Source organism: Providencia sp. UF-224, from assembly GCF_058245955.1.
This window is the reverse complement of sequence record NZ_JBSICC010000001.1, coordinates 1-56,508: the sequence shown is the minus strand read 5'-3', so window position 1 is coordinate 56,508 and position 56,508 is coordinate 1. Positions and strand designations below refer to the sequence as shown.

Genomic DNA, 56,508 nt, shown 5'->3' with positions numbered 1-56,508 from the left:
GCATTGGCACGTAAAGCTATCGCTAAAGCAACTGGAACAAAGGGGTAAGGTTATGAGCGAAGATTCAAAAAATAAAACATATGAACTTCCTGAGAGTTTCAAACGCAATCATCAGTTCATGCCAATTACAGACCATTCCATTAGCTTACGTGACCAGTTCGCCATGGCTGCAATGCAGGGAATTTTATCAAACGAGGCCATGATTGCGGTTGTGATTGAAGAGTCAGCCGCGTTGGTATCACGTGAGGCTTACATAATGGCTGATGCAATGCTGGCAGCTAGAAACAAATAATCGTGACATGTCACGCGAGGTAAATATGGAAAATAGATTTTATATGATGTGTACACGCGACACGGTGGGGAGCAACGCATCATTTCATTGCAAGGACGGAAAAGGTTATGCCACTGATATCGATAAGGCTCACGTATACACGCTAGAAGAAGCGCAGAGGGCGTGGGAGCAAGGAAGAAGCATTGACCAGCCTGTGTGCGCTGAAAGCGCTCTATCACTTGCTGAGTATCACGTCGATTGTCAGTACATACCAAACGAAACCGTAATTGAAAGTAAATGCAATTACTACGTTGGTTACTTGAAAGGTGATTGGGATGGTAATGATGTCTACTGGCTGAATGACCGTGGATATCCATCAACTAACTTTTCAATAGCTAAGCGATTCACTATTCCTGATTTAACAATGGATAACATTGTCTGGCTACCGTTCGATATTGCTAATGCACAGAAAAGACGAACATTCCGATTAGCTAACTTCAATGCTCGTTCAATGGTGCAAAGCAAAGGCTTGCGCGTTCCTGAATGGCTTAAAAAGCAACGTAGGCGAAAAGGAAATAGTGGCAAAACACGATGGAATTGCCCATGCTGCGGAAAAATTAGCTGGCAACACAATCCATATGATTACGACGGCTGCTTAGATAGATATTGCAGTGAATACAGACCTATTTACGAGTGGGAGTGCTAACAATGCTAAAAACTTACTTAATATTCGTCGTGTTCTGGTGCGTGTTAGCCGTAGCTGTAGGGATGTTATTCAATGGCTAAATCACCAGCAGAGCGTAAAGCAGCGCAACGTAAACGCCAGCGTGAAGCTGGCCTTGTTACTCCGCAGTGGCAGGTTGAAGCCGAAGAGCACGAAATGATTAAGCGTAATTGTGCGTTGCGTAGACCAGGGCGTGAACCGTACGATGAATCTGAATACATTCAAATGCTCATACGTAACGATGATGCGCGGCTCAAGCGTGAAATTGCGGAGCTATCAAAGCGTTGCTGTGGTAAGTGCGGTGAGCAGTTGCCAGTAGCTAATTGCTGTCTATCTGGTGCCGCTGAGTGCTGGAATACTAAAGGGTGGCATGAGACTAAATTGGAGGTAGAATAAGGTAAATTTAACTTTAACTGAGGTTTATATAGAAATGGTTGAGTGGCTAAAAGACATGGATTGGGCGCTATTTGTTGCCGTTTTATCGTTGTTATTTACTGGGGTGGTTAGCTTTATAACAATTAGATATACAAAAAAATCACTAAAGCTCACTGAAATATCGACTTTTATAGCGGAGAAGTCATTGAAAGCGGCAGAGGATTCCATTAAAACATCTTTAGAGTTATATGAAAAACAAAAACAAGATGATGACGATAGGAAAATAAAGGGGGAGGATAGAGAAAAAAATGCAATAAGAAATGTGGTAGCTATAGAGTTAGCTAGAATATGTGATGTAATAGTTAAAATGTATGAATTGAAATCAGCATTATTGATTGGTATTTCGCGCATAAAATGCAAAAAGCTTGGAAAAACAATGGTAATTATGGCCTACGACACAAGTGGTGAAAGAATGAAGGATATTCTCATTCATTCTGATGCAAATGAAATACCAGCTGAAGTAATTATGAGGTCAGCAGTGCTATGCAATAAATTATATTTTGATATTTCTGATGTTAAGCTAGATATGAGTATTACAAATAAACAATTAGAATTTTGTTATGATTATATTAATGAAGAGGATGTTAGTTCCTTATCTAAATTCCTAAACCAAAGTGGTACTAGTGAGTTGTTTAAGCAAATGCATAAAACAATGACTTTATTTTCTAGGGAGCTTGCGCCTTATAAGGCATTTGAAACACTCTGTGAAAAGATACAAGAAGATAAACATTAATCTGTATATGTTTATTTTTTTATCCTAGTTGGTCATAATAACCGTAGAGGTGATGATTATGACCATAAAGAAACCACGTAAACCACCAGCCAGAAAACCTACACCGCTTAACGCTCAAATGGAGCGGTTTTGTCAGGAATATATCAAAGCCCCTGATAATCAAACCAATGCAGCGCTAGCAGCAGGCTATGCCGAAGTTAGCGCCTGTAAGCGTGCATCACAGCTTATGAAAGACCCTCGCATAATTGACCGTATCGCGCAACTCATGCAGCAGCGTAATAAGCGCAAGAAGCTAGACGCTGATAGTGTGTTAGAGCGATTGGTTGATATGCTTGATGCCGATATTGCCGACATACTAACCAATACGGGCGATATCAAGCCAATTAAAGATTGGCCTGCAGTATGGCGCAAAAGCATCTCTGCATTCGAAATAGCAGTCATTGATGAGCATGTAACAGTTAAGAAAGTCAAACTGTTAGATAAGCTGCGCGTGCTTGAAATGGTCGGTAAGCACGTAGACGTTAACGCATTCCGTGAGAGGTACCAAGTCGATGTGACTATTTCCCTTGCTGATAAGTTGGCAGCAGCCCGTAAGCGCGCCGCTGGTGGTGAGTCATGATTGACGCCATGTCGCCAGAAGAACAATTGATTAACGATATCGGCATGTTTACTCATGACCCGTTAAGCTATGCGCTCTACGCATTTCCTTGGGGTGAGGCTGGCACCGAACTTGAAAATGCTAGTGGGCCTCGTCAATGGCAAGCGGAAGCACTGAACGAAATAGGTGAGCATCTGCGCAATCCTGAGACACGCCACCAGCCGCTACAGCTTGCTAGGGCATCAGGTCACGGTATCGGCAAATCTGCATTCATATCGATGATTATCAAGTGGGGCATGGACACCTGCGAAGATTGCAAAGTCGTTGTCACTGCCAACACCGAAAATCAGCTTCGCACTAAAACATGGCCAGAAATTGCGAAGTGGCAGCGCCTATCTATCACCAAGGATTGGTTTACCTGCACCAAAACCGCTATCTATTCCAATGACCCTAATCACGCTAACGCTTGGCGTGCTGATGCTGTTCCGTGGTCAGAGAATAATACAGAGGCATTCGCAGGTCTACACAACCAAGGCAAGCGTATCATTCTAATTTTTGATGAAGCTTCCAACATTGCGGATCTAGTGTGGGAGGTAGCAGAGGGTGCTTTGACGGATGAAAATACAGAAATCATCTGGATAGCGTTTGGTAACCCGACACGTAACACAGGGCGTTTCCGTGAGTGTTTCCGTAAGTTTAAGCACCGTTGGAAAACTAAGCAGATTGATAGCCGTACGGTTGAAGGCACCAACAAAGAACAAATAGATAAATGGATTCAAGACTACGGTGTTGATGATGACTTTGTTAAGGTGCGTGTTCGCGGTATTTTCCCATCTACATCTGAAAAACAATTCATACCTACTGGATTAACTGATGCCGCTATGAAGCGCACAGTAACACAGGCCGAAGTATCACATGCACCAATTATCATAGGTGTTGACCCTGCGTATTCTGGTGATGATGATGCCGTAATTTATTTGCGCCAAGGGTTACACAGCAAATGCCTTTGGACTGGTAGTAAAACTATTGATGATGTGATTATGGCTAAGCGCATTGCCGACTATGAGGATCAGTACGGCGCTGATGCTGTTCATATCGACTTTGGTTACGGTACTGGAATTCAATCTGTTGGTATGAATTGGGGGCGCAATTGGCAACTTGTATCATTCAATGGTGCATCAACTGACCCACAAATGCAGAACAAGCGCGGTGAAATGTACAACAATGTTAAGTCATGGCTAAAGATAGGTGGGGCTATTGACGATCAAGAGGTGGCTGATGATTTATCAACACCAGAGTACAAAGTGCAGCTTAGCGGTAAAATTTTGCTTGAAAAGAAAGAGGATATAAAAAAACGCATTGGACGCTCACCAAATAAAGGTGATGCGCTAGCATTAACATTTGCTTACCCAGTCACCAAAAAAGAACGCCACAACATTTCTACATCTAGTCAGGGCAGTAACGTTGTTAGTGATGCTGATTACGATCCATATGCCTAACTAACAGGTAAAAAAAAGCCCTCACAGCGAGGGCAAAAAGCTAATCAAAGGAAAGTCACTGGACTAACGAGCGTATTGCAAAGGAACATCCGACTAACGACCGATGACCAAAATGTATATCTTGGTTTTATATTTGTCAAATAAGATATACAATAAATCACAAAGTATATTATTGTTTATTTTATCGAGGTGTTATATGTGCGGAAATATCCTAGGTGGCACTCCCAAGATTAAAACCCCTCCACCAGTTCAGGCAGCGCCACAAGAACAGGATGAGGCTGTAGTCGGTTCGCGTGATGAAGAGCTACGCCGCCGCCGTGCTGCCGCTGGTCGCAAATCAACATTGCTAACAGGTGCGCAGGGTGCTACTGGCTCAGCATCAACCAGCGGTAAAACACTACTTGGTCAGTAACCTAACGGGGGCGGTATGAGTTTAAAGCAGGATTTATTAAAACAACTCTCACAGCTTAAGAATGAGCGCCAATCATTTGAGCCGCACTGGAAAGAGCTTGCAGAGTATACACGCCCTCGTAGCACTCGTTTTAACACATCAGAAGTCAATCGCGGTGATAGACGTAATACGAAAATCATCGACCAAGAAGCCGCTAAATCTGAACGTACGCTTTCTAGTGGCATGATGTCAGGGATAACTAGCCCTGCCCGTAAGTGGTTCCGTTTGGCTACACCAGACCCTGATATGATGAATTATAGCCCTGTGAAAATGTGGCTTGAAGTCGTTGAGCAGCGCATGAATGAAGTATTCAATCGTTCAAACATTTATCAATCATTACCGCAAACTTATTCCGATATCGGCACCTTTGCCACCAGCGCATTAGCTGTACTGGAAGATAACGAGCGCGTCATTCGTACGGTACCTTTTCCTATCGGTAGCTATTACATTGCGAATGGCCCTGACTTAACCGTAGACACCTGTTTCCGTGAGTTCAGCATGACAGTGCGTCAGTTGGTTATGGAGTTCGGATTAGACAATGCGAGTGAGCAGGTTAAAAGCATGTGGGACTCTGGCAACTATAGCCAGTGGATTACTGTTGTTCATTCAGTCTACCCAAATTTAAACCGCATCAGCGGCAAGTTGGACGCTAAGAACAAGCTGTTTAAATCCGTTTACTTTGAAATGGGTGGAGATAGTGACCGTGTTCTACGTGAATCTGGCTTTGATGAGTTCCCAATTATGGCGCCACGCTGGGAAGTGAACGGCGAGGATGTCTACGGCTCATCATGCCCCGGCATGATTGCATTGGGTAGCGTGAAAGCATTACAGCTATTGCAGCGCCGCAAAGCACAGCAGATTGATAAAGTTACCAATCCACCTATGCAAGCGCCTGCCTCAATTAAGAATCAACGCATTTCACTTGTTCCTGGTGGAATAACTTATCTTCCAATGGCTGGCGCTGACCAAATGATTAAGCCGATATTCCAAGTTCAAGCCGACATTAACGGCTTGATTGCTGATATTGGCGATACTCGTAATCAAATCAAAGAAGCCTATTTCTCTGACCTATTCATGATGATGCAGTCTGTAAATACACGCTCAATGCCAGTTGAAGCAGTAATTGAAATGCGTGAAGAAAAGCTGCTCATGTTAGGGCCTGTCTTACAGCGTTTGGATTCTGAACTGCTCGACAAGTTAATTAATCGTACGTTCGCAATCATGGCGCGTAAAAACCTATTACCTGTGCCACCAGAAGAAATGCAGGGCATGCAGCTTAAGGTTGAATACATTTCTGTTATGGCACAGGCGCAGAAATCGGTTGGTGTTAGTAGCATTGAGCGTTTCGTTGGTTTCGTTGGTGGTCTGGCACAGATGAAACCAGAAGCACTAGACAAGCTGAACACTGACGAAATGATTGATAACTACGCTGAATCAATCGGTGTTTCACCAACTATCGTTTCATCCAATGACCAAGTAGCAGCTATTCGTCAGCAGCGTGCAGAGCAACAACAGCAGATGCAACAAATACAAATGGCACAGGAGGCTGTGGCTGGTGCTCAGGCTCTTGGCAATACACCTATGGACGATAACAGCGCCTTAGCTGCGCTTGCTGGTGGTGGTCAATGACACAGTTTAATGATTACACCGAAGAGGAAAAGGCAGAGATTCAGGCTGATTTAGAGCTTAAAGAAAAGCTCAAAAGAGAGCGTGAGATAGAGGATATCAAGCAAATAATGAGCACAGAAGCTGGTCGCCGTTTTGTTTGGAGGATCACTAGCTCATGTGGTGTTTTCGATATTTCATTTACTAATGACCCGTATGTTACCGCTTTTAACGAAGGCGCTCGTAATCAGGGGTTGATGCTATTAAGTGATGTTATGGAGTTCTGCGCTGAGCAATATCTACTCATGGCAGAAGAAGCCAAAGAACAGGAGAGCAATCAATGAATTTATTTCAACGCTTGGTGTTTCGTCGCCTTTGTAATGAGGTTTCAGTTGATGGTGGCGAGGGTGCAGCTGCGACAACCACAGAAACTTCAGCGGTTAAAACTGAAACATCAACAACAGGTGATCAGACTACGACTACTGGTACAGAAACTGATAAGGCTAATGATACGTCCAGCACTAAGCAGGAAGGTACTGACAAGAAGCCTGTAAGCACCGCACCTGAAAAGTATGAGTTCACGGCTGGCAAAGACCAAGAGCTTGATAAAGAAGCTGTAGCGGCGTTTGAACCTATCGCCCGTGAGCTTGGTTTAAGCAACGAGCAGGCGCAAAAGATTGTTGATGTGTACGGTTCTACGATCATGCCGCAAATCATGAAGCAACAAAATGAGGCGTGGCAGCAACAAACTGCTGAATGGGCTGAAACAATCAAAGCAGATAAAGAGCTTGGTTCCGTTGAGTCAATCGGTAACGCACAAAAAGCTATGGATCAGTTCGGTACGCCAGAGCTCAAACAATATTTAAATGATTCAGGACTAGGTAATCATCCTGAGTTATTCCGTATTTTTTCAAAAATTGGCAAGGCCATGTCTGAGGATGGTTTTGTTAGTGGTAGCAGTGAAAACACTCGCAGTATGGCGGATGTTCTCTTCGGCGATAGCAAATAAGGTGTAGGGGATAAATTATGTCTAAAGCGCTAACTTTAACTGATTGGGCTAAGCGTCAAGACCCGAACAGTAAGCAAGCTAAGATTGTTGAGCTACTCAACCAGACCAATGAGGTTCTGGATGACATGGTATTTGTAGAGGGCAACTTACCAACAGGCCACCGCACAACGGTTCGCACTGGTCTGCCATCAGCTACTTGGCGTTTATTGAACTATGGTGTTCAGCCTAGCAAATCAACTACCGCCCAAGTTACTGATGCGACAGGCATGTTAGAAGCTTACTCAGAGGTTGACAAAAAGCTAGCTGATTTAAACGGTAATACAAACGAGTTTTTATTATCAGAATCACAGCCTTTCATTGAGTCAATGAATCAGGAAATGGCAGAGACTCTTTTCTATGGTGACACGTCTGTACACCCTCAGCGATTTACTGGTTTTTCTGCTCGCTTTAATGATCGCGGTGCAAAGAGCGGTGCAAACATTATCGATGCAGGTGGCACAGGAAGTAACTTAACATCTGTCTGGTTAGTTGTCTGGGGACAAAATACTGCACACGGTATTTATCCGAAAGGGTCTAATGTTGGACTACATCAAGAGCACAAAGGCCAAGTTACTCTAACGGATGAAGCGGGCGGTAAATATGAAGGCTATCGTACTCATTACCAGTGGGACAACGGTTTAACTGTACGTGACTGGCGATATGTTGTTCGTGTCGCAAATATTGACCTCAGTAAATTGACCAAGGATCCAGAAGCAGCAGGAGCTATCGATTTGCCTGATTTACTGATTCAGGCGATTGAGAAAATTCCAAACCTGTCCATGGGTAAACCTGCTTTCTATTGCAGTTCGGAGATCCGTAGTTGGATGCGTCGACAAATCAAAAACTCTAAGAACGTCAATATTTCCATGCAGGAAATTGCTGGGAAGAAAGTCGTTTCATTTGATGAAATTCCAGTGCGCCGTGTAGATGCACTTCTCACCACAGAAGACCAAGTGAAGTAATTTCGTACGGGGCTGATATCTAGCCTCGTTAACTTAATTTTGTTGGGAGTTCGCAACATGATTTTAGATAAAGAAACCCTATTTTCTCTCGACCAAGCAGTAACCGCATCAGCGACTGCGACCAGTATCATTGACCTAACACCAGTTAAAGGTGATTTCCGTGATATCGGTATTGGCGAGCCGTTGCAATTGTTTGCACAGGTTACCGAGCAAGCTAAAGCAGCAGGCGCTGCAAAGGTGCAAATCATACTGGAAACATCAGAAGATAAAGCGTTTACAACGCCTGTTGCTATCTTCCAGTCATTTGCTATGCCAATTGCAGACCTGAACGCAGGTAAACGCATTGTCGGTACCGTTCCGCATGGCGTTATTAAATATTTGCGCCTGCGTTACGTTGTCACAGATGGTCCATTAACTGCAGGTAAGTTTACAGCGGGTATCGTGCTTAACGTTGATGCTCATCCTATCTACAACGCTGTAACTAATTAAGGTGTGACATGTCACGATATGAAGTTTTGAAAAAATCATTTATCGCTGGTCGTCTGCTTGAAGTTGGTGAAGAGGTTGAATACAGCGGTATTGCTGGCAGCAACTTAAAGTTGATTGGTGATGATGCTAAACCTGATACTGGCGCTTTGGTTGATGGGGCTAGTGGTGATAGTAGTGAGGTTGTAACCAATGCTGCTATTAGTGGATCAGGCGATACAGTTGATTCTAGCCTTGAAGCTTTGCGCGAACAGTACTTGCAGTTATTTGGTAAGGCACCTCATCACAACATGGGCGCAGATAAAATGCGTACCGCGATAGATGAAAAGCGTAAAGAACTTGGGGTGTAACCCCCGATGCTAAAGGGGGCGAAAGCCCCTTTTTCTTTTGGAGTAACTCTAATGGCCTCAGAAATAGAAATCTGTAACTTGGCGCTTAGTCGTATTGGTAATAGCCGATTCATTAACAGCCTTAGCGAAAAGAGCAAAGAAGCCGAGCAATGCAATCTACACTTCAATCATTGCCGCGATACTACGCTCTCTGATTTTCCGTGGAACTTTGCCAGTAAGCGTGTTGCTTTGGCTGATACCAATAACCCTCCACCAGACTGGAAGTTTGCCTATAGCTACCCAACCGACTGTTTAAAGGCAATAGCCATTATTCAATCTGGCCAGAAATATCCTCAGCCAAATAATGCAATTAATTTCTTGGTTGGTTCGGATGCCGACGGCACTGGGAAACTGATTTACTGCGATCAGCCGCAAGCATGGCTTCAATACACTGCGTCAGTCACTGATGTGAATATGTTTGATTCATTATTCATTGATGCACTGGCATGGAAACTTGCTAGCGAACTGGCACGCCCATTGGCTTCAAATTCTGGTATGGGTAATGAAGCACTACAGATTTACACCATGGCGATTGCTAATGCTGGTGCGCATTCTCTTGATGAATCATCGGAGCCTAACGACTACATGGATCCATTCACAGAAGCGAGGTTATCGTAATGGCTTATAGCATCATTCAACCTAGTTTCAGCGGTGGCGAAATCGCACCCAGCCTTTATGGTCGCATTGACCTAGCGAAGTATTCAACCGCTTTACGTAAGTGTTCTAATTTTATCGTGCGTCAATACGGCGGCATTGAAAATAGACCGGGCACCAAGTTTATTGCAGCGGCAAAATACCCTAACAAGAAATGCCGCTTGATCCCGTTCCAGTTCAGCACAGTGCAAACTTACGCTCTTGAAATGGGTGATAAGTATATGCGCGTGATTAAAGATGGCGGGCAGGTGCTTTATGCAGACGGTGAGCACAAAGGCGAAATATTCGAACTGGCAACGCCATACAAAGAAGCTGACCTATTCAATTTAAAATTCACACAGTCAGCAGACGTAATGACCATCGTACACGCTGATTATCCACCTATGGAACTACAGCGCTATGATCATGACGATTGGAAGCTGGTGCCCGTTGAAACGCGTAATGGTCCATTTGAAGATATCAACACTGATAAAGAGCGTAAGTTATATGTTAGCGCCAGTACAGGTGATGTAACGCTGATTGCAACGCATAATATCTTTGGTGCTGAATTAGTCGGTAAGCAAATCTATATTGAACAGCAAGCGATTGATGCTGTACCCGTATGGGAAACTGACAAGACGACTAACGTTAATGATCAGCGCCGTGCAGGTGCTAATTACTACCGCGCTAATACTGCAGGTAAAAGCGGCACGTTAAGGCCGTCACACACGGAGGGTATGAGCTGGGATGGTTGGGGTGGTGATGCTGGGATCCAGTGGGAGTACCTTCACAGTGGTTTCGGTATCGTTAAAATCAATTCAGTCAGTACAGACGGCTTAACCGCAACGGGTAAGGTTGTTTCGTACATTCCATCAAATGCCGTTGGTGAAGAAAATGCTACGTACAAGTGGGCTCGTTCGGTTTGGAATGATGTAGACGGCTACCCAAGCACCGTTATGTATTATCAGCAGCGCTTGTTCTTTGCTGGCTCTCGTGCTTACCCTCAAACTATTTGGGCTAGTCGTAGTGGGGACTATAAAGACTTTGGCAAGAATAACCCCATTCAAGATGATGACCGTATCATCTACACATATGCAGGACGCCAAGTTAATGAAATTCGCCACTTAATTGATGTAGGTTCGCTGGTGGCCTTAACGTCTGGGGGTGAGTATCAAATCACTGGGGATCAGAACAAAGTATTAACTCCTAGTAGTTTCTCTTTTTCCTCGCAAGGTGCCAATGGCTGTAGTGACGTTCCACCTATTGCCGTTGCTAATATCGCTTTGTACATCCAAGAAAAAGGTAGCGCTGTGCGTGACCTCGCGTATTCATTCGACGTTGACGGGTACCAAGGCACCGATTTAACCATCATGGCTAATCACCTGTTTCAGCGCCACCAGATTATTGATTGGGCGTTTTCTATCGTTCCTTACTCAATAGCCTGGTGTATTCGTGATGATGGTAAATTGCTTTCATTGACGTACCTCAGAGAACAGCAGGTTTTTGCTTGGTCGCCACAAGAGACTGACGGGCAATTTGAATCTACCTGCAGTGTCAGTGAAGGCAATGAGGATGCGGTTTACTTCATTGTGTGCCGTAAAGTTGGTGGCGGTACGGTGCGTTATATAGAGCGCTTAAGCAGTCGTCTATTTACTAAGACCGAGGACGCTTTCTTTGTTGATTCAGGCCTTAGCTATGACGGCAGAAATAAAGATGAAGCCAGCACTGTACACCTAACAACAGTCGATAGCTGGGCGTACGAAGGTGATATTGCTTTAACCGCCAGCAATGCCATTTTTAAAGATAGTGATATCGGTAACGCTATTCACTTGCCTTATTTTGAAGACGATGAAAACAAAACGCTACGCTGTGAAATTACCGAATTTATTAATACTCATGCGGTGCGGGTAACGCCTAATCGTGATGTTCCTGAATTACTACAGGATAAGCCATTAAGCGAATGGGGCTTTGCGCGTTTCCGTTTTGAAGGGTTACAGCATATCGAAGGTAAAACCACCAGCATTCTAGCCGATGCGAATGTATTGCCTCAGCAAAAGGTATCTGGTGGCGCCGTGTCATTAGAAGAGCCAGCCGTAGTGGTTCACATTGGTCTACCGTACGTTAGCGATATGGAAACCTTAGATATTCATATCAACGGGCAAGAAACACTACTCGACAAAAAGAAACTGGTTAAGGTGGCAAGCCTTATAGTTAATTCAAGTCGTGGCATATGGGCCGGTACCGAAAAAGACCGGTTATATGAATATGCTCAACGTGAATTCGAGTTCTACGATAATCCGGTTGATGATGCCACTGGCGTAGTAGAAATTAATCTTGATGCACAGTGGAGCAAAAACGGCCGTGTGTATGTCAGGCAATCTGATCCGTTACCTTTATCAATCCTCGCTGCAATACCGCGCTTAGATGTGGGGGGCTTCTAATATGGCAAAGAGTATTGTTCAAATCGTACCAGCAACATTAGAGCATGCACAGGCATTGATACCGCATGTTAGACAAGCTGATATCGATGAATTCTATGCATTGAATCTATCAACGCCTGAAGAGGTTTTAGCCTCAGGTATTAACTTATCTACAAAATCATGGGCCGCTATTTTCAATGGCGAGGTTGCGGCTATTTTTGGTGTGTCGCCTGCGTCCATTATCGGCGGCGTTGGCATTCCTTGGTTAGTTGGATCAGATATTTTAGAGAAGCACCAGAAAGCCTTTCTACGCCGCTGTAAACCATTCGTTGGTCTAATGCTACAAATCTATCCTGAGCTGCTTAATTACGTTGATGAGCGCAATTACATTGCAAAGGCGTGGCTGCATTGGCTAGGGTTCAAACTAGAAGATGCGCAGCCCATTGGTGCGCTTAACTATCCATTCCATAAATTCACGATGAATGCGAGGGCGAAATAATGTGTAGTCCAGCCATTTTAGCAGGGGGCATTCTAGCCTCGGCAGGTATGCAGGCATATAGCCAATATCAATCCGGTAAATTTAACGCTGATATAGCCAACCAAAATGCACGCCAGAACGAACAAGCAGCGAATGATTCAATTAATCGTGGCAATGCCGAGGCAGAGAAACAGCGCTCACGCACACGGCAATTAGCTGGCTCACAGGCGGCGGCAATGTCAGCGAGTGGACTTGATTTAAGTTCAGCAGGTGCCCTTGATATGTTCGGCGATACTGCGGCAATGGGTGAATTAGACGCTTTAACACTGGTTAATAATGCAAGTCGTGAAGCGTACGGCCTACGCATGCAAGCAGCTAATGACAGACTGCAGGGGAAAATGGCACGCCGTGAGGGTAACTTTGGCGCAGCCACAACGCTATTAACTGCACCAATCAAAGCATACGGCGCATATCAATTGGCTGGTGGTACATGGGATCCGTTCTCTGGTACAGCAACTAAAGCCGCGGGCGGTAATGTGGATATGTTCAAGTATGGATTTATAGGAGCGCGTTAATATGCCAACAGTACCAACGTACAAAGAACAGCAGATTAGTTCATCACCTCTGCCGAATAATGGCTTTAGTGTCCAATCTAGCCCAGAGCATTTCGGAGCGGGTTTTGGTCAAGTTACTGAGCAATATGCTGGTGTATTCGCTGAAGCGAAGCAACGGGCTAACGTGGCGCTATCGCAAGATGCTTTATTACAGTTGCAAGAGTATTCAGACGACTTGATGAATAACCCTAAAACAGGTCTGTACACCAAGCTTGGTCGCAATGCCATGGGGCAATCAGATGAAACGCTCAATAGCATTAGAGCTAAAGCTGGTGAACTTATGGCGTCTTTACCAGAGGGGAAATCAAGAGAGGATTTTTTAAAACAAAGTAATGTGCTTGGTCGCCAATACCATAATCAAGCTAAAACATTTGAACTTAGAGAAACTCAGGCATTTGAAACCAGTGTTAATAATGGTCTTGTTGAAGGAAATCTAAAGAATGCACAGGATAGCTATAGCGACCCACAGGCTTTTAATAGCTATATTGCACTAGCTGAGCATAACTATGTTGAGTTCAATCGTGCCCGTGGCGTTAGTGATGAAGAGATTGCTGTTAATGTAGAAAAAATACGAAATGGTGCAGCATGGGGTGCAGCTCAAAATTATATGGCCAGCGCACCTGTTCAGGCTCTTAGTGCTATAGGTGAACCCTCCGATGTTGGCGGCTCTATGCGTGTGCCCGGCAACATAAAAGATAATCGCGGTGGTCGAAATAACAACCCCGGTAACCTGAGAATATCGGACAACATTTGGGATGGTCAAATAGGTGATGATGGTGAGTTTGTTCAGTTCGCATCGCCTGAGCACGGCGTTAGAGCGCTTGGTAAAAACCTAATTACTTATAGAAAAAAAGGTTTCGTAACTGTAAATCAGATTATTAACCGTTGGGCACCAAAGAAAGATGGTAATGACACAGAGGGGTATATAGCCTTCGTTGCTCAGCGCATGGGTGTTGATCCTAATATTCCTATCGATGTAACCAATGTTGATACACTAAAAAACATCACAACCGCAATTATGGCGCAAGAAGGCAAACACAGTGTTACTGATGCTCAGGTTAATACAGGCCTTCAAGCAGCACTTGGCTTAACTAGATTGCCAGATGCAGATAAATCATTGTATCAACCTGAAATACGCAAGGCTCAAGGTGGTGGTTTTCCTTGGTGGCCTATGCTTACACCTGTTCAGCAATACCAGCTTATTAAACAGGGAGAAGCAGCCGAGCATAAGCAAAGACAAGAATATAAATCAGTATTAGATGGTAGGGTAAAAGATGCTGAGGCATTAGCCTTGAGAGGTGAGTCATATAACAATCCTCCATCATTGGATGAGTTTAAGTATGCTTATGGTGAAAACGATGGGATTAAGCAACATGAACAATTTCAAAAAAATATGGAAATGGGATCTGATATAGCAACGGTTCAGTACCTATCGCCGCAAGCGCAAGCGTCTCTATTGGAATCTAAAAAACCCAAAGGTGATTATGATGCTGCAAATAACTACAAGCGTTACGATACCCTCGCTAGGGCAATTGATACAGTCAATAAGGTAAGAGCGTCTGATCCTATTCAGTTCAGTATAGATAGGCAGCAAGTAAACCAGTTGGACTTTTCCAGCATTCAAAATTTTACAAACTCATTAACTCAGCGTTCAAGTACTATTGGTGATATTTCAAAAAACTACCAAACACCATTAACTGTTTTTTCAGCACAAGAAGAAGCGGTGTTATCTCAATTAATGGAAAAAGCACCAGCTAGCCAAAAAATTGAGTATTTAGATGCTATCAGACAAGGGCTTAAAAACAATGAAAGCTATACAGCTGCACTGAGGCAGGTTAGTAAGTCAGATACTTCGCTTGCGGTTGCTGGGGTGATTATGAGCAAACCAACGCAACTAACTGTTGAATATAACAGAATGAGCAGTGATGTTGTTGTTTCATCACAACAAGCCGCACAGCTTATAGTGCAAGGATCAACGGCAAGGAAATCGGGTAAGGATTTTGTTTTACCTAAAGATACTGAATTGAGAGAGGAATTTGCAGATTTTGTTGGTGACGTTTTTGCTGGAGATATAGATGGTGCCAATAGTGCCTATGAAGTAGCGAAAGATGCATACGCTGGGATGATGGCTAAAAATGGAAATATCAATGGTGAGTATGACAAAGATATATGGCAGCAAGCAATCAATATAGCTACTGGCGGAATCTACGACTTCAACGGTAGAGGAAGAGTGATGCTTCCTTGGGGAATGGATAGTGACACATTTAAGAATCAGGTTAAACGGGAATTAAAAGAGCTTGAGCCAGCAATAGGTAATATTTCTATTGATGCTATTGGTATGCAAAGTCTAGGTGATAGCCAATACCTAATAAAGAGAGGTTCTGGTTATTTACTTTATAAAGATGGAAATCCTGTTCTTATTGATTTGTCACAAGAAAAAATAAGGGATATACCACTATGAGCTATTTTGGATTAAATCCCATTAGAGTTAACCAGCAGCTAGACGATGCTATTCGGTCAACTCAAAACAATAATGATGATGCTGGCTTTTTCGATGGGGCTTTCACATCTACCTATACAGGGTTGTATTCAGGTTTAATAGCTAAACCTGAGCAGGTATTATGGGGTATCGCGGATACTGTTGTTTCCCCTATAGCCAGAGAGGTAAATGAGCAATTTGATATCAATGATACTTCTGAGCAGTTTATACAGGAGCAAAGAAAAAATGCTGAGAAACAAGTTAGGAGCCTAACGCCTGATAGGGCGACTACTGGCACAGCAGGACAAGTTATGTTTAGCCTATTTGATATAGGCGGTGAGGCTTTAACTGGTGCCTTAATTGGAGGCCCATTAGGTGGGGCAATGTTAGTTGGTGGGGTTCAGGGCTTTTCAGATTATGAGAAGCTTAGAGCTGATGGTGTTGATAAAAACACCGCAATTAATAAAGCTACAGGTGAGGGGTTATTTGCTGGCTTGGGCGTATTAACTCCAATGACGTTAGGTTTTAAAGGTGGTGGTATTTTAGCTGAAAGCATAGGCGCTCAATTAACTGCAAGAGGTGGAACCCTTTCATCATTGGCAGGTACAGCAGCAAGAGCCACTCCAGATATTGTTTACGCATCAGGATCTAATATTGCAATGGGGATGGCTCAGCGTGGCTTTGCCTCGCAGATATTAAAAGAGCGTGGTTATAATCAACTGGCATCACAGTATGATGTTTATGATAAGCAGGCAATTGCTATCGATGGCGTTCTCGGTGTTGCCTTTGGCGGTATGGGGCGGTATATAAATAGTCGTGGTGAAAACGTACCTTTACCTGAGTTTGATACTCCCCATGTTGATGCAGCCTTAACAGCTAACCAGCAATTACATTTAGAAGCTGATCTCCCCCCTGGTATTCCAATCAATGCAATGTCGCTAGATGGTCATTTAGCAGCAATGAATAAGGCTATGAATGACTTGTCTCAAGGAAACCCTGTTGATATTGGTAGCATTTTAGACGGTGCAGAATTTCTTGTTCATAGGCCGCGCTCTTTAATCGATACGTCTATACGTGAAGCTGTAGGTATTATCGATGAAGGTTCATCTTTATCGCTAGCCAAAAACACTGAATTGAATGAGTTGGCCAGTCGGTTACTTAATCGCGGTGAGCGTGAAAATCTTACTAGCTCAATTCATGATTTAAATTATCGAATTGATAAAAAAAACAGTGAGATTAATTCGTTAGTAAATACAGAACCTAAAGGCAGTGGTAAACAATTATCTACTGCTAGAAAAAATAAACAGGCTGAATTGCGTAAATTAGATAACGAGTTAACCAATTTAAAGAATGAGCTAAAGGCAAAGCAAGGCGTTGTATCTGATAGCTTATCTGGTGGGCGTTTCTATGAAGCTAAAGCCGAATTATCAAGAAGGCAATTAGCCGAAGAGCAATCAGATAATGCACTAGTAAATTATTATGCAACGCCAAAGCCTAGAAATCAGGCTCAAATTTTATCTGATGAAGTTAATAAAACTGAATCAATGATCACTGGCAAGGCTGAGAATAGCGACATTGATTTCAAATCAGCCGAACTAGCTTTGAAAAATAACCCTAATTTAGAAATTGATTTTCTTGATGATTCTGGAAATTCATCAAAAGTTAAAGCTTCTGATTTATATAACGAAGCGGTTAGGCAAGCAGAAGAAGCCAAACATGATGCCAGTTTATTTGAAGTTGCTGTTAGTTGTTTTCTTAGAGGATAAAAATTATGCGTACAGCCTGTATTGAAGCCATACAAAATGCATCCAAGCGTCAATTAACAGCCAGAGAAGTACAAAATATAGAGGACAGGATTATTAGTAGCATGAGAAATCTAGCTAGAAACGATCCTGCCTCATGGCGTCTATTAAGTGAATCTGAGCGATTACAAAGAGCAGGGCAGATGGCTGCCGCTGAATTACAACGAGAAGCAGATCTAAAACAACGCCGAGTAGCTTTGACAATAGCAGCTAGACAACGGCTTGATGAGCATATTAGTAATTTCCAAGGTAGTAAGTTAGAAGCGCTAAATAGAACCATAGCCTTTAGTGCTGATGGTAAAAGTAATTTTATGTCTGTGGAAACAAGAGCTAAGGCAACTATTAATTATGCGCTAAGTCAATTACAGGAAGCTTTTGAAGCGGTTGACCCAAAATTCTTTCAGTTGTTTGAAGATCAGAACGGTGTTCGTGATTTGATTTTCGAAATGAAAGGGCAGGATACAAGGAATGCAAGGGCGAAAAAAGGCGCTGCCGCATGGCATAATGTAACAAGCATGCTTAGAAATAGCTTCAATCGTGCTGGTGGTGATATAGGCCACCTTGAAGATTGGGGGGTACCTCAAAGCCACTCCATGCAACGTGTAGCAAAAGTTACGCAAGATAAATGGGTGTCAGATGTTATAGGTAAACTAGACCGCAATAAATACATAAAGGAAGATGGTTCCGTTATGAATGATGCGGAATTAAAACAATTTTTAGATTCTGCTTATGAGACCATTGCTACTGGTGGGTTAAATAAAATTAATGATCGTCCTATTGGTGTATCAGGAATGAGAGCGAATAGGGGAAATGCTTCAAGGCAAATACATTTTAAAGATGCTGAATCATATTTAGAGTACCAGCAGCTTTATGGCGAAAAATCTCTTTGGGATATTATGGTAGGGCATATTGAAGGGATCAGTAAAGATATCGGGCTTACAGAAACATATGGCCCTAACCCTGACTATGTCTTCCAAAGCTTACTGAATGAAGTCACTGAAATTGAAGTTAAAGGAACACCATCTAAAACGGGTAAAATAAAGCGTCTAAGAGATGGCACTGAAAATTTATATAACTTTATATCAGGTAAAACAACGCCAGTTGCTAACGTTCATATAGCTAAATTTTTCGATGACTTAAGAAATATATTAATTGCTAGTAGGCTAGGATCTGCCTTGCTGTCTTCATTTTCTGACTTAGGTACTATGTATTTAACAGCCAAAGTTAATAACTTACCCTCTGCACAATTATTGAAGAACCAATTAGCTGCATTAAACCCTGCAAATAAAGATGAATTAAGGCTAGCGCGCAGAGCTGGTTTATCTATGGAAACATTACTAGGAAGCATCAACCGTTGGGCCACTGATAATATGGGACCTTCTTTTGCCCGTTGGTCTGCAAATGCGGTAATGCGTGCTAGTGGTTTAAGTGCATGGTCTGATGCTCATAAGCGCGCATTCGGGGTTACCATGATGGGAAGTATTGGTGATGTAGTAAGCCGACATACAGATATAAAAAGCATTGGTGAGCATGATTTAGCGATCATGAAAAGTAAAGGCATTACAGAAACTGATTGGGCTATATGGCGCTTGGCTGAGCAAGAAGATTGGGGGAATGGCAATAATACAATGTTGACACCTGAGAGTATTATGCATATTCCAAATGAAAGATTAATTGATTTCGGTAACCCTGAACGTGTCAAATTTGAGGCAGCTAGAAAATTGCTAGGCGCTGTCACAGAAGAGGTTGACATGGCTGTTATATCGCCAGGGGCAAGAGAAAGAATGATGATCGGCGCTGGGTTGCAGCGTGGTGACTTGAAAGGTGAATTAGTAAGAAGCGTTTTTTTATTTAAGTCTTTCCCTATTTCAGTTGTTATGCGACATTGGGCTAGGGCTATGGGGATGCAGTCAGCAGGTGGTAGGGGTGCATACCTTGCTGCATTTATCGCAGGGACTACAGTGTTAGGTGCGTTATCACAGCAAATAAATGATATTGCATCAGGTAAAAAACCAAGAGATATGGCTGATGAAAATTGGCATAAATTCTGGTTATCAGCTTTGCTTAAAGGTGGCGGCCTTGGTTTATATGGTGATTTCCTATTATCTGATCATACTAAATATGGTTCTGGTGCATTGGCATCATTATTAGGTCCTGTTGCTGGTGTAGTCGATGATGCAATTAAATTAGCGCAAGGAATACCATTAAACGCAGTGGAAGGTAAACCAGAGCAGACAGGTGGTGATACTGTGAAATTTGTCAAAGGTTTAATACCGGGCCAAAACCTATGGTATACAAAAGCAGTATTGGATCATATGGTATTCAACCAACTACAAGAATACTTTTCACCGGGCTATTTGCGCAGAATGGAAAAGCGTTCTAAGAAAGAATTCAACCAAACGTATTGGTGGCGTCCGCAGGATATAACGCCAAATTTTTAAGGGTTCTGGTATGAAAGAAAAGATATTATTGTTTTTTCCACTATTATTTATTTCAGCGTATGGGTATGCCGATAATTTATATTCGCAATATGGCTCTTGTAAAAAAGAATCACAAGGTGGTGATAGGCTGTGGTGTTACGACTCTTTGTATGAAAAAAATAGTTCAGATATTAAAAGTAATATCATTGATTGCAGGAAAAATAATGTTAATTCTTCATCTCGTAGGCTTTATTGTTATGATGGAATTATGAGTAAGGGTTATGCAGACACAAACTTAATGGGGAATTGGATGTGGGATCTTAGCTATGATATGAACACCTTTAGTATTTCATATCCGCTAAAAAATAAGTTAGTCCCAAATCCTGAAGATGCAGATATAGTTAAGTTATATGTTGTTCCAGTTGATGATCATCAAGGCCTATACAATAACCGCTTAGTGGTTAAGTGCGAAGATAGAAGCGTGCAGGTTTATTTAGAAGATAAATATAGCAAAACCGGATATGCGACTGCGCCAAGTAAAGTAAAAGCTATGTATGCGCTATTTTCTGGTGATGAAAATCAATATAATAATTGGTACAAGTATGAAAATAAATTCATATTTAATGACGCGGAATCACAATTCACTGGAAAACCTGATGTGATAAAAAAAATACTTGATTCAGACAGTATATCAATACATATAGTAAATTTTGGTGGTTTTTATTTTGACTCAAAAAGTGATATTCAATCATTTAATTTTGATACAAAAGGGCTACGTGAAGCAATAAAACCGTTTAAACAATGCTTTCCTTATAGCTACGAATAGTGCTAAAAGCCCCTACGAAGGGGCTTCATTATTTCTACAGCAACTTACTAACTGTTGAATCAATATACTGCGCGTGGGTTTGAATGGTGTTGATAGCCTTAGCCATATCCATCATGCAATCACGAACATGCATTAGCACACGTTCGGCATCTTCCATGTTATGGCCATCTTTCTTAAGCCATGCTACAAGCTGGTGGAGCACATCTTCTTTAGGGTTGTTGATGAAGTCCTCAAGAATGCGTGAACGTGGCTTGCGGGTTTTAGGGAAGCTGTATTCTGGTAGGGTATGGCCAGCAGGAATAAACTCACCCTCATGGATAACTTTCTGTAACTCATCCACCAGCGCGATCAGTTCTGCGGTACTGGCATTGTGTGGGACGCCTTTAACTAGTTGCTTTGTATCTCTGTACTTGGTGAAATAGTTATCTTCCAGAATTTCAAAAACATCCCAAGCGCGATCGGTATCTAACATCTTTGCATGACGAGCCGCACCGCGCTCAGTCCATAGCATTAACGAGCGAACATTACGCGCTATTTTCACAGAAGGTCTTAAAGACATGCTGTGCTTAAACTCTCTAAGCTCAGTGCCTTCAAGTAAGAAAAAGTGTTTTCCAGAAATAAATCTACCTGAATTTCGGTTAAAGTTTTTACGAATATAGTCTGATTCAGTGCCATATAAATTAGCTAATGATTCAGTTGTAACCACGGGGCGATCGCTATAAACAATCGATGGAAGATGTGAAACGTGTGAGATAGAGATATCTAAATTTGTCATGGAGATTACCTTTGTAATTTGGTTAATCACCACTGCTGAGACCAATCAGGCTGGTGGTGAACTGTACGGAGTTGGTCTTACCGGCTACAAAGGGAACCGGCGCACCGTGAGGTGCCTCCGCACAGCTCACCATTGAATAGATGTAGCTGTGTTTCGCATACAAAAAAACCGCTCGCGCGGTGTATGCGCCTTCGTAGTTAGCAGGAGACCAATCCCGACACCAGATTTTGCTGGTGTATATTCACTATGGCGCAAAATTTAGAAGATGTAAATTACCAAATTGTTTATGTTTTATCAATTAATAAATGGAAAAGATAAACAAAGTTGGAATTTAATTTTAGTTAAGTAACGTTTATCATGTGGTTTAACCTAACTAATAAATGGAATTAAAATGAAAAAAATTGCATTAGCATTGGCGTTAATTAGTGTTTCTATCCCTAGTCTAACGCAGGCTAAAGAGGGGGATCAAACTATTGGAAACTTCAAAATTAATTACCCAAACAAGTTTAATTACTCAAAGGAAGTTACTAAAAAATTTAAAGATGCCACTGATGAAACAGTAGCTAAATCAGTAGTTGGTTACACTGCTGAACCTACTTGTAAGCTAGCGTTAGTAGCGCTTAACAAAACCGAATACATGGAAGATTTAGGTGTTACATCTGAATCAATGGAAGCTCAGGCGAATGAAGCGTTTAATAACTTTTCTTCCCATATTGAATTATTATCCCACTCTACAGCGTCACCAAAATTACCAGGAGTAGAGGCGTTTAGCACTCAAATGACAGTTAAAGTTGAGGGGGTTTATGGATTCGCGAATATAGTGCAATTTTATATTCCAAGCAAAAAAGAATTTTATCAATTATCTTTCTCTGGGGCGCCAGAAAATGAAAAAGAAGATAAGCAAATGCAGTCATGTGTTAAAAGCATAGTAGATTCAATTGGGGTTGTTCAGTGACACTAAAGGCACCTTAAAAGGTGCTTTTTTGTTTATGTTATGGCAATTTTTTATTTAAAGGGATAAACTAAAAGATAAACAAATAATGTCACTTAAACCACTTTGAGATTATGCACTTATGCTTGTTTCTTTGGTGTGATTTGTCTTGTACATTTGGTTCTTTATTAGCTATTGTTGTTTCGATTTCAGTGTTGTTGGGGTCACCAGAAATGTCTTGCTGGGCTTTTAGGTTCTCAAGATAGTATTCTGAATCGAAAAACGATACGTGAGTTAACTCATCTTTGAAGAGAATAACGGCGAATTGGTGTTTTGAGCTATCTGAGTAGTCTGGGTAGTCGGTTAAAAACTTTGCATCTTGATTATCTTTATCCCTATATCCTGACATAATAGGATAAATAGTAATGAAAGTACCTGCCTCATCTTTTTCTGTTGATTCTGATAATTTCATTACAACGCCGACATAAATTTTTCCTGAATCTAAATTAAAAAGAAGAGACTGGCTACTCGTTATAGATGTCAGTAGAAGTTCATCTAGTGAGTTTCGAGGGGCAACTTTTAAATTGCTATCTATTTCATTATCCTCTAAGCAATATTTTATTCTATTTATTAGAATGGAAAATACAAATGATAAAACAATAGAGCAAATTGATAAATAAATTAAAGACGCAGTTGTAGGGGATTTAATATCTAGGTTTTTCATTAAATAATTCAATAGAATAGATTTAAATTCAGGATTGAATTGATTTACATAGAGCATAAATAAGGTACTTATTATAAACCACATACACCCATAGGCAGTTGCCCTTAAATATAAAAGTTGCCCTGTAAATCGGTGTAATTTTAATTTATTAAATTTGCCGAATGTAATAAATATATATCCTGATAATAATATAGGTAAGAGCAAAAGAGCTAGCAAAGTTAGGCCTCATCTTTTTGTTTTTCAATGTTTCTTTGAATTCTTACAATTAATGCAGCGTTGCGTTGCTCTTGTTTGACTCTTGTATCATTTTGAATATCATTAATGTCTCGAGCTACACCACCGCTACTTGTGGTTTCAATTGGTTTACCGTCTGTTGTGAGTTGAAACCCTAAGTTTCTACGCACTCTATTATAAAGTCCACCCATGATATACTCCTAGCTCTCAGATGTTTAATAACCCAATTACAAGTATATCACTAATCTGTTTCATTGGTACCCTAAAAAGCACCTTCGCATAGGTGCTTTGATTTACTCTTAAATGATTACTTGTTTAACTCATTTGCAATATATTCTATATGCGTCTTGATGTTCTCTTTAACTTTCAAGCTCAGATTTATGTAATTCATCATGGCTGTAATTTCAATGAGTGCCGCGCTCACGTCACATCCTTCACTATCCAGTGTTCTTAGTAGTTCTTCTACGTTCGACTTACTCATCAACTCCTTTATTCCAGTTTCTGTATTAACTTTTTCTGCGTAATTTTCTGGTGCTGGGAAATTAATTACATCTTTCATATTAATCACCTATCTTGTGTGTAAGTCTTTTACAGTAACCGAAAAAACACCAAGGATGTTTATCTTTTTATATTTAAAAGTAAACAATGTTCCGTTAATGAATTTTAATGGCTATCATACACCAACGTAACCAAGTGGAGAATAGCCATGACTGTTTCAACTGAAATCAGCAGCAACGAGTATATAGGAAACGGTGTAACAACCGATTTTGATTATAAGTTCAGGATTTTTAAAGCAAACCAATTGAGTGTTATCACTTCAGATGCTGACGGGGGTAATGTTGTAACGCTACGATTAGGCACTGACTACACCGTAACAGGCGCTAACAAGTCGGCTGGTGGAAAGGTAATCTTAACTAGACCACTGGCAGACAAGCACAAAATTAGCATTGCCCGTGATATCCCTATCACACAAGAAACCTCATTCCGCAATCAAAGTAAGTTCTTTGCTGAAGCGCATGAGGATGCATTTGATTACTTGACAATGTTAATGCAGCGATTATGGGGAAACTTGGGACTATTTCTAAAGCGCCCAAACATTCTAGCTAACTGGTTTGACGCTAAAGGATATCGTATTGCTAACCTTGGAAAGCCAAAGCGTGATAGTGATGCTGTTGATTTTGGTACGTTGAAAGATGAAATCAATAGTGTTAATGGCACGATATTGAAACGTGAAAAGCGTGTATTGCGTGTTGATGATATGGATATTGCGACATTACCAAAGGCTAGTGAGCGCGCAGGTAACGTGCTTACGTTTGATAAAGATGGTAATCCTATTGTTGTCGCGCCCGCTAGCGGAAGTGCGGTTGATGTTTTGAATCAATTAAGGAAAACATCAGGGGCGTCTCTTGTCGGTTATTCTCATATGTTAAACTACCCTGACAGCACTGTAGGTAGCGCAATAAAATCCATAAGAGTAAATATTAGTTCTTTTGGCTTATCTGAAAATATGGCAGATGAGAAAAGTAATGCGACGTTATTAAACCAGAAATTACAGGAGCTTTATGACGAAGGTGTTGTGACTGAAATCTACATGGATAAGTCATATCCTGTTGACCCTGAGTATAGCTATACAAATTACTTGTACGGCAGACGAGTTGTTCATTTAACCGATTTTAAGTTTTATGGCCCAGCTAAATTTACTAGCTCAACACAATACAACGGCTTATACAATGTTCATATAGAAGATAAGCTTTGCAGTGAGCCAATTTTAACTAACACATCAAACATTAAGATAAGCAAGTTCAAAAAGAAAGATATCAAAGTCGTCATTATGGGGGACTCAATAAGTCTCGATTGGGCTGATTCTCTAGCTTTAGGTGTTTGCCAGTGGTCAATAATCAAAGCTGAATTACAAGCGCAAAATCCAGAGCATACTTTCACATTCATTAACCGCGCGATTGGCGGTCAAACGTGGGCGAATGCGAACACAAAACCAACATCGTTCAGGTCGCCTTGGTATACCGACCCTGCTAGAAATTGGACTGACTACATCATTGATACAGATGCTGATATTGTTCTATTCGCTTTCGGAATGAATGACCGTGATAGTTTTAACGCAGGAACGATGATTTCGACTATCAATAAAGTACGCACAGGATTACCTCACGCCCATTTTGTTTTGTGTACTTGTTTAGTTCCATCCCGCGGTAGTACATACAACAACGGCTCAAGCTTCGATGGGCTACGGTTCCAAGAAGGAAGAAACTTTGCCGCTGGTTTTGAGCGAACTTACGGCCGTTGGGCTGGCTTCTCTGTTTTTGACTTCAATCGTTATTTTGTTCAGGCTCGCGACGGAAAAGACCAAGTGGCTTGTGAGTTGCAAGAAATTCCCAATCAAGAACCAGTTAATGGAGCTTATACCGCTGATGCGTGCGTTGATTTTGCATTCGAGGCATTAATTTCAGGATGGGATAAAGCAAAGGTTATTTATATTAATAGCGGAGGCGACCAGTCAGAAGATTTTATTTACATTGGTGTTGATGCGTCCAACAATTTTGTAGTGACAGGCAGGACTGAATACATGGGTGCATATTTCAGTAAAACTACAGATATTCAAGTGCCTTCTGGTGATTTCTGGTTAGTGACAACGGTTATTAATAATGAGTGCAACATCTATATAGGGTTAGATCCATCTCAAGAACCAAAAGATGGAACTAATAATGTATACGTTACATCGTTCTATATGGTACGTCACGGCGGTACTGTACGCCCTAAAATTGGCATGGGAGGTGTTCAGTCGGGTAATATCTCTAAAATCCGTGTAATGCTAGGACAGCCAACACAACGGAAAAAAGTAATCACTGACCGAGAGATGTGGGGACTAGGGAATAATCTAGCAGATAGAAAAATTCCATTTGGTGGTAATGGTATCAACCATCCAAGCGGACAGGGGTTAGCGAAAATCATCACGCCAGTGATGCAATCACAGGACTTAAAGGTAAAATTTGCGAATCTGGAATTACCCATCGTTCGACAGCCTAATATTAATCCTTACATGGATAACTATCCATCAGCAACGGTGGTCGATGGAATTTTCTATCTAAGTGGTTCTGTATTTGGATCTGGCGCATCACAAGGCGCTACAGTATTGAATATCAATAGATATTCTGAATTTAATAAAGGTACTAAATTGGTGCAGGCTTTCGGTATTGGCACTAGTGGCGGTTGGGGTGCTAGAATACTAAGAATTGAGCCAAATGGAGACGTCAAAATAGAAGTTGGTGACAGTTCTCAGGGTTTACTGCTAGACGGTATAACGTTTAATCTTCAATGATGTATTGTTTCATTTTAGGTTTTTTGTTTATCTTTTTATGCTGTAGTATCATGGTTATTTCTCAACCATGGTGCTACACATGAATGAAAATGCCACAACGGTTACAGGCTTAAGCCTTGCATCCTTTCTAGGTTACTTTTCAGGATTGCCCCCTGAGGTTGTTATGGGGGCTATTCTTGGCGCTATTTACTTTACTACAGCAGCTACAGAATTCTCTTTCGCTATCCGTTCAGTATTTGCAATTCTAAGCCTTGGTGCTGGCTTATTATTCTTTAGCCCTTTCGCTACTATCTTCGTTTCAATGACTGGTCTAATCGGTGTTAAACCTGATGCGTATAACATTGATAGCCTAGACGCTCTTGGGGCTTTCGTGGCCTCTCTTCTCTCTGTAAAACTCAGTATCAAACTGTACAAGAAAGCTGATATCCCAAAGGGAGGTAACGGCCATGACGTACGATAAATTCATGCTTATCACAAATGCGTTTGTTTGTTTAGTTATGTTCTTACGTGGTCTTTACTTTGTGAGAGACGGTAAAGGCTACAGCAAGCTTGGTGGTTGGCTTGCTTATGCTTTTCTAGGGTACTCAATATCGGTACCAGTCTACTCCTATCTCGATCCTAGCTATCAAGCAGGTATTCAAAACTTAATTCCTAATATTTTCCTTTGCGCTGCGCTGTTTGCTAAGCGTGGCAATGTCATGCAGTTAATTAAAAAAGTGGGGTAATCCTAATGTCCATGGTAGATAAACAAAATAGATTTACTGGAATGGTGGCTAAGTTAATTATCTTTGCTCAGGCGAATGGCTACCAGTTAACTTTTGGTGAAGCATTCCGTACGAAAGAACAGGCAGCATTAAATGAAAAGGCAGGTAAAGGCATTAGCAAAAGCCTGCATACAGAGCGCCTAGCGGTTGATTTTAATTTATTTAAAGATGGTAAGTGGCTAACTGCTTCCAGCGATCACAAGCCACTTGGTGAATACTGGGAATCAATTGGTGGTAGCTGGGGCGGTCGTTTTAATGATGGTAACCACTATTCATTGGAACACAACGGAGTTCGCTAATGAAAAAAGTAGCCATTGCATTAATTGCGCTGGCTATCTCATTTGCCGCTGGTTTTATGACTAGCGGCATTTTTTCTGATAACCAGCAAATGACAAAACAGATTGCCGGGCAACAGAAAGATGAGAAAGACCTAGCGTTTAACATCGACCAGCGCAAGCAGGCTGACGAAGAACAACAAAATAGGGTGGTGATATACAATGAACAGAAAGAACGTGCTACGATGCGCACAGACGATTTGCTTAAGCGTGTTCTTAATCACTTTGACAGCGTGCAGCTCGAAACCAGTGCCACGGAAACAAAAACTGATGGTACCACTTACTCCGATACCTGCAGAACTGAGAGAGCAAAGGCCAGTGAACTTTCTCGACAACTACGAAGCACACTTGAAATCTATGGGCGTGAATCTAATCGTGCCGATGAAAACACAATGGCCCTTAATTTATGTATTACCGACCTAGCAGCAAAAGAAAAATTACTCGAATCGTATCGATAGATTGCTGTACAAATATTGTTCACTTTTCATTATGACGGTATTGGTGACGGTATCATAACCCACTAGGTTAATTCTGTTTTATATAAATCAATGAGTTACACTCTATGTAAATAATTGAGTGGGAATAATCCCGTAATAAGAATCAGCTAGCACTGACTAGCAAAATAACTATCTGAGCCCATGTAAAAGTGGGCTTTTTTTATGGCATCAATTTTTCTTGATTATCATAAACTAATGCAGTCAAAAAATCGGCAACAACACGTATTCTTCGTGAATGGGCGAGGTCAGAATGAATGGCTAACCAAATTGGTTGGTCGCAGCCAATATCATCCAGTAGACAAATCAAACCCATTTTTCTTGCAATAAAATGGGGTAAAACGGCGAGTCCAAGACCCGTTTGTACAGCACTAAATTGAGCCGACATAGTGGTCGTGGTCAACCGGCAAGGCCTTCCTCTGAGGGTTCTTTCTAGCCACTGCGCAGAATTAAGGTGCTGTTGTGCTTCTGACCAACCTATAAAATCATCATATTCTAAGTTGTTAGGCCTATCTGGATTAGGTCTGCGTTGTAAATAACTTTCTGAGGCATAAAGGCCGAAGCCAAGAGTACCTAATTTGCGGATCCGTACATTACCACTCTCAGGTCTCACCATACGTAGAGCGATATCGGCATCTCGTCGATGCAAATTAACGGTTGAAACACCTGTGACAATTTCGAGGGTTAGATTGGGGTTAACGTCAGTTAACGATGGTAGAGCAGGGATAATAAGGTGGTCAGCTAAGCCTTGTGCAGTTGCTAAGCAAACATGACCCATAACGCTTTCATTCTTTTTGTGCGCAGCATTGCTAAATGCGAAGCCTGCTTGCTCTAAAGCCTCTGCCTGTGAAATTAACGCACTTCCTTCATCCGTAAGTTTATAACCAAGCTGATTGCGAGTGAATAATCGAACGCCTAATGCTTCTTCGAGTCGTTCTAAGCGCCGTGATGTCGTTGCAATGCCCAGTTTTAATACCTTGGATGCAGCACTTAGCGTGCCTTCTCGTGCAATAGCTAAAAATATTTTGGCATCATCCCAGTTCATCTTCTTTCTCACTGTTTTCCATTTTTGGAAAATTGATTGTTAATATTACCCATATGAATAGCCATTTTAGGAAAATATACTCAAATACGTTAAATAAACCAAGGGGCAGATGATGAATAAACGTATTTTAGGAAATGGGCTCGAAGTTTCGGCAATTGGGCTAGGTTGCATGGGAATGAGTGAGTTCTATGGACCACAAGATGATCAGGCGGCGATGGCTGTACTACATAAGGCGGCAGAACTTGGTTGCACATTGCTAGATACAGCCGATACATATGGCAATTTTCATAATGAAGAACTGATTGGGGATTTTCTTAAACAGACGGATGCAGAAATCAAGGTTGCAACAAAGTGTGGCATTGTACGCCGCGCAGGGGAATATGAGCGTAGAATTGATAATAGCCCTGAATATATTCGCAGTGCTTGTGAAAGTTCATTACGTCGATTAGGTGTCGATTGTATTGATTTGTATTACATTCATCGCCTAGATCCAAAAGCATCAATAGAAATGACAATGGAAACATTGGCGCAATTAGTTGCTGAGGGGAAAATTGCACACATAGGGCTATCTGAAGTGAGCGCGGCTACACTTAAACAGGCACATTCTGTGTTTCCCGTTACCGCAGTCCAAACAGAATATTCCCTTTGGACGCGTGATGTTGAAGCTGAAATTTTGCCAACTTGCCAAAAGCTGGGTATTGGTTTTGTACCGTATTCCCCTTTAGGCCGTGGGTTTTTAACGGGTCGTTTTAATGATAAGAGTTCGTTTGACAGTGGCGATTTTCGAAAGGGATTACCCCGTTTTACATCTGAGAACCTCAAGGCTAACAGCACATTATCTGATTTTATTATTCAGATGGCGGAGCAAAAATCATGTTCACCTGCACAGATTTCACTGGCGTGGTTGTTGGCTCAAGGAGATAACATTGTGCCAATACCGGGAACGAATAAAGTAAAACATCTTGAAGACAACTTTGGCGCGGCTGATATTCATTTAACATCAGAGGATTTACGTCAAATTAAGCATGCCATAGACCGTTTTCAACCAGCGGGATCCCGATATTCTGTTGAGGGTATGAAGGGGATTAATGCTTAAATAGGGATTAATCAGGGAATAACAGTGTTTAGGCATCTGATATTTAATGGATGCCTTTATATTATCAATACGAAATGATCTTGTAAGATAATTTGGTTTTTTATGCAAATAAAGTGAATTATTACTTGTTCAATTTCCTTAAATTGCTATCATCCAAAGAAGTTATACATTTTGTGTATATTTCCATGCCCTGTAATCATAAAAATAATGAGTTGGGGCAACATGACAACAGCTAAGGAAAAACCTTGTGGCATTTCGTTTAAAATATTTGGCATTACTCCCTCTCTTTGTTGCAGCAACCGCATGCCAGCAGCCAACTAACACAAATAACACTTCAATTGCAACGCCAGCAGCGCAAGTACAGCCTGTGGTTGTGAACAATTCATGGATTGAAATCTCAGAAAGTGCATTGGATTTTAATATCAAAAAAGTTCAAGCGCTATTAGGGGATAAATCATCCATGTGTGCCGTTCTCAAAGGCGATGCTTATGGGCATGATCTCTCATTAGTCACGCCAGTGATGATTGCTAACAATGTGCAATGTATTGGCGTGACCAATAACCAAGAATTAAAAACGGTGAGAGACCTTGGTTTTAAAGGCCGTTTAATGCGCGTTAGAAGTGCAACCGAAAAGGAAATGGCGCAAGCGACACAGTACCAAACGGAAGAACTGATTGGTAACTTAGAAATGGCGCAGCGCTTAAATACCATTGCGAAACAGCAAAATAAAGTCATTCCTATCCACCTTGCGTTAAATTCCGCCGGTATGTCACGTAATGGTTTAGAAGTCAGTACCCCAACGGGCCTTAATGAAGCGAAGCTGATTTCACAATTACCTCAGTTAAAAATTGTCGGCATTATGTCCCATTACCCAGAAGAAGATGAGGCGCAAATCCGCAAAGATCTCGCTAAATTTAACAAAGAGTCTCAACAAGTATTAAATGTGACGGGTCTAAAACGTGAAGACGTCACACTGCATGTCGCGAATACTTATGCAACAATTACTGTGCCTGAATCATGGTTAGATATGGTGCGTGTTGGTGGTATTTTTTACGGTGATACCGTTGCAACAGACGACTACAAACGTGTAATGACATTGAAATCAAATATAGCTTCAGTAAATCATTATCCTAAAGGCAACACTGTCGGCTATGACCGTACCTTTACATTAAAACGTGACTCTGTTTTAGCAAATATCCCTGTGGGTTATGCAGATGGTTATCGTCGTGTGTTTAGTAATACCGGGCATGCACTGATCAACGGCCAGAAAGTGCCTGTATTAGGAAAAACTTCAATGAATACCGTGATGGTGGATGTGACCGATTTAAAACAAGTCCGCCCGGGTGATGAAGTGGTGTTCTTTGGTAAACAAGGTAATGCAGAGGTTACCGCTGAAGAAGTAGAAGACATCAGCGGTGCATTATTTACAGAAATGTCTATCCTTTGGGGCGCTACCAATAAACGCGTCTTAGTGGATTAAACTTATTTTTCACTCAACATATTTTAACCCGCATTGATTGCGGGTTTTTTTATTCTAAAAATAGCCTAGGATTTTATGCAATATATTGCTATGTGTTGATAACGTGCTGTTTAGGTGAATGACTCTCGAAACCTTCACGTTGATATGTTAGCTTGGTTGAACCTTGTCTGAGCGGATAGACTCAGAAAGTAAATAGTAGAATAAGAAGGATATTATTTATGTATCAAGTTGATTTACATGCCCATACCATTGCCAGCACCCATGCTTACAGTACGGTTAATGAATATTTTGCCGAGGCGGCAAGCCGTGGGGTAAAGCTATTTGCAATCACCGACCATGGCCCTGAAATGCAAGATGCACCCCATGAATGGCATTTTGGTAATATGCCTATTTTGCCACGCATTGTTGATGGTGTCGGTTTACTGTATGGCATTGAAGCGAATATCAAAAATAAGCTAGGTGAAACAGATTGTAATGAAAAAATTGCTCGCCACTTAGACATTATTCTCGCTGGCTTTCACGAACCCGTTCTTGAGCCGCAAAGCCTTGCAGATAATACCGAAGCAATGATTGCGACGATCCGCAGTGGAAAAGTTCAAATTATTACCCATCCTGGTAATCCCAAATATCCGATTGATATTAAAGCGGTTGCTCAAGCCGCCAAAGAGTGCAATGTGGCATTAGAAATGAATAATTCATCTTTTCTACATTCAAGAGCGGGTAGCCAACAAAACTGCCTAGAGATTGCTAAAGCAGTAAAAGAAACAGGGGGTTGGGTTGCGTTAGGCTCTGACTCCCATTTTGCGGGTTATTTAGGGCGTTTTGATCGCGTAGTGGAAATGCTTGAATCGATTGATTTCCCTCAATCACAAATTTTAAATGTGACCCCACGTCGAGTATTGGATTTTCTTGAATCCCATGGACGTAAACCAATCCTTGAATTTGCCGATTTTTAGTTAGCTAATAAGATAATTTGCAAAGAATAGAGCCGTTATAAGAATTAACGGCTTTTATTTTTTGTGTCTTACAACGCTATTTTCATATGAATACAGGCAAGATTAGTCTGAGCAAGTGCCGAATAATAGTTTTCATGGCGAATAGACATGAACCCGTGTTTTTGGTAAAAGCGTTCTGCATTCGGGGATGAATCTAAGGTTAGGGTGCTTATTTTTCGTTTTTTCGCCTCGGCTTTTATTGCATCCAATATTAAGCCCGCAGCGCCATGTCCCATATACTCAGGTAGAGTAAATATCGCATCAATACTATTTGATTCTAAATTTAAAAAACCTGTTGATACGGCTTCGTCACGTTCATTGACAGCAACAAAAAATGGGTTGTTCTCAACCATACTTATGTAGCTTAGGGGCATTTCATCAGGCGTCCAATTGCAAATCGTTTCTGGGTCGTAACTCGTTTTACAGCCATGACGAATGGCTTGATTGCGAATAAGCCATAACCGTTTGGCTTCTGTTGGTGAGGCTAATCGAACTTTCATTTTTTTACCTAAATAATGTCATTGCATATAATTTTATTAAAACCAAAAACAAAAGGTGAAAGCAAGTTATAAAAGTACCGGTAAGCTAAATTTGTGTAGACAAACTAAAAAAAGCGATAACAAATTAATTGATTTTAAATGGGTGATTATAATTAAAAATTGAAATCAAAAGCGGATAATAATTAATGCTTTGTTTTTAAAGAGTATTTTTTTGATTTCATTTATAATAAAAAAAGAAAGGAAAAGTAAATAAATAATCAACAAACTGCAAATATATATACGCAAAAATAACCTATAAAATATTTATAAATCTTTAAATTTGTCCTATTGCGGGGGAATATTCATTTGTGGTTTATTAGTGTTGCAAGAACATCCTTGCTTTAAAATTCTAAGGTACAAAAATGAAAACGTTATTAGCAATTGCAACGGTTATGTCTATTGCTGTTTCTGGTGCTGCATTGGCGAATACAACAGTAAAAAATGAACCTGTGACTCATGTAGCCAAAGTTCAGCATACTGCGAAAACCCACCATGCTAATAAATCAAAAGCCGAGAAAAAAGAGGATAAAAGCAAAACGGTAGAAACCAACAAAGCAATATAATGCCCAAAATCTGTGACAATTATCTTTGTATTTTAATGTAAGATTTATATCAAATTTAAAGGTAGAAAAAATGAAAAAATTAGTCGCAATCGCAACCGTATTATCATTTGCTATTTCTGGTGCTGCATTAGCAAATACAACCGTTAAATCTGAGCCTATTTCACCTATCGCACAGTCGCACCAAGCGGCTAAATCATCTCACCTGAAAGCAAAAGTTGAGAAAAAAACAGCGAAAGAAAAGAGTGCTGAAAAAAGTAAATCAGCGAAATAATCAGTCATAAGTTTCGCTAACGTCACGGTGCCATGGGATATTTTCCATGGCGCTGCATCGTTGCTTCTATGGTATACTGACTATTATTTTGCGATCAGTGACCTTTATGAATTATCAATGCCCACTTTGTTTTACACCTCTCTTACAAACTCACCATAGTTATCGCTGCGAAGCAAATCACCAATTTGATTGCGCGAAAGAAGGGTATGTTAATTTACTGCCTGTGCAACACAAGCGTTCGAAAGATCCTGGTGATAGCGCCGAAATGATGCAAGCGCGCCGTCAATTCCTTGATGCAGGGCACTATCAACCCATGCGTGACCAAGTAGCTGAAAAATTAGTTCAATTTTTACCTTCAAACCAATTATCGCTATTGGATATCGGCTGCGGTGAAGGGTATTACACTGACTATTTTTGGCAAACACTGCAAAATAAATTTGGGGGCATCCAAGTTTTTGGTTTGGATGTGTCAAAGGCAGCGATTCGTTATGCGGCTAAACGCTATAAATCAGTTAATTTCTGCGTCGGCACTAGCCACCGTTTACCTTTTCCTGAAAAAAGTTTAGGGTCAATTGTGCGTATTTACGCGCCTTGTAAAGCAGAAGAGTTAAGCAGAGTATTGGTCGATAACGGCATATTAATTACTGTCACTCCAGCAGCAGAACATCTGCAAGAATTAAAAGCCCTTATCTATGATGAAGTTAAGTTGCACCCCGTTAAAGACGAGGATTTGCCTAATTTTAAATTACTGGATGAAAGCCAATTAAATTATACGATGGCACTGACGGGGCCAGAGGCGTATGAATTGTTAGCAATGACACCATTTGCGTGGCGAGCGTCTGAAGACGTGAAGCAGAATTTGCAGCAAGCTGAAGTGAAAAATTATACGGCAGATTTTTTAATTCGAGTTTATCAATATCAAGCCGTATAATATTAATAAAGCCCCCTAAGAAAAGTAGGGGGCAATAAACTCTTATGGTGCGTACATAAATAATTCGAGGTGTTCAAACAGGATATTAAACCCAATACCAATTAATACCACACCACCGATAATTTCTGCTTTTTTTCCTAATAATGGTCCTACATAACGGCCAATCATCATACCAATAGTTGCCATAATCATGGTCATTAAACCGATGGTCATTGCGGTATGAACAATATCCACTTGTAGGAAAGCGAGACCTAAGCCAATCGCCATCGCATCTAAGCTCGTGGCAATTGCTGAAAAGATTAGGCTAGTCGAGCTGTGGCTTGAGGGTTTTGAACAACATTCATCATCTTTTGTTTTAAGGCTCTGCCAAATCATGCGAGCGCCTAGAACAAACAATAACGCAAATGCAATCCAGTGATCCCAACGAATAACGTATTGGCTAGCGAGAATACCAATTCCCCAACCAATAATAGGCGTGATGGCTTCAATAAAACCAAATATGAATCCAGTACGAAGAATTTCTCTAAAACGGGGTTTATGTAGGACGGCACCTTTGCAAATTGCAACTGCAAATGCGTCCATTGATAGCGCAAGGGCTAAGACAAGGGTAGCGTAAAAACTCATAACATAACCTCGGTTGGGTGTTTCCATATACACATAAACTACCCCCAACCTAAGGTGTGTTTATGTGTCTATGGTCTTGCCAACCAGATTATGGTGTCCGCACCACGTTTGAAACCAAACGAGTATGTTGATACGGACTTTCTGGAATTAATATATTTCCAGAACAGGCTACTCCCCAATGACGTGGAAAGAAAGATACCACATTTTATTTTAAAGGCAACACTTAATTAATTGTGGATATTAAACGGTAGTGAGAATTATTATCAATTGGTTTAATAAGAAAAAAAAGGTTAATTATATTTTTAATTAACCTTAGTATTTCTATGAATATATGTAACGTTTATTTATGATTAATAAGAAACTCATAAATACGTTGTAAATCATCAAGATGTGAGACTTGAATGTGGATTTTCTTTTGCTCTAACCCTATTATTAGAATACCATCCTCTGATAAATTCATTGATTTTATTCTATCGTAAGAAATAAAAGTATTGGCAAAATAAAAACCAGTTTGTTTAAAAAATAACTTAGGTGTTCTAATAAATGCCAAGTAGACTGACATAAATATAGTAATCATTAATAAGTAAGTGGTTAATAAATTACCATGTCGAACAATATTTGTATAAATAACGATACAGATTAAGACAATAAAAATAATGGCATCAACGCGATGTTTTCGTTTTAAGTTAATTTTTAATAGCGTTTTACCTTTTAGCAAATGCTGAATAAATTCATCATAAATAGCATATACAAGCATGATCAAAATGATAATGGCGAGAATGGCATCATTTAAGGTCATTGGTGCGCCCTTGACTAAGTAAACATATGACAAAGCTTAAAATTAAAAAAGGGAGGCTGCAACCTCCCTTGGTTAAATATTAGAAAAAATTATGGTGCTAAGAATTTCAGCCAAGCACCTAAAATACCTAAACCGAAGAAGCCAATAATAATCCACAATGCATTCACTTTGCGGCGTAATAACCACATACAGCCGAATGTGAGTAGCAGAGGAACCAATCCCGGCATTAATTGATCGAGGATCATCTGGACGGTCGTAATATCTTCAACACCCGTGGTTTGGTTTTTAATGCGCGAAACCTCGAGCGGGATATTCACATGGGTCCATTTATTGACAAGGGCCCCCATAACGAATAAACCGAGTATGGATGCTCCCTCCGTTAGTTTTTGCAGGAAACCACCGCCCATATCTTGAACGATATCAATCCCTTTCTTATATCCGTATGCAACACCATAATAGCGGGTTAATAAGCGAACTAAGTTAAACAAAACGAAGAACAGAACAGGACCAAGTAAGCTACCTGTCATCGCGATACCCGCACCTAATGCTGCGAATACAGGACGAACGGTACCCCAGAATATCGGGTCACCAACACCCGCTAAAGGGCCCATCAAACCGACTTTGATACCGTTTATCGCAGCATCGTCAATGTCGGCACCATTCGCGCGTTGTTCTTCCATCGCCATCGTCACGCCAAGCACAGGAGCAGCAACATATGGGTGAGTATTAAAGAACTCTAAGTGACGCTTAATCGCTTGTTTTCTATCGTCATTGTTTTCTGGATAAAGACGACGAATAACCGGTACCATTGAGAAACAAAAACCAAGGGCTTGCATCCGTTCAAAGTTCCAAGAACCTTGGAATAAGTTGGAACGCAGGAACACACCGCGAATATCGCTCTGTGTCAGTTTTTTCTCTGTAGACTGAGTTGTATCAACCATGTTTGCGCTCCTCCTAGTCTAATTCGTTATCAAGGTTATTGTTGCTATTGCCTTGTGTGACAACAACTTGTGATTTGTTGTATTTTGGACTGAGCTGGATATACAGAACAGCCATAACCACACCGATGACACCGAGGGCAACAAGGTTGAAGTCTGTAAATGCGGCAGTAACAAAGCCTAAATAGAAGAACGGCATTAAGTAGCCAGCACGCATCATGTTGATAACCATCGCATAACCCACAACGACGATCATGCCACCCGCAATGTTCAGACCGCTGGTCACAACTTCAGGGATGGAGCTTAACAAGTGTTGAACTTCAGATGTACCGACAGAAATAGCAACAATAAGCGCAGGGATCGCAACACGCATGGCTTGCAGAACTAATGCACTGACGTGAATAATGCTTAGGGATGTCAGGTTTCCACTGATTGCAGCACGGTCAGCCGCATGCTGGAAAGCAACGGTGATAGTACGAACAATGATTGTTAATACTTGTCCCGCAGCGGCCAGTGGGATTGCTAGGGCAATACCCGCACCAATGCTTTGGCCACCTGCGATAACTAAGATAGTTGAAATGATGGAGGCTAAAGCCGCATCCGGTGCAACAGCCGCACCGATATTCATCCAACCTAATGCTATCATCTCCAGCGTACCACCGATGATGATACCTGTTTTCATGTCTCCCAGAACGATACCTATAAGCGTACAAGCAACGAGAGGGCGGTGAAACTGGAATTCATCGAGGATTGACCCCATACCGGCGATACATGCGACGATAAAAACCAGTACTATTTGAACAACGGTAAGTTCCATTGTTTAATCTCCTGTAACCAACAAGTTTTAAAATCTGTTTGAGTAATGGTTTAAAAAGCAAAATTAAAAGTTTGGTAACACATTATTTTTTGAGCTTATTAATTAAGTCCATCATGAAGACTTTGCTGTCAGATGAAACTTTACGGACTTCTAGCTCAATTTTTTTGTCATTCAAATAATTAAAGGCATCGATATCAGTTTGGTTGATGGAAACCGCATTGGTTACCATAGTTTTACCCTCATGATATGCCATACCACCAATATTGACGGATTTAACCTCCACACCTTCCTCAACAATACGCTTAACATCAGTTGGGTTAGTAAATAACAACATCACACGCTCACCTGCATATTTCGGGTTGTTATAGACGCGAACACATTTTGCAACGTCAACAACGTGAGCCGTAACCCCAGGAGGCGCAACTTGTTTTAACAGTGTCGAACGGACTTGGTCTTTTGCGACCTCATCACTGACGACGATAATACGTTTGACTTGTGTTTCTTTTGTCCAGCGCGTTGCAACTTGGCCGTGAATTAAACGGTCATCAACACGGGCAAGGGCAATCACCATATGCTCACCGGGACCCGCTTTTCGAGCTGGTGCTGGTGGTGGGGTGCTTGCAGCAACAGGCGCAGGTTGAACTTCAACTTCTTTAAATTTAAATGGACGAACACCGCCTCGACCCGTTTCTAATGCAACGGTGATGAGCTCATCCAAAGATGGGTTATCATCGCGGCACATAAAGGTTTCAACCAGCATTGGAACATTCACACCGGTGATAATGTCATAATTATCGTGCTCATTCACAATACGGCTAGCAGCATTAAATGGGCTACCTCCCCAAGTATCGACAAGGAATAGCACCCCTTTAGAGGTGTCTAAATCAGTCAGTTTTTGTGTGTACTTTTCAAACAGGGTGTCTGCGTTTTCCCCAGGGATAAAGTCAATAAACGAGACATTATCTTGCTCGCCGATTAACATTTCGGTGGTTCGGAGAAGCTGCTCAGCGGCGACTCCGTGGGTACCAATCATAATAGCTATACTCACTATTTTTCCCTCATTGATAGATAAAACGAAATATTATCTGTAGATAAATTGGACACTAAAGTTAGACTCCTTTTTATCAATTTCCCCTGTATCATAATATTAGCTGAATAATTACAATTTACTCATGGCGGTCACGAGTCAGCTATTTGAATTATTAGTATGAAGTACATTTGTAGCATATCATTTTGTTTTAACCTAAAAACTTGTTTCGCGTCAGAAAAATAAGAATATACCTAAAAACACTTAATAATTTGCGATTAATAACTTTTTATTTGTTGTTTGTTTCTATTAAATTATACAAGATAATTATTTTGCAGTGTAAATTATTGTTATCGGTAACAAGTGGCGAATAAAAAAATGTTTACCGTTGATGTTTCGATTAAAAATCAACCGGTTTTGTATGATAAATACAGTGTGAAGTGAGCTAACAAAATATGTTTTTAGAATAAAATAGTATTAATTTGCGATTGTGCTGATTGGCGAAATTAAATGAAATACTCCATGAGTAGACAAATTAGGGTGAAGAATTGATTAAATAAATTTGTTGATAAAGCTAAGGGTTAGTGAATAAAAGTGAATAAGATTACATGGATGGAGAATGAAAAACGCCCTTCAGTGTTCAGAAGGGCGTTAGAGGGATGTAACAGGTTAATTAGTCACATTGGACTTTGATTGCTAAACCGCCGCGAGAGGTCTCACGGTATTTTGCATTCATGTCTTTCCCTGTTTCATACATAGTTTCAATGACTTTATCCAAGGAAACACGAGGCTCACTGGTTCTGCGAATAGCCATCCGTGCTGCATTCACAGCCTTGACGGAGGCAATTGCATTACGTTCGATACATGGCACTTGAACTTGACCCGCAACAGGGTCACACGTGAGACCTAAGTTGTGTTCCATACCAATCTCAGCGGCGATGCACACTTGCTCAGGGCTACCACCGAGTAATTCCGCTAGGCCTGCGGCAGCCATTGAACAAGCAACACCGACTTCCCCTTGGCAACCCACTTCAGCACCAGAAATAGACGCATTCATCTTATACAAAATACCAATTGCGCCAGAGGCTAAGAAATAACGTAGGTAAAGTTCAGGTGTGACAGGCTCGATGCAGTGGTTGTAATAAGCCAGCACCGCAGGAACAATCCCACATGCACCGTTAGTTGGCGCAGTAACAACACGTCCACCCGCTGCATTTTCCTCATTTACCGCTAGGGCATACATATTAATGAGGTCAATGACATTCATTGGGTCATTCGATAATTTACTGGAAGATGTCACCACACGGTTTAATGCAGGAGCGCGGCGCGGCACACGTAATGGGCCCGGTAGAACACCTTCCGTATTTAAACCACGCTCAATACATGCTTGCATGGTGTGCCAGACATCAGCAAAGTATGCGTCGATCTCTTCTTTTGAGTGAAGGTCGAGTTCATTTTTCATCATCAGGCTGGAAATTGATAAACCTGATTTTTTGCAATTTAGCAGTAATTCATCTGCTGAATTGAAAGGGTAAGACACCGGCTTGCTATCAACAGTTGATTGACCAAAATGCTCTTCATCAACGATAAAACCACCACCGATTGAATAATAGGTTTTGGTATAAATTTCATCATTTCCAGCAAAAGCATGAATAGTCATGCCATTTTCGTGTAACTCAAGGTTATCTTGACGAAAATTCATGCCGCCATCACGTGGAAAATCAACTAATTGAGTACCATTAGCTAAAGGCAATTTTTCTGTGTCTTCTACCGTCTTAATAAAAGTTGGGATAGATTCAATGTCAACGGTGGCAGGTAAGTTACCCGCTAGCCCCATAATAATGGCGATATCAGTATGGTGCCCTTTACCAGTAAGCGATAATGACCCATAAACGTCAACAGAAATGCGAGTGACGTTAGGCAATAGATTTTTGCTCACTAAATCATCGACAAATTCTTTACCAGCTTTCATTGGACCAACGGTATGAGAGCTTGACGGGCCAATGCCCACTTTAAACATGTCGAAAACGCTTATCACGTAGGACTCCTTAAAAAAAGTTGAAAATAGAGTGCTTTATTTTAAAAGGCGCTACTTTACTGTTATTTAGTAGTGTTAACCAGTAAGTTTAAAGTATTTTTTGAAATAAGGTAGTTGCTTAGGAATAATTGATTGTAAATAGCACAATCTGCTTGTGTTTTGCTTTAAATTTATACAGTCACATTCATAAAATTAGGAATGATAGGGAAGCAGATAAAAGTTAGTGGGAAATTTTTGTTTGAAAAATTAATTTTATATAGTGATTTATGTTGTCAGCGCTAATCTAATTGTAATGCCAATTGGTGAAGAATAGAAGCCGTCAATCCCCAAACGAGATGGCCGTTATACCAATAGAAAAAAATCCGATTTTCACGGCCTGAACGTTTGATATCCACATATTTGTGTTGTCGCAATGACAATGCGTCAAAGAGTGGAACTTCGAAAATGGAGGCAACCTCACTTGGGTTTGCTTGATATTGAATATTGGCAGGTAGCAAACCAACAATAGGAGTGACTTCATAACCCCCATAACTTTGCAGTGGTGCAAGCTGGCCCAGCACCTTCACTTTTTCAGGTGGGATGGCGACTTCTTCAAAAGTTTCACGCAGCGCAGTGTGAATTAATGAACCATCTTCGGGATCTTTTGCTCCACCCGGAAAGGCCACTTGCCCTGCATGAGAACGTAAAAATGGGGAGCGCTGGGTTAGCAGCAGCGTTGGGTTAGGTTTATTAATAATCGGTAATAAAACCGCAGCCGATTTCCCCGTCTGGCGCTGTGCCTGACGGGTTGCCGGTAAAGTAAACTGAAAACGGTTGATAAAGTTATTCAGCTCGGTCACCCGAATTTAACGCTCCTAATAAAGGTAGAATAAGGCTCAATTTGTCGAAAGTTTCTTGGTATTCTTTATCCGCTTGGCTATCTGCCACAATACCACCGCCTGCCCAGCAGTAAATCTGTTTTTTATAGGTCAATAAAGTTCGGATAGAAATGTTAGTGTCCATATTGCCACAAAAACTAATATAGCCTATTGCACCACAATATCCATGTCGGCGATGAGGTTCTAATTCTTCAATAATTTCCATCGCACGAATTTTTGGCGCCCCTGTAATGGACCCACCAGGGAAGCAAGCTTGCAATAAATCGGTGGCTTGGTAAGGGCTGTCTAATCTTGCCGTGATAGTGCTGACCAAGTGGTGAACGGCGGGGAATGGTTCAACCACAAACAATTCTGGCACCTTAACCGTTCCCGGTTTAGCAACACGGCCGATATCATTGCGCAATAAATCGACAATCATTAGGTTTTCTGCGCGGTCTTTAGGGGAGTTAGCCAGTTTATCAGCTTGCGCTAAATCTTCTTGCTTATCCTCTAAACGCGGAAGTGTGCCTTTAATTGGGCGTGTTTGGATATCGCCGTCTTGTAACAAAATAAAGCGTTCAGGAGAAATGCTAATCACAGCATTTTCTGGTAGACGTATAAAGGAAGAGAATGGGGCGCCATTCGTTTCAAGTAATGCTAGGAACGCATTCCATTCATCTCCTTTATATTTGGCTTTAAAGCGCTGCGCCAGATTAATTTGATAACAGTCGCCATTACGCAAATATTCATGAATACGTGCAATATTTTGCTGGTACTCATCTTCAGTCATATTGGAGTGCCAAGGTGTATTGAGCTTAAACTTATTTTTGCGTGGCGTTTTCTGGCTTTGCAGCCAAGTTAAACGCGCCTCGGCATCTTCATGGCTAATTAATGTGACGGTTTTGTCTTGGTGATCAACAATCAGTGCCCATAAATAGATACCTACGGCCATATCGGGAAATGTTAATTCAGTTTTCGCGATTTCAGGGATTATTTCAATACGGCGTCCAAGGTCGTAGCTCCAAATACCGAGAGCGCCACCATTAAATGGCAATGTGTTATCCAATATTTGGTTTGCATGGTGCTTATCAAGTTGTGCTTGAAGCAGGGCGAATGGTGATGCTTCAGAAATAATAGGTTCTTGATTCTGTTCAGTAATTGTTGTCTGTGTCTGATAAGTTATGAGTGTTGTAATGGGATCAGCTACAATAATATCAAACCGGTTATGTGAGTGCTTCGCATTGCCTGAATGCAGCAGCATCGCCCAAGGTTGGTGAGCGAGGGGCGTAAAATAATCAATTGCCGCAGTTGGGCTATAAGGTAACTGAATTTTATTAATAATCATGGTGATAAGTTTACTTTTTCGCAAGTGATTCTAGCTGACTAACAGATACTCTTATCTTAATAATCGAAGAGATGTTAAAATCTTAATTATTGATTTTAGTCTTTTATGAATGAGGTTTAAACCATGTTATCAGGAATACCCGCACTTAATCATGAAGAACAGCAAGAAGCGGTAGAAAAAATTCATCAATTAATGGCGGATGGTATGAGTAGTGGCGAAGCTATTGCACTCGTTGCACAAGAAATTCGTGAGAAACATCAAGGCAAAGAGCAAATACATGTTCGTTTTGACGATGAAAATTAATAATAAGTAAACATACTATTAACATCCATACATGAATCTGATAGATTAATATTAGTTAAGTCATTCTGTTTATCAATGTCGTTAGAAAATAACTACAGATAACGCGCAATTTTATCCCTTTTTATAGGGGTAAATGAGCAGCAAAACTAATCAAAAATCTTTACCTAACAATTAGGTATCGGGGGAGAGTATGGAAGCGAATAAAAAAATTGCTATTGCTTTAGGGACGTGCGCTCTTGTTTTTAGTTCTTTCGCACTAAGTGTTAACAAGGATGAAGGTAAGGCTGCACCGTTTGTGAGCTGTGGTGCACTAACTGAGCCACAAATTGCGGCTCAGGTTAAAAGTGATTTTATGCATAATCGTTTACCTCGTTGGACAGAAGAAAAAGCCGCATTAGGTAAAAAAGCTGTCGCTTGGGTTAATGATAATGAGGTTACGAAGACAGATACAGGATATACCATCCCGTTAGTCGTTCGAGGTTCAAAATCTGATCTGCATTATTCTGTTTCAGTGGATTGTCAAAACAATACTGTAACGTATAACACGTCTAAATAATTCAGCAGTATTCAGCTGTTTGCATTGAAAAATTGAAAAGAGGGTTATCCCCTCTTTTTTCTTAACGATTTCTCGGTTCGTACGGTAACCGTGAGAAATTTTGTGATAACTGACGGTAATAAACCAGCCGTTCTCTAAAATACTCCCTCAAATGTTCGGGTTGCTCCCGCTCAACAGCGTCAGCAAGGATGGCGATGTTATAGCGTTCTTTGAATGCAACGCCAGATGCCAATAAGTCAACGTTAACTTTATCCATTTCATCTTTGGGTAATAAAGCAAGATTGTGGCTCATATTAATTCTCTATCACATAATGGAACTTAGGAATATTGTAGCGATTAAATGAGAAGAAGTCTCAATTCTTTATCGAAAAGAACGTGAAAATATAACTAAAATAATATAGTTTTATATTTAATTAATAACTTTGAAAACAGTGAAAGATAATGAGATTGATTATTATTGTTTTTAACAAAAGTTATTAATAATCAGTAAATTGGATTTTTTTGTTTTCAGAATGTTTTGGGGTTTTAATTATTGTAATACTGTGCATAATAGCTTCAGGAATATTTAAACATTAAGGTAAAAAATATGTTAACTACTGATATGGTCAAAAAATTAAACGAACAATTAAATCTTGAGTTTTACTCTGCGAACCTTTATTTGCAAATGAGTGCGTGGTGTAGCGATAAAGGCTACGAAGGCGCGGCTGCTTTTTTAAAAGCACATTCTCAAGAAGAAATGGAACATATGCAGCGTTTGTTTGATTACCTTAGCGATACAGGGGCTCTGCCACTATTAGGTCAAATTGCGGCACCACCTGTTGATTTTAAATCTATTTCAGATGTTTTTAATCAAACGTATGAGCACGAGCAATTAATTACGCGTGAAATTAACAAACTAGCGCACTTAGCGATGACAACACAAGATTACTCAACGTTCAACTTCCTACAATGGTACGTTGCTGAGCAGCACGAAGAAGAGAAATTATTTAAATCTGTGTTGGATAAACTGGACATGGTGGGTGAGTCTGGTAAAGCGCTATTCTTACTGGATAAAGATTTAAAAAACCTGTCATCAACAGCGCACATTTAATTTTGTGTTGTGAATAGGTCATTACTAAAACGTAATCTCTCTATTTGATGTATAAAGACCGTAATAGGCTTATGGACAAAAGTGGTTAATTTCAATGTTCATAAGCCTTTTTCTTTTCATTTTGTGTGAATACTCACAGGATGAGCCCCTAAATCCCGTTTTTAAGCGGCACAAACCGTTTTTTTCCGTATAATGATTGGCAAATATTCTAAATTCACCTGCAAATTAAGAGGTTACTATGCCAATTACCCATATTAAATCTTCATGGCGCAAATTAAGTGCAATTGCTGTTCTTTTCTTAGGGATGTCTTTCCAACAAGCTTTTGCCCATGCCCATTTAAAAGACCAACTTCCAGCGGAAGGTGCTGCAGTTGAGCAAACACCTGAGTCAATCACGTTAAATTTTTCTGAAGGCATTGAGGTTAACTTTACAAAGGTGTCTATCATTGGCCCTGAAAAAAACATCATCAAAACAGGGAAAGCAGCGTTAGACCCTAACAATGACACTAAAGTGATTGTGCCAGTTGAAGATAAACTGACTTCAGGCAAATACGACGTTAACTGGAGTGTTGTTTCTGTTGATGGTCACAAAACCAAAGGGACCTATAGCTTTACAGTGAAATAATATGTCACTTGAAGCGTTTTATACCTTAATTCGTTTTATTCATTTTATCGCTGCAATATTGATGTGTGGAATGTCAATATTTGTGGCGTTGCTCAGTTGCGGGCAATTTAGCTATTTAATTAGTCGTTATTTGAATAAAGGGATTAACTTCTGTGCTGTTATCACCATTATGACCTCTTTTGGCTGGATGCTAGCACAAGCGGGTTTAATGGGCGATGGCTGGGAGGACGCGACGGATTGGGATATTTGGCAGGGTGTGCTCGGGACATCATTTGGCCAAATTTGGCGTTGGGAACTTCTATTCTCGGTGATTTTATTGGTGGTTTTGCTTGTTAAATCCATCAAGATCCGCCTGCACCTTATTTTAATTCTATCTATTATTCTTCTTGGGTTACACGCACTTATCGGCCATGCTGCGATGCAAGATGGCATTGCTGGTGCGCTTTATCGCTTTAATCAATTTGTTCATCTTATTAGTTCAGCCTATTGGTTTGGGGGCTTATGGCCATTTTTAATCTGCATACAGTTTTTGCGTAATAAACGTGAACTTGTCGCAGGAATGGATGCACAAATTATTAAGACAATGAAGCGGTTCTCGCGTTATGGGCACGTCGCAGTCGTTTTGGTGGTCATCACTGGTGTTATTAGCGCAATAAGCATCTTACCACAATGGCCGATGGTCTATTCAGGTTCAGAATATCAATCGCTGCTTTGGTTTAAGATTATATTGGTCATGGGAATGATGATGCTAGCATCAATTAATCGCTATTATATCGTGCCAAGGGTCAAGCAAAAAGGGCAAGTCAATTACCTGATCATCAATAGTTGGGTCGAATTATTGCTTGGCACAATGGCAATTTTAGCAGTAGCCATTTTTGCCACGTATCAACCTGTGTAGCAAAACCACTCTATTTATTTGATAATAGCGGCTTATTATCTCATTCGTTTAACAAGGTCATTTCAATGAAATCTAAACTCATTATTTGCTTATTATTGGTTGGCGGGACAATTAGCGCGGCTGTTGCTGCGCCTTTAACATCCGTTAGTAAAAAACAATTTGGCGATGATTGGCCATTTACACGTGAAGAGGTGATGTTGGAATGTCGCAGTAATGGTGCGCTGGTGGTGATCAACCCAGCTACGTTGATGCAGTACCCATTAAATGATATCGCAGCAACCCAAATGGATAATAAAGAAATTAAAGGCCAACCAATCGATGTATTACTCAAACCGATTGAGACAACAAAAAGTGTTGAAGAGCGTGTTTTGCCGTTAAAAGAAGCAGCTGCGAAATTGTGTGGTAGTAAGTAGGCCTTTTTATGGCGGTTTTATCATTGCAAAAAGAGAGAAGGGAAAAACGGTCGATTATTTAAATGTGTGTTATATATCAAATAGATAATTGATTGAAAGGTTTTGTTGATTGCTTACATAGGCACAACCTATTGAACAAATAGTTCAATATTAGAAAATTAAACAATAAATTGTGTTAATAATATGTAAAATAATTGATAATTAATGTGGTAAGAACGTGCATTGAAAGCTAGTATTAAGGTGTACTTTGTTACGTCTCAATGGCAATTTTAGCGCACGGCTCTGCCAGAGCCATTTCCCAAGGCCCGGTAATCGGAATCTACCAGGCCTCTTTTTTTGCCTATTGTTTTGCTTTCGCACATATTGACCCATCAATAATAAGCCAATCATCTTTGTATTAATCACACTATTGCCCAATAAACGACTAAGCAACTTTCATGACCCAATGATGGTTTTCTTTGTCATAACGGTGGCGATACAACAACACTGGTTTCTCATCAATTGTTGCAGGGATACTCGTGTGTTCATCCCAACCATCTAATTGCATGCAAAAATCGGTATCAGAATCGCAGGGGATACTAACGGTATCGCTTTTATGGGTTTCCATAACAGCATCATTGATTTCATAGGAAGATATTTTCAATTTAACTATACACATAATGTCACCTCATTGATTGATTTTAACTGTATAAATTCAGCCCAACGAAATTAAGCATAGTATAAATGGAATCTATTTCCAAAATAAATTTTCAATGAGTGAAAAGAAAAAGGTGCATTGTTATGTTAACAAGCACCTTTGTAGAGGTTATTTTTTTGGAATAGCCGTTCCCCATTCCAAATAATCGCTAGGCGGCTCTAATTTTAGAATGAAGTGCTGTTCGGGCTTAGCATTAGGGGCTAATGGCACTGTTGGTGGGGTTGCAAACACAATACCACCGCGTACAAATTGCTTAAATGTCCCACTTTTAACAACGCCTCCCGTTAAACCAAAGGAAAGATTGAAGCCAGAAGATAACCAAAATTGGGTATTATCACGCACCAGATATTGATATTCTTTACCGATACGGGTAGCAACATAAACACGATCGGAAAGCTCTCCCAAATATAAACCTGTCACGACGCCAACTTCTAACCCTCTAAATAAAAGAGGTGTTCCTACTTGGATAGACCCAACGTCAGTAGCATCTAGGTAAACAGTCAGGCCATCTAAATAACGTGAATCAGTAATATTGGCGGCTTGCAATTCAAATTGGTAACGGTTTTTATTACTGCGGCCAGGTTCGGCACTAATGTAAGGTTGGAGCAAGCTATCTAAATTGTTTAAGCCAGCAGGGGATAGTTCAGGTGTGACAACGGCAAAACGACTACCTAATTTGGTAAAAGTGTTCACATAATCAGGATAGAGGATTGCTTTCGCTTGCACCTCGCGTTTATCTGCCGAGAGCTTTAAGGATTCAATCTGGCCGATATTAATGCCTAAATAACGAATTGGCATACCTTCAGAAAGCTTTGAAGCATCAAAGGTGGTTAATGTTACGACACTGCCTATGGCTTTTGCCGCGGTTTCGTTGGGGTACAATGTATGCTGACGAGCTTTATTGCCCGTGGAGCTATCAAAGTTATCAAAGCTAATTGCGCCACTAATTGCGCGGCTGAGCGGGGCAGCCTGAACGGTTAAGCCATTACTGTTGAGTTCGACTTTTGCGCCACCTTCGGCCCAGAAAACACTGTTATCTGTGAGGAGATGACGGTATTCACTGGATATATTGACATCAATGGCAAATCCCGATTTTGTCGGTTTAATAGCAATAATTTTTCCAACAGAAAATTGACGATAAAGCACCACTGAGCCTGTTTGGATATCGGGTAGTGTTGCTGCATTGAGTGTAATTGTTGTTGGTGGTGAAACACCAAGGATACCCGCTTTGGCATTTTCGTCACTGCGATAGAGTGGGAATGTTACAGGGAGTTTTTCTTGGCTACTACCTGCAATTAAATGAACCCCACCATCAAGCCACTCCTGTGGCGTCGCCCCTTGAAACTGAAGGCCATTTAACCCTAATTGCACATCAACGCGGCTATTCGCCACAAACTTGCTATCTGCACGGACTAAATGGCGATATTCATCATAAATCGCAATATTAAAGTCAACTTTATCGGTATTTAAGTGACGCTGTAACACTTCGCCAATTTGAATGCCTCGGTAAACAATGGGTTGCCCTTGATTGACACCAAAGGTGTCATGAGCCCATAAGGTTAATTTTAGTGGTGATTTTGCGTTTTGCTTTGCTTCATTAGCCACATCGGAACTACTTTGCAAGACAAACGATTGACCTTCTTCGGCTTGTGGGCTGTTTTCTGGGGAGTCAAATGCAACCGCACCATTAATCACCGCAGAAAGGCTTTCCATTTTAACATTTGCGCCAGACTTTAGGTCGAAACTGCCTTGTAAACCAGAGACATTCCAAAACTGGCTGTCTTTGCGAACTAAATTTGCATAGCGTTTTTGCACGATAGCGGAGATGGTCACACCTTGGTTATCAGGTAAAACGGTGTAGCCTGAAATATGACCAACGGGGACTTTGCGATAGTAAATAGGCGAGTTTTCATTTAATGAACCTAAGTCAGGAGCCGCAAGGTGTATGAGCAGCTCTCCTTGGTCAATATTTTGCTGCGGAGGCGTGTCTTGTGCGACAAAAGAAAACTGTTCAGAACCTGTACTTGGCAACATGCCAATATAGTTACCGCCGACAAGCGCATCGAGTCCCGAAATACCTGCAAGTGAGGCTTTTGGTGTCACCAGCCAAAACTTAGTCCCTGAATTCAATGCCGAACGCATATCTTTGTTGATACTGGCAGTGACAATGATATTTTTCATATCTTTACTGATTGCTACCGATTGGACTAAACCCACTTCGACACCTTGGTATCGAATAGGGGTACGATTCGCCACCACTCCGGGAGCTGAGGTAAATTCAATGGTAATATCTGTGCCACGCTCGACCCAATGTTGGAATAATAACCACCCTGCAATAAAGATAGCAACTAAGGGGAGCAACCAAAAAGGCGAAATACGCGCACGCCTGCGTTGTATGGCTTCTGCAACGTCATCAGAAGGTTCATTTTGTGGGTTTTGTTTTTCCATAAGAATCCCAAATTAAACGGCTGTCTAACCATTCAACGGCTAAAATCGTTAGAATCACGGCAGTGCCAAAATAAAGCGCGGCAGGGCCCATAGTAAAGGACATTAATTGTTCTCGGTTAACGAGTGTCATCATCAGTGCAATGACAAACAAATCTAACATTGACCAACGACCAATCCATGAAACAAACTTCAGCAGTTTCATGCGTAAGATGGGGTCAGTTTTGCTGTTAAGATGAATCGAAAATAGCAACAAAATCATGATAATAATTTTAATAAACGGGACTAAGATACTGGCAATGAAAACAATAAGTGCAATCGGCCAGTTACCCGAATCGATTAGCGAGACAACACCTGAGTAAATGGTATCTTCTAACCGTTGCCCATTTAAGTAAAAAATGGAAATGGGCATTAGGTTAGCAGGAAATAGCAACACCATGGCAGTAATCAGTGCGGCCCACGTTTTTTGTAAACTATAAGGATCCCGATATTGCACAGGGCGATGACAACGCTGGCACTTGCCGTATTTATTTGGCGGGGCAGTGTAATGGCAGGCTGTGCAGGTGATTGCATTTGCTTGCGAACCTTTTTCTTCGATGGGATAAAAGGTTTTCCATAGCACATCAAGGTTCATGTGGATGAGGATCAACAGACTCAAAATAGACATTGTGATAAAGGCAATCAAGCCATGGCCGATAAATACGCTGGCGTAATCTTGCATTTTGATAGCGGCGATACCCAGTGCAATTAGGTAAACATCGAGCATAACCCATTCTTTAATATGGCTTAAAACCAACAAAATAGGCCTAAGGTTTAACCCGATTTTTTGGCCAATCAGTAACGACAAAATTAAAATTGGTAGCAGTAACGGAGCGGCAATCGCACAAAAAGCCACTATACTGGCAGTTATAGGATCACCTTGTTGATTGATTAAGCGAATACCTTCTATAACGTTGGCATTGATTTGACTGCCTAATAGATGAATCGATATCAGGGGCTGCCAAAATGCAATGGGTGCAAGCATTAGCAGTGTAATGGCAAGAATAGACAGTCGACTTAATGACCATGAACGGCCGTCATTGAGTTGAGAGGCGCACCGTGGGCAAATAATCACCTGCCGCGGGCTAAATGGCGGCGTATAAATTTTTTGATTGCAGTGACTACAACGTTGCAAAATCAAGTCAGTATGATTAATGTGATTCATATTTGCTCATTTTAGGGTTTTGCCTAGATGTAATCTAGTGTAAAAAAATTTACCTCAAAGTGACAACTTGGTAACCTTAGCATTACTCTTACATATGTGTATTTTAATTGCTTGATTATTACTAGAAATAATTATGGATAAAAAGAAGTATTATCTCGAACTTTCAGATAATCTCTCTGCATTATTGGCGGGAGAATATGATTTAATTGCGACCTTGGCAAATACCAGTGCGTTATTATATGAACGTTTAGATGGAGTGAACTGGGTTGGCTTTTACTTGAGCAATGGGCAAGAACTGGTTTTAGGGCCATTCCAAGGAAAAGTTGCTTGTGTTCGAATTCCATTCGGTAAAGGGGTCTGTGGTACGGCATTTAGTGAAAACCAAGTTCAGCGTGTGGAAGATGTTCACGCTTTTCCTGGTCATATCGCTTGTGACGCTGCCAGTAATGCTGAAATTGTCTTTCCGTTGGTGGTAAATGGTCAAAATATCGGGGTTTTAGATGTCGATAGCCCAAATATTAGCCAATTCGACCAAGAAGATGAAAAAGGGTTACAACACCTTGTAAACCAGTTGTGTCAGCATCTGGCAATGTGTTCTATGCCAAAATATTACTAAATATTGGGCTGTAAAATTAATAGTAACGTGGCAATTGTCAGCAACACGATTATAATGTCGGCTTGTTCATGCCCGTGAGGTTGGCAAAATCGTTGTTATCAGGAAATTTCATGGAAAATCAACCTAAGTTGAATAGTAGTAAAGAAGTTATCGCATTTCTAGCAGAGCGTTTTCCACGCTGTTTTATCGCTGAAGGCGAAGCACGTCCGTTAAAAGTCGGAATTTTTCAAGATATCGTAGGGTGTTTGACAGACGAAGATGGTATTAGCAAAACGCAATTACGTTCTGCGTTACGCATGTATACTTCAAGCTGGCGCTACCTGTACGGTGTTAAAGAAGGCGCAAAACGCGTTGACCTAAATGGCGAAGATTGCGGTGAGTTAGACGCAGAGCACATTGCTCATGCTCGTCAGCAATTAACTGAGGCGAAAGCGCGCGTTCAAGCACAACGTGCTGAACAAAAAACGCAAAAACGCCCAGCAGCGAAAAAAGCCGGTGACAAACCTGCTCGTAACCCAGATGCTGCTAAAGACAAAGCACCACGTCGTCGCCCATCAGACAATAAAGAACGCCCGCAAAATACATCAGCGAAAACTCCACGTCGTAACAATCCGGCACCTGAGCAAAATCTGAAATCAGTTACTGATATCAACGCACTTACAATAGGTCAAACGTTGAAAGTGAAAGTCGGTAGCAGCTTGATGGACGCCTCTGTGTTGGAAATTGCGAAAGACGGTGTTAGGGTTCAATTGCCAACTGGACTGGCAATGATTGTACGCGCGGAACATTTAAAGTTCTGATACGGAGGTCAATCAGGTCATGAACAAACTTCTTAAAGTTGCACTTGTTGTTAGTCTGGCGACTTTCGGCAGTGCAATCGCTAATACTCAAGCAGTGGCTCCGGTCACTGCTGCTCAGTTACCTGTCTTAAAACAGAGCGCACAGCACGGCACAGTCAGTGAAAGGGTAACCTCACGGTTTACGCGTTCACATTACCGCCAATTTGATTTAGACAAAGCGTTTTCTGGGAAAATATTTGACCGTTATCTCAACATGTTAGATTTCGGCCATAATGTTTTGCTTCAATCCGATGTTGACCAATATGCCAAAGATAAAGGAAAAGTAGGTCAATGGCTTGAAGATGGCAAATTAGATACGTTTTATGACCTGTATAACCTGTCTCAGGAAAGACGTTTCGAACGTTTTAAATATGCCTTAGCACGTTTAGAGCAACCGATTGATTTAAACGCGACGGATTCGATTGAAGTTGACCGTTCAAAATCACCTTGGCCTAAAGACAAACAAGAACTTGATCGTCTTTGGGATCAAAAAGTACGTTATGACTGGTTGAACTTGAAGCTTTCAGGCAAAGATGACAAAGAAATCAAAGAGAAGCTCACTAAGCGCTATAATTTCGCGTTACGTCGCTTAACACAAGCGCAAAGTGAAGATGTTTTCCAATTGATTGTTAACTCATTTGCCCGTGAAATCGATCCACACACGAGTTATCTTTCTCCTCGTAACACAGAACAATTCAATTCTGAAATGAGTCTTTCATTAGAAGGGATTGGTGCTGTTTTACAGCAAGACGATGAAAACACGGTGATCAACTCACTGGTTGCTGGCGGCCCAGCGGCTAAAAGCAAAGAGTTGAAAGTCGGTGATAAAATTATCGGTGTTGGTCAAACGGGTAAACCGATTGTTGATGTTGTTGGTTGGCGTCTGGATGATGTTGTTGCGTTGATCAAAGGGCCAAAAGGCAGCCAAGTTCGCTTGGAAGTCGTTTCTGATACTAAAGGGGCGAAGCCACATATCGTTACCATAGTTCGGGAGCAGATCCGACTAGAAGATCGTGCGGTAAAACTGACGATTAAACAACAAGGTAAAGACAAGGTTGCTGTACTGGATATCCCAGGTTTTTACGTGGGTTTAACCAATGACGTGAAAACTCAGCTGCAAAACATGGCGAAAGACAATGTTTCGGCGTTAATCATTGACCTTCGTGGCAATGGTGGTGGAGCACTGACTGAAGCGGTTTCATTATCGGGCTTGTTTATTCCAAAAGGGCCAATTGTTCAAGTTCGTGATAACAATGGTCAAGTACGCCAAGATGTGGATGATGATGATGTGATTTACTATAAAGGGCCATTGGTCGTTTTAGTGGATCGTTTTAGTGCATCAGCGTCTGAAATTTTTGCCGCGGCAATGCAAGATTATGGTCGAGCGTTAATTGTAGGCGAACCAACTTTTGGTAAAGGAACTGTTCAGCAACACCGTAGCTTAAGTCGTGTGTATGACCAGATGCTGAAACCGGAATGGCCATCATTAGGTTCTGTGCAGTATACCATTCAGAAGTTTTATCGTGTGAACGGGGGCAGTACGCAACGTGAAGGGGTCACCCCTGATGTGGTGATGCCAACGGGGCAAGATCCTGCTGAAACAGGTGAAAGCTTTGAAGATAATGCGCTGCCATGGGATAGCATTCCTGCTGCAAATTACAGTAAAGTCGGTGATATTTCACCTGATTTATCTGCCATCAAAACTAAACACCTCGATAGAATCAGTCAGGATCGCGAGTTCAATTATATCGATGAAGATATCGCGCGCTATAAAGTGAGTAAAGAAAGTAAAAATCTGATTTCATTAAATTATGCAGAGCGTAAGAAAGAAGATGATGAAATCGAAGCGACGAAACTAAAACGAATAAATGAACGTAATGCTAAAGAAGGTAAACCACTCCTCAAGAAGTTAGATGATTTACCAAAGGATTACGAAGCACCAGACCCATATTTGGATGAAACAGTGAAGATGGCGGTTGATTTGTCAAAACAAAACACCAAAATGCTATCAGGTAACCAGTAGTTCGAAATACATCAAAAAGCCAGCGTAAGCTGGCTTTTTTTGCACTAAAATTACCATCTTATACTTTTTTTTATTCATATTACGTCAAAACAAAAATATTATTGAAGTTAACGTAATATCCTAATTATCGATTTCTTTACCTTTGCTTAATTTATCCTAAACTTTTGGTGTAGCTCCCTTAAACATGAGGCAATACCATGCGTAAATTACTTTTAGGATTAATAGCTGTTAGTGTCATGATGGTCTCTGCGGTCAACAGCGCCAGTGCAAGAAATTACCCTTGCTCGGGCAGTAAAGGTGGGATAGACCGCTGTGAAGATGGCAAATTTATTTGTAACGATGGTTCGACTAGCCGTTCAGAGCAAGTATGTACCATTGAATTAAAAAACGATATAAACAGCAAAGCGGGCGCAGCTGGTGCTGTAATTGGTGCGGGAGTGGCGAAACAATCCAGCAAACCTTCTGTATCTGATTCAATCAAATCGACAGGGGACAAAGCAAGCAAAACTGCGAGTGATAAAGCGACAAAAGCGTCAGATACCGCAAAAACAGTCAAAGAGAAAGCCTCCAAAGCCGCAGATAAAGATGTTGTGAAGGAAACAAAGGAAAAAGCGTCCAAAGCAGGGGATAAAGAATCTGCAAAAGCAGTAAAAGAAAAAGCGTCTAAAGTGGCGGATAAAGATGTCGTGAAAGAGACAAAAGAAAAGGCCTCAAAATCCGCAGATAAAAAAGATGCAGTGAAAGAAACAAAAGAAAAGGCGAGCAAAGCAGCAGATAAAGAAAAAGCAACTAAGGCAACAGATAAAGAACCCGCTAAAGCGGCTAAAGAAAAAGCCACCAAAGCAGCAGATAAAGAATCAGCTAAAGCAACTAAAGAAAAAGCAGCAAAAGTTTGACTAGTCCTGATATAGGTTGACAACTTTTCAGTCATAAAACGCCCGATGAACTTCATTGGGCGTTTTATAGTTTA

The 56,508-nt window shown here is 41.0% G+C and carries 63 protein-coding genes and 1 riboswitch (1 of these 64 only partly in view); of the genes, 44 read left to right on the top strand and 19 right to left on the bottom strand.

Features of this window, described 5'->3' with window-relative positions; genetic code table 11:
• The 22 genes from AC4IFO_RS00315 to AC4IFO_RS00210 all read left to right on the top strand — a co-directional run.
• Positions 1-48 carry the 3' end of an XkdD/Y8K6 family phage-associated protein gene (locus AC4IFO_RS00315; RefSeq protein ID WP_490730869.1) on the top strand. It extends 342 nt beyond the left edge of the window, so 48 of the gene's 390 nt are visible here — the last part of the coding sequence; the start codon falls outside the window, past its left edge; its stop codon occupies positions 46-48.
• Positions 49-52: 4 nt separating this feature from the next.
• Positions 53-292, top strand: a complete 240-nt coding sequence (locus AC4IFO_RS00310) for a hypothetical protein (RefSeq protein WP_490730867.1) — start codon at positions 53-55, stop codon at positions 290-292.
• 25 nt (positions 293-317) lie between these two features.
• Entirely contained in the window at positions 318-977 is a 660-nt protein-coding gene (locus AC4IFO_RS00305; protein WP_490730865.1) for a hypothetical protein, read from the top strand.
• A 72-nt stretch (positions 978-1,049) separates the two neighbouring features.
• A complete protein-coding gene (locus tag AC4IFO_RS00300; protein ID WP_490730863.1) occupies positions 1,050-1,391 on the top strand; it encodes a hypothetical protein in 342 nt (113 codons plus the stop codon).
• Between the two features lie 34 nt (positions 1,392-1,425).
• On the top strand, positions 1,426-2,163 hold the full coding sequence (locus AC4IFO_RS00295) for a hypothetical protein (RefSeq protein WP_490730861.1): 738 nt from the start codon (positions 1,426-1,428) through the stop codon (positions 2,161-2,163).
• A gap of 58 nt (positions 2,164-2,221) precedes the next feature.
• The gene (locus AC4IFO_RS00290) at positions 2,222-2,782 is read left to right on the top strand and encodes a terminase small subunit (protein ID WP_490730859.1); all 561 of its coding nucleotides are present in this window, start codon (positions 2,222-2,224) and stop codon (positions 2,780-2,782) included.
• Complete coding sequence (locus AC4IFO_RS00285; protein WP_490730857.1) at positions 2,779-4,260, top strand: terminase; 1,482 nt, start codon at positions 2,779-2,781, stop codon at positions 4,258-4,260. Before AC4IFO_RS00290 ends, AC4IFO_RS00285 begins: the two co-directional genes overlap by 4 nt.
• Before the next feature lie 196 nt (positions 4,261-4,456).
• Positions 4,457-4,672, top strand: a complete 216-nt coding sequence (locus tag AC4IFO_RS00280; protein ID WP_264967206.1) for a hypothetical protein — start codon at positions 4,457-4,459, stop codon at positions 4,670-4,672.
• A gap of 15 nt (positions 4,673-4,687) precedes the next feature.
• Positions 4,688-6,340, top strand: a complete 1,653-nt coding sequence (locus tag AC4IFO_RS00275) for a portal protein (RefSeq protein WP_490730855.1) — start codon at positions 4,688-4,690, stop codon at positions 6,338-6,340.
• The gene (locus AC4IFO_RS00270; protein ID WP_273803111.1) at positions 6,337-6,660 is read left to right on the top strand and encodes a Bbp19 family protein; all 324 of its coding nucleotides are present in this window, start codon (positions 6,337-6,339) and stop codon (positions 6,658-6,660) included. Before AC4IFO_RS00275 ends, AC4IFO_RS00270 begins: the two co-directional genes overlap by 4 nt.
• Entirely contained in the window at positions 6,657-7,325 is a 669-nt protein-coding gene (locus AC4IFO_RS00265; protein WP_490730852.1) for a peptidase, read from the top strand. Before AC4IFO_RS00270 ends, AC4IFO_RS00265 begins: the two co-directional genes overlap by 4 nt.
• A gap of 17 nt (positions 7,326-7,342) precedes the next feature.
• Entirely contained in the window at positions 7,343-8,326 is a 984-nt protein-coding gene (locus AC4IFO_RS00260; RefSeq protein ID WP_490730850.1) for a major capsid protein, read from the top strand.
• Positions 8,327-8,383: 57 nt separating this feature from the next.
• The gene (locus AC4IFO_RS00255; protein ID WP_490730848.1) at positions 8,384-8,815 is read left to right on the top strand and encodes a Bbp16 family capsid cement protein; all 432 of its coding nucleotides are present in this window, start codon (positions 8,384-8,386) and stop codon (positions 8,813-8,815) included.
• An 8-nt stretch (positions 8,816-8,823) separates the two neighbouring features.
• The gene (locus AC4IFO_RS00250) at positions 8,824-9,162 is read left to right on the top strand and encodes a hypothetical protein (RefSeq protein WP_490730845.1); all 339 of its coding nucleotides are present in this window, start codon (positions 8,824-8,826) and stop codon (positions 9,160-9,162) included.
• A gap of 51 nt (positions 9,163-9,213) precedes the next feature.
• Entirely contained in the window at positions 9,214-9,819 is a 606-nt protein-coding gene (locus AC4IFO_RS00245; protein WP_490730843.1) for a phage connector family protein, read from the top strand.
• Entirely contained in the window at positions 9,819-12,275 is a 2,457-nt protein-coding gene (locus AC4IFO_RS00240) for a phage tail protein (protein WP_490730841.1), read from the top strand. Before AC4IFO_RS00245 ends, AC4IFO_RS00240 begins: the two co-directional genes overlap by 1 nt.
• Positions 12,259-12,753 (top strand): hypothetical protein, encoded by a 495-nt coding sequence (locus AC4IFO_RS00235; RefSeq protein ID WP_490730839.1) that lies wholly within the window; start codon positions 12,259-12,261, stop codon positions 12,751-12,753. Before AC4IFO_RS00240 ends, AC4IFO_RS00235 begins: the two co-directional genes overlap by 17 nt.
• Positions 12,753-13,307, top strand: coding sequence for a hypothetical protein (locus AC4IFO_RS00230; protein ID WP_490730837.1), 555 nt, complete (start codon positions 12,753-12,755; stop codon positions 13,305-13,307). Before AC4IFO_RS00235 ends, AC4IFO_RS00230 begins: the two co-directional genes overlap by 1 nt.
• A 1-nt stretch (position 13,308) precedes the next feature.
• Positions 13,309-15,807, top strand: a complete 2,499-nt coding sequence (locus AC4IFO_RS00225; RefSeq protein WP_490730835.1) for a hypothetical protein — start codon at positions 13,309-13,311, stop codon at positions 15,805-15,807.
• Positions 15,804-17,591, top strand: a complete 1,788-nt coding sequence (locus AC4IFO_RS00220) for a MotE family protein (protein ID WP_490730833.1) — start codon at positions 15,804-15,806, stop codon at positions 17,589-17,591. Before AC4IFO_RS00225 ends, AC4IFO_RS00220 begins: the two co-directional genes overlap by 4 nt.
• 5 nt (positions 17,592-17,596) lie before the next feature.
• Positions 17,597-20,068 carry a hypothetical protein gene (locus AC4IFO_RS00215; RefSeq protein ID WP_490730831.1) on the top strand — a complete coding sequence of 824 codons (2,472 nt, stop codon included), beginning with the start codon at positions 17,597-17,599 and terminating at the stop codon, positions 20,066-20,068.
• A 10-nt stretch (positions 20,069-20,078) separates the two neighbouring features.
• Entirely contained in the window at positions 20,079-20,873 is a 795-nt protein-coding gene (locus AC4IFO_RS00210) for a hypothetical protein (protein WP_490730829.1), read from the top strand.
• Positions 20,874-20,907: 34 nt separating this feature from the next.
• Here the strand turns inward: AC4IFO_RS00210 and AC4IFO_RS00205 are convergent, their stop codons facing one another.
• Together AC4IFO_RS00205 and AC4IFO_RS00200 are read right to left on the bottom strand one after the other, a co-directional pair.
• Positions 20,908-21,648: an ORF6N domain-containing protein gene (locus AC4IFO_RS00205; RefSeq protein WP_490730827.1), complete on the bottom strand. Its 741-nt coding sequence runs from the start codon at positions 21,646-21,648 to the stop codon at positions 20,908-20,910.
• Positions 21,649-21,670: 22 nt separating this feature from the next.
• Positions 21,671-21,811 carry an ash family protein gene (locus AC4IFO_RS00200; RefSeq protein ID WP_146063745.1) on the bottom strand — a complete coding sequence of 47 codons (141 nt, stop codon included), beginning with the start codon at positions 21,809-21,811 and terminating at the stop codon, positions 21,671-21,673.
• Between the two features lie 228 nt (positions 21,812-22,039).
• On the opposite strand from AC4IFO_RS00200, the gene AC4IFO_RS00195 reads away from it, so the two are divergent.
• Positions 22,040-22,603, top strand: coding sequence for a hypothetical protein (locus AC4IFO_RS00195; RefSeq protein WP_490730824.1), 564 nt, complete (start codon positions 22,040-22,042; stop codon positions 22,601-22,603).
• 88 nt (positions 22,604-22,691) lie between these two features.
• Here the strand turns inward: AC4IFO_RS00195 and AC4IFO_RS00190 are convergent, their stop codons facing one another.
• From AC4IFO_RS00190 to AC4IFO_RS00180, 3 genes are all read right to left on the bottom strand, one after another.
• Complete coding sequence (locus tag AC4IFO_RS00190) at positions 22,692-23,303, bottom strand: hypothetical protein (protein ID WP_490730822.1); 612 nt, start codon at positions 23,301-23,303, stop codon at positions 22,692-22,694.
• A 218-nt stretch (positions 23,304-23,521) separates the two neighbouring features.
• Positions 23,522-23,728 carry a hypothetical protein gene (locus AC4IFO_RS00185; RefSeq protein WP_272518136.1) on the bottom strand — a complete coding sequence of 69 codons (207 nt, stop codon included), beginning with the start codon at positions 23,726-23,728 and terminating at the stop codon, positions 23,522-23,524.
• Between the two features lie 116 nt (positions 23,729-23,844).
• Positions 23,845-24,096 carry a hypothetical protein gene (locus AC4IFO_RS00180; protein ID WP_490730820.1) on the bottom strand — a complete coding sequence of 84 codons (252 nt, stop codon included), beginning with the start codon at positions 24,094-24,096 and terminating at the stop codon, positions 23,845-23,847.
• Between the two features lie 147 nt (positions 24,097-24,243).
• Here AC4IFO_RS00180 and AC4IFO_RS00175 point away from each other — a divergent pair, with 147 nt between their 5' ends.
• From AC4IFO_RS00175 to AC4IFO_RS00155, 5 genes are all read left to right on the top strand, one after another.
• A complete protein-coding gene (locus AC4IFO_RS00175; protein WP_490730818.1) occupies positions 24,244-26,871 on the top strand; it encodes an SGNH/GDSL hydrolase family protein in 2,628 nt (875 codons plus the stop codon).
• A 67-nt stretch (positions 26,872-26,938) separates the two neighbouring features.
• Positions 26,939-27,331: a phage holin family protein gene (locus AC4IFO_RS00170; RefSeq protein WP_004253793.1), complete on the top strand. Its 393-nt coding sequence runs from the start codon at positions 26,939-26,941 to the stop codon at positions 27,329-27,331.
• On the top strand, positions 27,318-27,596 hold the full coding sequence (locus AC4IFO_RS00165; RefSeq protein WP_294351788.1) for a phage holin family protein: 279 nt from the start codon (positions 27,318-27,320) through the stop codon (positions 27,594-27,596). Before AC4IFO_RS00170 ends, AC4IFO_RS00165 begins: the two co-directional genes overlap by 14 nt.
• Positions 27,597-27,601: 5 nt before the next feature.
• Positions 27,602-27,934, top strand: a complete 333-nt coding sequence (locus AC4IFO_RS00160) for a M15 family metallopeptidase (RefSeq protein WP_036953350.1) — start codon at positions 27,602-27,604, stop codon at positions 27,932-27,934.
• Positions 27,934-28,428, top strand: a complete 495-nt coding sequence (locus tag AC4IFO_RS00155; protein WP_490730814.1) for a hypothetical protein — start codon at positions 27,934-27,936, stop codon at positions 28,426-28,428. Before AC4IFO_RS00160 ends, AC4IFO_RS00155 begins: the two co-directional genes overlap by 1 nt.
• Positions 28,429-28,627: 199 nt before the next feature.
• Here the strand turns inward: AC4IFO_RS00155 and AC4IFO_RS00150 are convergent, their stop codons facing one another.
• Positions 28,628-29,521, bottom strand: a complete 894-nt coding sequence (locus AC4IFO_RS00150) for a LysR family transcriptional regulator (RefSeq protein WP_490730812.1) — start codon at positions 29,519-29,521, stop codon at positions 28,628-28,630.
• A 100-nt stretch (positions 29,522-29,621) separates the two neighbouring features.
• Here AC4IFO_RS00150 and AC4IFO_RS00145 point away from each other — a divergent pair, with 100 nt between their 5' ends.
• From AC4IFO_RS00145 to AC4IFO_RS00135, 3 genes are all read left to right on the top strand, one after another.
• Complete coding sequence (locus tag AC4IFO_RS00145) at positions 29,622-30,605, top strand: aldo/keto reductase (RefSeq protein ID WP_490730810.1); 984 nt, start codon at positions 29,622-29,624, stop codon at positions 30,603-30,605.
• Between the two features lie 247 nt (positions 30,606-30,852).
• Entirely contained in the window at positions 30,853-32,085 is a 1,233-nt protein-coding gene (gene alr / locus AC4IFO_RS00140) for an alanine racemase (RefSeq protein ID WP_490730808.1), read from the top strand.
• Between the two features lie 218 nt (positions 32,086-32,303).
• Positions 32,304-33,041: a phosphatase gene (locus AC4IFO_RS00135; protein ID WP_490730806.1), complete on the top strand. Its 738-nt coding sequence runs from the start codon at positions 32,304-32,306 to the stop codon at positions 33,039-33,041.
• A 68-nt stretch (positions 33,042-33,109) separates the two neighbouring features.
• Here the strand turns inward: AC4IFO_RS00135 and AC4IFO_RS00130 are convergent, their stop codons facing one another.
• Complete coding sequence (locus tag AC4IFO_RS00130; protein WP_490730804.1) at positions 33,110-33,580, bottom strand: GNAT family N-acetyltransferase; 471 nt, start codon at positions 33,578-33,580, stop codon at positions 33,110-33,112.
• 401 nt (positions 33,581-33,981) lie between these two features.
• Here AC4IFO_RS00130 and AC4IFO_RS00125 point away from each other — a divergent pair, with 401 nt between their 5' ends.
• The 3 genes from AC4IFO_RS00125 to rlmA all read left to right on the top strand — a co-directional run bounded on the left by AC4IFO_RS00125 (position 33,982) and on the right by rlmA (position 35,384).
• On the top strand, positions 33,982-34,182 hold the full coding sequence (locus AC4IFO_RS00125) for an acid-shock protein (protein ID WP_490730802.1): 201 nt from the start codon (positions 33,982-33,984) through the stop codon (positions 34,180-34,182).
• A gap of 70 nt (positions 34,183-34,252) precedes the next feature.
• Entirely contained in the window at positions 34,253-34,453 is a 201-nt protein-coding gene (locus tag AC4IFO_RS00120) for an acid-shock protein (RefSeq protein WP_219247645.1), read from the top strand.
• A gap of 106 nt (positions 34,454-34,559) precedes the next feature.
• Positions 34,560-35,384 carry a 23S rRNA (guanine(745)-N(1))-methyltransferase gene (gene rlmA, locus AC4IFO_RS00115; protein WP_490731481.1) on the top strand — a complete coding sequence of 275 codons (825 nt, stop codon included), beginning with the start codon at positions 34,560-34,562 and terminating at the stop codon, positions 35,382-35,384.
• 42 nt (positions 35,385-35,426) lie between these two features.
• On the opposite strand, the gene mntP is transcribed toward rlmA, so the two are convergent.
• The 8 genes from mntP to pabB form a co-directional block, all read right to left on the bottom strand.
• A complete protein-coding gene (gene mntP / locus AC4IFO_RS00110) occupies positions 35,427-36,008 on the bottom strand; it encodes a manganese efflux pump MntP (protein WP_490730799.1) in 582 nt (193 codons plus the stop codon).
• A riboswitch (yybP-ykoY riboswitch) is annotated at positions 36,009-36,197 on the bottom strand.
• 151 nt (positions 36,198-36,348) lie between these two features.
• A complete protein-coding gene (locus tag AC4IFO_RS00105; RefSeq protein ID WP_490730797.1) occupies positions 36,349-36,807 on the bottom strand; it encodes a DUF986 family protein in 459 nt (152 codons plus the stop codon).
• Between the two features lie 89 nt (positions 36,808-36,896).
• A complete protein-coding gene (locus AC4IFO_RS00100; RefSeq protein ID WP_490730795.1) occupies positions 36,897-37,748 on the bottom strand; it encodes a PTS mannose transporter subunit IID in 852 nt (283 codons plus the stop codon).
• 13 nt (positions 37,749-37,761) lie between these two features.
• Entirely contained in the window at positions 37,762-38,562 is an 801-nt protein-coding gene (locus tag AC4IFO_RS00095; RefSeq protein ID WP_219247653.1) for a PTS mannose/fructose/sorbose transporter subunit IIC, read from the bottom strand.
• A gap of 82 nt (positions 38,563-38,644) precedes the next feature.
• Complete coding sequence (gene manX, locus AC4IFO_RS00090; protein WP_490730793.1) at positions 38,645-39,610, bottom strand: PTS mannose transporter subunit IIAB; 966 nt, start codon at positions 39,608-39,610, stop codon at positions 38,645-38,647.
• Between the two features lie 652 nt (positions 39,611-40,262).
• Complete coding sequence (locus AC4IFO_RS00085) at positions 40,263-41,627, bottom strand: L-serine ammonia-lyase (protein ID WP_490730791.1); 1,365 nt, start codon at positions 41,625-41,627, stop codon at positions 40,263-40,265.
• 278 nt (positions 41,628-41,905) lie between these two features.
• The gene (locus AC4IFO_RS00080) at positions 41,906-42,466 is read right to left on the bottom strand and encodes a CoA pyrophosphatase (protein ID WP_490730789.1); all 561 of its coding nucleotides are present in this window, start codon (positions 42,464-42,466) and stop codon (positions 41,906-41,908) included.
• Complete coding sequence (pabB, locus tag AC4IFO_RS00075) at positions 42,450-43,829, bottom strand: aminodeoxychorismate synthase component 1 (RefSeq protein ID WP_490730787.1); 1,380 nt, start codon at positions 43,827-43,829, stop codon at positions 42,450-42,452. The genes AC4IFO_RS00080 and pabB overlap by 17 nt, the downstream gene beginning before the upstream one ends.
• Before the next feature lie 123 nt (positions 43,830-43,952).
• Between pabB and AC4IFO_RS00070 the strand changes: the two genes are divergently transcribed.
• Both AC4IFO_RS00070 and yebF read left to right on the top strand, forming a co-directional pair.
• Entirely contained in the window at positions 43,953-44,132 is a 180-nt protein-coding gene (locus AC4IFO_RS00070; RefSeq protein WP_219247663.1) for a YoaH family protein, read from the top strand.
• Between the two features lie 190 nt (positions 44,133-44,322).
• Positions 44,323-44,688 (top strand): protein YebF, encoded by a 366-nt coding sequence (gene yebF / locus AC4IFO_RS00065; RefSeq protein ID WP_490730785.1) that lies wholly within the window; start codon positions 44,323-44,325, stop codon positions 44,686-44,688.
• Positions 44,689-44,749: 61 nt separating this feature from the next.
• Here yebF and AC4IFO_RS00060 read toward each other — a convergent pair whose 3' ends face one another.
• On the bottom strand, positions 44,750-44,980 hold the full coding sequence (locus AC4IFO_RS00060) for a DNA polymerase III subunit theta (protein WP_206086175.1): 231 nt from the start codon (positions 44,978-44,980) through the stop codon (positions 44,750-44,752).
• A 294-nt stretch (positions 44,981-45,274) separates the two neighbouring features.
• Between AC4IFO_RS00060 and ftnA the strand changes: the two genes are divergently transcribed.
• The 4 genes from ftnA to AC4IFO_RS00040 all read left to right on the top strand — a co-directional run bounded on the left by ftnA (position 45,275) and on the right by AC4IFO_RS00040 (position 47,714).
• Positions 45,275-45,778 carry a non-heme ferritin gene (gene ftnA, locus AC4IFO_RS00055; protein ID WP_490730783.1) on the top strand — a complete coding sequence of 168 codons (504 nt, stop codon included), beginning with the start codon at positions 45,275-45,277 and terminating at the stop codon, positions 45,776-45,778.
• Between the two features lie 238 nt (positions 45,779-46,016).
• Positions 46,017-46,403: a CopC domain-containing protein YobA gene (gene yobA, locus AC4IFO_RS00050; RefSeq protein ID WP_490730781.1), complete on the top strand. Its 387-nt coding sequence runs from the start codon at positions 46,017-46,019 to the stop codon at positions 46,401-46,403.
• 1 nt (position 46,404) lies between these two features.
• Entirely contained in the window at positions 46,405-47,301 is an 897-nt protein-coding gene (gene copD / locus AC4IFO_RS00045) for a copper homeostasis membrane protein CopD (protein ID WP_490730779.1), read from the top strand.
• Positions 47,302-47,366: 65 nt separating this feature from the next.
• Complete coding sequence (locus tag AC4IFO_RS00040; RefSeq protein WP_490730777.1) at positions 47,367-47,714, top strand: DUF2511 domain-containing protein; 348 nt, start codon at positions 47,367-47,369, stop codon at positions 47,712-47,714.
• A 424-nt stretch (positions 47,715-48,138) separates the two neighbouring features.
• Here AC4IFO_RS00040 and AC4IFO_RS00035 read toward each other — a convergent pair whose 3' ends face one another.
• From AC4IFO_RS00035 to yebS, 3 genes are all read right to left on the bottom strand, one after another.
• On the bottom strand, positions 48,139-48,372 hold the full coding sequence (locus AC4IFO_RS00035) for a DUF1480 family protein (protein ID WP_206086170.1): 234 nt from the start codon (positions 48,370-48,372) through the stop codon (positions 48,139-48,141).
• Between the two features lie 147 nt (positions 48,373-48,519).
• Positions 48,520-50,859, bottom strand: coding sequence for a PqiB family protein (locus AC4IFO_RS00030; protein WP_490730775.1), 2,340 nt, complete (start codon positions 50,857-50,859; stop codon positions 48,520-48,522).
• Positions 50,834-52,060, bottom strand: coding sequence for a membrane integrity lipid transport subunit YebS (gene yebS / locus AC4IFO_RS00025; protein WP_490730773.1), 1,227 nt, complete (start codon positions 52,058-52,060; stop codon positions 50,834-50,836). Before yebS ends, AC4IFO_RS00030 begins: the two co-directional genes overlap by 26 nt.
• Positions 52,061-52,193: 133 nt before the next feature.
• Here yebS and AC4IFO_RS00020 point away from each other — a divergent pair, with 133 nt between their 5' ends.
• From AC4IFO_RS00020 to AC4IFO_RS00005, 4 genes are all read left to right on the top strand, one after another.
• A complete protein-coding gene (locus tag AC4IFO_RS00020; RefSeq protein WP_219247678.1) occupies positions 52,194-52,676 on the top strand; it encodes a GAF domain-containing protein in 483 nt (160 codons plus the stop codon).
• A gap of 110 nt (positions 52,677-52,786) precedes the next feature.
• Positions 52,787-53,476: an RNA chaperone ProQ gene (gene proQ, locus AC4IFO_RS00015; protein WP_490730770.1), complete on the top strand. Its 690-nt coding sequence runs from the start codon at positions 52,787-52,789 to the stop codon at positions 53,474-53,476.
• A 19-nt stretch (positions 53,477-53,495) separates the two neighbouring features.
• Entirely contained in the window at positions 53,496-55,538 is a 2,043-nt protein-coding gene (gene prc / locus AC4IFO_RS00010; protein ID WP_490730768.1) for a carboxy terminal-processing peptidase, read from the top strand.
• Between the two features lie 197 nt (positions 55,539-55,735).
• On the top strand, positions 55,736-56,434 hold the full coding sequence (locus AC4IFO_RS00005) for a YdcA family protein (RefSeq protein WP_490730766.1): 699 nt from the start codon (positions 55,736-55,738) through the stop codon (positions 56,432-56,434).
• Positions 56,435-56,508: the final 74 nt, after the last annotated feature.

What these genes read in the sequence shown, in the direction of transcription:
- yebF (WP_490730785.1), top strand. Translation starts at nt 44,323, where the DNA reads ATGGAAGCGAATAAAAAAATTGCTATTGCTTTAGGGACGTGCGCTCTT.
- AC4IFO_RS00040 (WP_490730777.1), top strand. Translation starts at nt 47,367, where the DNA reads ATGAAATCTAAACTCATTATTTGCTTATTATTGGTTGGCGGGACAATT.
- AC4IFO_RS00250 (WP_490730845.1), top strand. Translation starts at nt 8,824, where the DNA reads ATGTCACGATATGAAGTTTTGAAAAAATCATTTATCGCTGGTCGTCTG.
- AC4IFO_RS00255 (WP_490730848.1), top strand. Translation starts at nt 8,384, where the DNA reads ATGATTTTAGATAAAGAAACCCTATTTTCTCTCGACCAAGCAGTAACC.
- AC4IFO_RS00130 (WP_490730804.1), bottom strand. Translation starts at nt 33,580, where the DNA reads ATGAAAGTTCGATTAGCCTCACCAACAGAAGCCAAACGGTTATGGCTT.
- AC4IFO_RS00020 (WP_219247678.1), top strand. Translation starts at nt 52,194, where the DNA reads ATGGATAAAAAGAAGTATTATCTCGAACTTTCAGATAATCTCTCTGCA.
- AC4IFO_RS00230 (WP_490730837.1), top strand. Translation starts at nt 12,753, where the DNA reads ATGTGTAGTCCAGCCATTTTAGCAGGGGGCATTCTAGCCTCGGCAGGT.
- AC4IFO_RS00175 (WP_490730818.1), top strand. Translation starts at nt 24,244, where the DNA reads ATGACTGTTTCAACTGAAATCAGCAGCAACGAGTATATAGGAAACGGT.
- AC4IFO_RS00310 (WP_490730867.1), top strand. Translation starts at nt 53, where the DNA reads ATGAGCGAAGATTCAAAAAATAAAACATATGAACTTCCTGAGAGTTTC.
- AC4IFO_RS00180 (WP_490730820.1), bottom strand. Translation starts at nt 24,096, where the DNA reads ATGAAAGATGTAATTAATTTCCCAGCACCAGAAAATTACGCAGAAAAA.
- pabB (WP_490730787.1), bottom strand. Translation starts at nt 43,829, where the DNA reads ATGATTATTAATAAAATTCAGTTACCTTATAGCCCAACTGCGGCAATT.
- AC4IFO_RS00170 (WP_004253793.1), top strand. Translation starts at nt 26,939, where the DNA reads ATGGTGCTACACATGAATGAAAATGCCACAACGGTTACAGGCTTAAGC.
- AC4IFO_RS00275 (WP_490730855.1), top strand. Translation starts at nt 4,688, where the DNA reads ATGAGTTTAAAGCAGGATTTATTAAAACAACTCTCACAGCTTAAGAAT.
- AC4IFO_RS00270 (WP_273803111.1), top strand. Translation starts at nt 6,337, where the DNA reads ATGACACAGTTTAATGATTACACCGAAGAGGAAAAGGCAGAGATTCAG.
- AC4IFO_RS00185 (WP_272518136.1), bottom strand. Translation starts at nt 23,728, where the DNA reads ATGGGTGGACTTTATAATAGAGTGCGTAGAAACTTAGGGTTTCAACTC.
- prc (WP_490730768.1), top strand. Translation starts at nt 53,496, where the DNA reads ATGAACAAACTTCTTAAAGTTGCACTTGTTGTTAGTCTGGCGACTTTC.
- AC4IFO_RS00205 (WP_490730827.1), bottom strand. Translation starts at nt 21,648, where the DNA reads ATGACAAATTTAGATATCTCTATCTCACACGTTTCACATCTTCCATCG.
- ftnA (WP_490730783.1), top strand. Translation starts at nt 45,275, where the DNA reads ATGTTAACTACTGATATGGTCAAAAAATTAAACGAACAATTAAATCTT.
- AC4IFO_RS00145 (WP_490730810.1), top strand. Translation starts at nt 29,622, where the DNA reads ATGAATAAACGTATTTTAGGAAATGGGCTCGAAGTTTCGGCAATTGGG.
- AC4IFO_RS00100 (WP_490730795.1), bottom strand. Translation starts at nt 37,748, where the DNA reads ATGGTTGATACAACTCAGTCTACAGAGAAAAAACTGACACAGAGCGAT.
- AC4IFO_RS00160 (WP_036953350.1), top strand. Translation starts at nt 27,602, where the DNA reads ATGTCCATGGTAGATAAACAAAATAGATTTACTGGAATGGTGGCTAAG.
- AC4IFO_RS00155 (WP_490730814.1), top strand. Translation starts at nt 27,934, where the DNA reads ATGAAAAAAGTAGCCATTGCATTAATTGCGCTGGCTATCTCATTTGCC.
- AC4IFO_RS00165 (WP_294351788.1), top strand. Translation starts at nt 27,318, where the DNA reads ATGACGTACGATAAATTCATGCTTATCACAAATGCGTTTGTTTGTTTA.
- proQ (WP_490730770.1), top strand. Translation starts at nt 52,787, where the DNA reads ATGGAAAATCAACCTAAGTTGAATAGTAGTAAAGAAGTTATCGCATTT.
- rlmA (WP_490731481.1), top strand. Translation starts at nt 34,560, where the DNA reads ATGAATTATCAATGCCCACTTTGTTTTACACCTCTCTTACAAACTCAC.
- AC4IFO_RS00125 (WP_490730802.1), top strand. Translation starts at nt 33,982, where the DNA reads ATGAAAACGTTATTAGCAATTGCAACGGTTATGTCTATTGCTGTTTCT.
- AC4IFO_RS00265 (WP_490730852.1), top strand. Translation starts at nt 6,657, where the DNA reads ATGAATTTATTTCAACGCTTGGTGTTTCGTCGCCTTTGTAATGAGGTT.
- AC4IFO_RS00135 (WP_490730806.1), top strand. Translation starts at nt 32,304, where the DNA reads ATGTATCAAGTTGATTTACATGCCCATACCATTGCCAGCACCCATGCT.
- copD (WP_490730779.1), top strand. Translation starts at nt 46,405, where the DNA reads ATGTCACTTGAAGCGTTTTATACCTTAATTCGTTTTATTCATTTTATC.
- AC4IFO_RS00030 (WP_490730775.1), bottom strand. Translation starts at nt 50,859, where the DNA reads ATGGAAAAACAAAACCCACAAAATGAACCTTCTGATGACGTTGCAGAA.
- yobA (WP_490730781.1), top strand. Translation starts at nt 46,017, where the DNA reads ATGCCAATTACCCATATTAAATCTTCATGGCGCAAATTAAGTGCAATT.
- AC4IFO_RS00210 (WP_490730829.1), top strand. Translation starts at nt 20,079, where the DNA reads ATGAAAGAAAAGATATTATTGTTTTTTCCACTATTATTTATTTCAGCG.
- AC4IFO_RS00060 (WP_206086175.1), bottom strand. Translation starts at nt 44,980, where the DNA reads ATGAGCCACAATCTTGCTTTATTACCCAAAGATGAAATGGATAAAGTT.
- AC4IFO_RS00005 (WP_490730766.1), top strand. Translation starts at nt 55,736, where the DNA reads ATGCGTAAATTACTTTTAGGATTAATAGCTGTTAGTGTCATGATGGTC.
- AC4IFO_RS00220 (WP_490730833.1), top strand. Translation starts at nt 15,804, where the DNA reads ATGAGCTATTTTGGATTAAATCCCATTAGAGTTAACCAGCAGCTAGAC.
- yebS (WP_490730773.1), bottom strand. Translation starts at nt 52,060, where the DNA reads ATGAATCACATTAATCATACTGACTTGATTTTGCAACGTTGTAGTCAC.
- AC4IFO_RS00035 (WP_206086170.1), bottom strand. Translation starts at nt 48,372, where the DNA reads ATGTGTATAGTTAAATTGAAAATATCTTCCTATGAAATCAATGATGCT.
- AC4IFO_RS00095 (WP_219247653.1), bottom strand. Translation starts at nt 38,562, where the DNA reads ATGGAACTTACCGTTGTTCAAATAGTACTGGTTTTTATCGTCGCATGT.
- AC4IFO_RS00295 (WP_490730861.1), top strand. Translation starts at nt 1,426, where the DNA reads ATGGTTGAGTGGCTAAAAGACATGGATTGGGCGCTATTTGTTGCCGTT.
- AC4IFO_RS00120 (WP_219247645.1), top strand. Translation starts at nt 34,253, where the DNA reads ATGAAAAAATTAGTCGCAATCGCAACCGTATTATCATTTGCTATTTCT.
- AC4IFO_RS00105 (WP_490730797.1), bottom strand. Translation starts at nt 36,807, where the DNA reads ATGACCTTAAATGATGCCATTCTCGCCATTATCATTTTGATCATGCTT.
- AC4IFO_RS00280 (WP_264967206.1), top strand. Translation starts at nt 4,457, where the DNA reads ATGTGCGGAAATATCCTAGGTGGCACTCCCAAGATTAAAACCCCTCCA.
- AC4IFO_RS00215 (WP_490730831.1), top strand. Translation starts at nt 17,597, where the DNA reads ATGCGTACAGCCTGTATTGAAGCCATACAAAATGCATCCAAGCGTCAA.
- AC4IFO_RS00300 (WP_490730863.1), top strand. Translation starts at nt 1,050, where the DNA reads ATGGCTAAATCACCAGCAGAGCGTAAAGCAGCGCAACGTAAACGCCAG.
- AC4IFO_RS00070 (WP_219247663.1), top strand. Translation starts at nt 43,953, where the DNA reads ATGTTATCAGGAATACCCGCACTTAATCATGAAGAACAGCAAGAAGCG.
- AC4IFO_RS00285 (WP_490730857.1), top strand. Translation starts at nt 2,779, where the DNA reads ATGATTGACGCCATGTCGCCAGAAGAACAATTGATTAACGATATCGGC.
- AC4IFO_RS00235 (WP_490730839.1), top strand. Translation starts at nt 12,259, where the DNA reads ATGTGGGGGGCTTCTAATATGGCAAAGAGTATTGTTCAAATCGTACCA.
- AC4IFO_RS00260 (WP_490730850.1), top strand. Translation starts at nt 7,343, where the DNA reads ATGTCTAAAGCGCTAACTTTAACTGATTGGGCTAAGCGTCAAGACCCG.
- AC4IFO_RS00305 (WP_490730865.1), top strand. Translation starts at nt 318, where the DNA reads ATGGAAAATAGATTTTATATGATGTGTACACGCGACACGGTGGGGAGC.
- AC4IFO_RS00245 (WP_490730843.1), top strand. Translation starts at nt 9,214, where the DNA reads ATGGCCTCAGAAATAGAAATCTGTAACTTGGCGCTTAGTCGTATTGGT.
- mntP (WP_490730799.1), bottom strand. Translation starts at nt 36,008, where the DNA reads ATGAGTTTTTACGCTACCCTTGTCTTAGCCCTTGCGCTATCAATGGAC.
- AC4IFO_RS00225 (WP_490730835.1), top strand. Translation starts at nt 13,309, where the DNA reads ATGCCAACAGTACCAACGTACAAAGAACAGCAGATTAGTTCATCACCT.
- AC4IFO_RS00195 (WP_490730824.1), top strand. Translation starts at nt 22,040, where the DNA reads ATGAAAAAAATTGCATTAGCATTGGCGTTAATTAGTGTTTCTATCCCT.
- AC4IFO_RS00240 (WP_490730841.1), top strand. Translation starts at nt 9,819, where the DNA reads ATGGCTTATAGCATCATTCAACCTAGTTTCAGCGGTGGCGAAATCGCA.
- AC4IFO_RS00290 (WP_490730859.1), top strand. Translation starts at nt 2,222, where the DNA reads ATGACCATAAAGAAACCACGTAAACCACCAGCCAGAAAACCTACACCG.
- AC4IFO_RS00190 (WP_490730822.1), bottom strand. Translation starts at nt 23,303, where the DNA reads ATGAAAAACCTAGATATTAAATCCCCTACAACTGCGTCTTTAATTTAT.